Origin of the sequence: Leucobacter allii, from assembly GCF_022919155.1 — a bacterium.
GTDB classification, from domain to species: domain Bacteria; phylum Actinomycetota; class Actinomycetes; order Actinomycetales; family Microbacteriaceae; genus Leucobacter; species Leucobacter allii.
The window spans coordinates 339,723-396,681 of the sequence record NZ_CP095045.1 but is presented as its reverse complement, the minus strand read 5'-3'; the positions used below and the strand labels follow the sequence as shown (position 1 = coordinate 396,681).

The 56,959-nt window shown below is 73.1% G+C and carries 47 protein-coding genes and 1 tRNA gene (2 of these 48 only partly in view); 19 read left to right on the top strand and 29 right to left on the bottom strand.

The genetic code is table 11. The features are described from left to right. The 3 genes from MUN78_RS01720 to MUN78_RS01710 form a co-directional block, all read left to right on the top strand. Nucleotides 1-1,715 carry the 3' portion of a PucR family transcriptional regulator gene (locus MUN78_RS01720; protein WP_244728371.1) on the top strand. Its footprint begins 148 nt before the window's first position, so 1,715 of the gene's 1,863 nt are visible here — the last part of the coding sequence; its start codon lies beyond the left edge, outside the window; the stop codon is at nucleotides 1,713-1,715. A 150-nt stretch (nucleotides 1,716-1,865) separates the two neighbouring features. Then, nucleotides 1,866-3,677, top strand: coding sequence for a phospho-sugar mutase (locus tag MUN78_RS01715; RefSeq protein WP_244728369.1), 1,812 nt, complete (start codon nucleotides 1,866-1,868; stop codon nucleotides 3,675-3,677). Continuing rightward, nucleotides 3,671-4,591, top strand: coding sequence for an ADP-dependent NAD(P)H-hydrate dehydratase (locus tag MUN78_RS01710; protein WP_429952316.1), 921 nt, complete (start codon nucleotides 3,671-3,673; stop codon nucleotides 4,589-4,591). Before MUN78_RS01715 ends, MUN78_RS01710 begins: the two co-directional genes overlap by 7 nt. 373 nt (nucleotides 4,592-4,964) lie before the next feature. Here MUN78_RS01710 and MUN78_RS01705 read toward each other — a convergent pair whose 3' ends face one another. The 5 genes from MUN78_RS01705 to MUN78_RS01685 all read right to left on the bottom strand — a co-directional run bounded on the left by MUN78_RS01705 (nucleotide 4,965) and on the right by MUN78_RS01685 (nucleotide 14,348). Further along, entirely contained in the window at nucleotides 4,965-6,326 is a 1,362-nt protein-coding gene (locus MUN78_RS01705) for a thymidine phosphorylase (RefSeq protein ID WP_244728365.1), read from the bottom strand. Between the two features lie 79 nt (nucleotides 6,327-6,405). Then, on the bottom strand, nucleotides 6,406-10,830 hold the full coding sequence (locus tag MUN78_RS01700) for an SdrD B-like domain-containing protein (protein ID WP_244728363.1): 4,425 nt from the start codon (nucleotides 10,828-10,830) through the stop codon (nucleotides 6,406-6,408). A 146-nt stretch (nucleotides 10,831-10,976) separates the two neighbouring features. Beyond that, complete coding sequence (locus tag MUN78_RS01695; protein WP_244728361.1) at nucleotides 10,977-12,176, bottom strand: Dyp-type peroxidase; 1,200 nt, start codon at nucleotides 12,174-12,176, stop codon at nucleotides 10,977-10,979. After that, the gene (locus tag MUN78_RS01690) at nucleotides 12,166-13,032 is read right to left on the bottom strand and encodes a hypothetical protein (RefSeq protein WP_244728359.1); all 867 of its coding nucleotides are present in this window, start codon (nucleotides 13,030-13,032) and stop codon (nucleotides 12,166-12,168) included. Before MUN78_RS01690 ends, MUN78_RS01695 begins: the two co-directional genes overlap by 11 nt. After that, nucleotides 13,029-14,348 carry a right-handed parallel beta-helix repeat-containing protein gene (locus tag MUN78_RS01685; RefSeq protein WP_244728357.1) on the bottom strand — a complete coding sequence of 440 codons (1,320 nt, stop codon included), beginning with the start codon at nucleotides 14,346-14,348 and terminating at the stop codon, nucleotides 13,029-13,031. Before MUN78_RS01685 ends, MUN78_RS01690 begins: the two co-directional genes overlap by 4 nt. 423 nt (nucleotides 14,349-14,771) lie before the next feature. Here MUN78_RS01685 and MUN78_RS01680 point away from each other — a divergent pair, with 423 nt between their 5' ends. After that, nucleotides 14,772-16,739: an RNA polymerase sigma factor gene (locus MUN78_RS01680; protein WP_244728355.1), complete on the top strand. Its 1,968-nt coding sequence runs from the start codon at nucleotides 14,772-14,774 to the stop codon at nucleotides 16,737-16,739. A gap of 12 nt (nucleotides 16,740-16,751) precedes the next feature. Here the strand turns inward: MUN78_RS01680 and MUN78_RS01675 are convergent, their stop codons facing one another. Genes MUN78_RS01675 through sdhC form a run of 5 tightly spaced genes read right to left on the bottom strand, consistent with a single transcriptional unit; the run spans nucleotide 16,752 to nucleotide 21,313 of the window. Then, complete coding sequence (locus MUN78_RS01675; RefSeq protein WP_244728353.1) at nucleotides 16,752-17,816, bottom strand: YihY/virulence factor BrkB family protein; 1,065 nt, start codon at nucleotides 17,814-17,816, stop codon at nucleotides 16,752-16,754. Nucleotides 17,817-17,867: 51 nt separating this feature from the next. Then, on the bottom strand, nucleotides 17,868-18,635 hold the full coding sequence (locus tag MUN78_RS01670; protein WP_244692704.1) for a succinate dehydrogenase iron-sulfur subunit: 768 nt from the start codon (nucleotides 18,633-18,635) through the stop codon (nucleotides 17,868-17,870). A gap of 3 nt (nucleotides 18,636-18,638) precedes the next feature. Then, nucleotides 18,639-20,471, bottom strand: coding sequence for a succinate dehydrogenase flavoprotein subunit (sdhA, locus tag MUN78_RS01665; protein WP_244728351.1), 1,833 nt, complete (start codon nucleotides 20,469-20,471; stop codon nucleotides 18,639-18,641). 45 nt (nucleotides 20,472-20,516) lie between these two features. Next, nucleotides 20,517-20,963 (bottom strand): succinate dehydrogenase hydrophobic membrane anchor subunit, encoded by a 447-nt coding sequence (locus MUN78_RS01660; RefSeq protein ID WP_244692702.1) that lies wholly within the window; start codon nucleotides 20,961-20,963, stop codon nucleotides 20,517-20,519. A gap of 17 nt (nucleotides 20,964-20,980) precedes the next feature. Then, complete coding sequence (gene sdhC / locus MUN78_RS01655; RefSeq protein ID WP_244692701.1) at nucleotides 20,981-21,313, bottom strand: succinate dehydrogenase, cytochrome b556 subunit; 333 nt, start codon at nucleotides 21,311-21,313, stop codon at nucleotides 20,981-20,983. A 419-nt stretch (nucleotides 21,314-21,732) separates the two neighbouring features. Between sdhC and MUN78_RS01650 the strand changes: the two genes are divergently transcribed. Beyond that, complete coding sequence (locus tag MUN78_RS01650) at nucleotides 21,733-22,863, top strand: mannose-1-phosphate guanylyltransferase (RefSeq protein ID WP_244728350.1); 1,131 nt, start codon at nucleotides 21,733-21,735, stop codon at nucleotides 22,861-22,863. Between the two features lie 25 nt (nucleotides 22,864-22,888). Here MUN78_RS01650 and MUN78_RS01645 read toward each other — a convergent pair whose 3' ends face one another. Continuing rightward, on the bottom strand, nucleotides 22,889-23,602 hold the full coding sequence (locus MUN78_RS01645) for a PDC sensor domain-containing protein (protein ID WP_244728348.1): 714 nt from the start codon (nucleotides 23,600-23,602) through the stop codon (nucleotides 22,889-22,891). Further along, a complete protein-coding gene (locus MUN78_RS01640) occupies nucleotides 23,599-24,438 on the bottom strand; it encodes a FadR/GntR family transcriptional regulator (RefSeq protein WP_244692698.1) in 840 nt (279 codons plus the stop codon). Before MUN78_RS01640 ends, MUN78_RS01645 begins: the two co-directional genes overlap by 4 nt. Nucleotides 24,439-24,632: 194 nt before the next feature. Between MUN78_RS01640 and MUN78_RS01635 the strand changes: the two genes are divergently transcribed. The 4 genes from MUN78_RS01635 (at nucleotide 24,633) to MUN78_RS01620 (ending at nucleotide 28,809) form a co-directional block, all read left to right on the top strand. After that, entirely contained in the window at nucleotides 24,633-25,712 is a 1,080-nt protein-coding gene (locus tag MUN78_RS01635; protein WP_244728346.1) for an ABC transporter ATP-binding protein, read from the top strand. Between the two features lie 112 nt (nucleotides 25,713-25,824). After that, on the top strand, nucleotides 25,825-27,009 hold the full coding sequence (locus MUN78_RS01630) for an ABC transporter substrate-binding protein (protein WP_244728344.1): 1,185 nt from the start codon (nucleotides 25,825-25,827) through the stop codon (nucleotides 27,007-27,009). A 96-nt stretch (nucleotides 27,010-27,105) separates the two neighbouring features. Further along, on the top strand, nucleotides 27,106-27,990 hold the full coding sequence (locus tag MUN78_RS01625; RefSeq protein WP_244728342.1) for an ABC transporter permease: 885 nt from the start codon (nucleotides 27,106-27,108) through the stop codon (nucleotides 27,988-27,990). A 9-nt stretch (nucleotides 27,991-27,999) separates the two neighbouring features. Then, nucleotides 28,000-28,809, top strand: coding sequence for an ABC transporter permease (locus tag MUN78_RS01620; RefSeq protein WP_244728340.1), 810 nt, complete (start codon nucleotides 28,000-28,002; stop codon nucleotides 28,807-28,809). A 9-nt stretch (nucleotides 28,810-28,818) separates the two neighbouring features. On the opposite strand, the gene MUN78_RS01615 is transcribed toward MUN78_RS01620, so the two are convergent. Genes MUN78_RS01615 through MUN78_RS01605 form a run of 3 tightly spaced genes read right to left on the bottom strand, consistent with a single transcriptional unit; the run spans nucleotide 28,819 to nucleotide 32,623 of the window. Further along, nucleotides 28,819-30,075 (bottom strand): glycosyltransferase, encoded by a 1,257-nt coding sequence (locus tag MUN78_RS01615; protein WP_244728338.1) that lies wholly within the window; start codon nucleotides 30,073-30,075, stop codon nucleotides 28,819-28,821. Next, nucleotides 30,075-31,262 (bottom strand): glycosyltransferase, encoded by a 1,188-nt coding sequence (locus tag MUN78_RS01610; protein WP_244728336.1) that lies wholly within the window; start codon nucleotides 31,260-31,262, stop codon nucleotides 30,075-30,077. Before MUN78_RS01610 ends, MUN78_RS01615 begins: the two co-directional genes overlap by 1 nt. Nucleotides 31,263-31,321: 59 nt before the next feature. Beyond that, nucleotides 31,322-32,623 carry an MFS transporter gene (locus tag MUN78_RS01605; RefSeq protein WP_346730603.1) on the bottom strand — a complete coding sequence of 434 codons (1,302 nt, stop codon included), beginning with the start codon at nucleotides 32,621-32,623 and terminating at the stop codon, nucleotides 31,322-31,324. 119 nt (nucleotides 32,624-32,742) lie between these two features. Between MUN78_RS01605 and MUN78_RS01600 the strand changes: the two genes are divergently transcribed. Next, entirely contained in the window at nucleotides 32,743-33,060 is a 318-nt protein-coding gene (locus MUN78_RS01600; RefSeq protein WP_244692691.1) for a helix-turn-helix domain-containing protein, read from the top strand. 73 nt (nucleotides 33,061-33,133) lie between these two features. On the opposite strand, the gene MUN78_RS01595 is transcribed toward MUN78_RS01600, so the two are convergent. From MUN78_RS01595 to dnaK, 7 genes are all read right to left on the bottom strand, one after another. Beyond that, nucleotides 33,134-33,862, bottom strand: coding sequence for a hypothetical protein (locus tag MUN78_RS01595; protein ID WP_244728334.1), 729 nt, complete (start codon nucleotides 33,860-33,862; stop codon nucleotides 33,134-33,136). Beyond that, on the bottom strand, nucleotides 33,859-34,191 hold the full coding sequence (locus MUN78_RS01590; RefSeq protein ID WP_244692689.1) for a metalloregulator ArsR/SmtB family transcription factor: 333 nt from the start codon (nucleotides 34,189-34,191) through the stop codon (nucleotides 33,859-33,861). Before MUN78_RS01590 ends, MUN78_RS01595 begins: the two co-directional genes overlap by 4 nt. Before the next feature lie 38 nt (nucleotides 34,192-34,229). After that, nucleotides 34,230-35,477, bottom strand: a complete 1,248-nt coding sequence (locus tag MUN78_RS01585; RefSeq protein WP_429952294.1) for a class I SAM-dependent methyltransferase — start codon at nucleotides 35,475-35,477, stop codon at nucleotides 34,230-34,232. After that, complete coding sequence (locus MUN78_RS01580; protein ID WP_244728333.1) at nucleotides 35,474-35,896, bottom strand: heat shock protein transcriptional repressor HspR; 423 nt, start codon at nucleotides 35,894-35,896, stop codon at nucleotides 35,474-35,476. Before MUN78_RS01580 ends, MUN78_RS01585 begins: the two co-directional genes overlap by 4 nt. A gap of 78 nt (nucleotides 35,897-35,974) precedes the next feature. Next, nucleotides 35,975-36,934: a DnaJ C-terminal domain-containing protein gene (locus tag MUN78_RS01575; RefSeq protein WP_244728331.1), complete on the bottom strand. Its 960-nt coding sequence runs from the start codon at nucleotides 36,932-36,934 to the stop codon at nucleotides 35,975-35,977. Next, entirely contained in the window at nucleotides 36,927-37,544 is a 618-nt protein-coding gene (locus MUN78_RS01570) for a nucleotide exchange factor GrpE (RefSeq protein ID WP_244728329.1), read from the bottom strand. The genes MUN78_RS01575 and MUN78_RS01570 overlap by 8 nt, the downstream gene beginning before the upstream one ends. A gap of 2 nt (nucleotides 37,545-37,546) precedes the next feature. After that, a complete protein-coding gene (dnaK, locus tag MUN78_RS01565; protein ID WP_244692685.1) occupies nucleotides 37,547-39,409 on the bottom strand; it encodes a molecular chaperone DnaK in 1,863 nt (620 codons plus the stop codon). 217 nt (nucleotides 39,410-39,626) lie between these two features. On the opposite strand from dnaK, the gene MUN78_RS01560 reads away from it, so the two are divergent. The 3 genes from MUN78_RS01560 to MUN78_RS01550 all read left to right on the top strand — a co-directional run bounded on the left by MUN78_RS01560 (nucleotide 39,627) and on the right by MUN78_RS01550 (nucleotide 43,704). Further along, a complete protein-coding gene (locus MUN78_RS01560) occupies nucleotides 39,627-40,979 on the top strand; it encodes an MFS transporter (RefSeq protein ID WP_244728328.1) in 1,353 nt (450 codons plus the stop codon). Next, nucleotides 40,976-42,349, top strand: coding sequence for a hypothetical protein (locus tag MUN78_RS01555; protein ID WP_244728326.1), 1,374 nt, complete (start codon nucleotides 40,976-40,978; stop codon nucleotides 42,347-42,349). The genes MUN78_RS01560 and MUN78_RS01555 overlap by 4 nt, the downstream gene beginning before the upstream one ends. Before the next feature lie 74 nt (nucleotides 42,350-42,423). Further along, on the top strand, nucleotides 42,424-43,704 hold the full coding sequence (locus MUN78_RS01550) for an ATP-dependent DNA helicase (RefSeq protein WP_244692682.1): 1,281 nt from the start codon (nucleotides 42,424-42,426) through the stop codon (nucleotides 43,702-43,704). A gap of 72 nt (nucleotides 43,705-43,776) precedes the next feature. On the opposite strand, the gene MUN78_RS16725 is transcribed toward MUN78_RS01550, so the two are convergent. Further along, nucleotides 43,777-44,859 (bottom strand): biliverdin-producing heme oxygenase, encoded by a 1,083-nt coding sequence (locus MUN78_RS16725; protein WP_346730602.1) that lies wholly within the window; start codon nucleotides 44,857-44,859, stop codon nucleotides 43,777-43,779. Between the two features lie 156 nt (nucleotides 44,860-45,015). Between MUN78_RS16725 and MUN78_RS01535 the strand changes: the two genes are divergently transcribed. Then, nucleotides 45,016-46,227, top strand: coding sequence for a serine hydrolase domain-containing protein (locus MUN78_RS01535; protein WP_244728324.1), 1,212 nt, complete (start codon nucleotides 45,016-45,018; stop codon nucleotides 46,225-46,227). A 149-nt stretch (nucleotides 46,228-46,376) separates the two neighbouring features. Continuing rightward, a tRNA-Gly gene (locus MUN78_RS01530) sits at nucleotides 46,377-46,447 on the top strand. A 504-nt stretch (nucleotides 46,448-46,951) separates the two neighbouring features. On the opposite strand, the gene MUN78_RS01525 is transcribed toward MUN78_RS01530, so the two are convergent. Together MUN78_RS01525 and MUN78_RS01520 are read right to left on the bottom strand one after the other, a co-directional pair. Continuing rightward, nucleotides 46,952-47,503: a methylated-DNA--[protein]-cysteine S-methyltransferase gene (locus tag MUN78_RS01525; protein ID WP_244728322.1), complete on the bottom strand. Its 552-nt coding sequence runs from the start codon at nucleotides 47,501-47,503 to the stop codon at nucleotides 46,952-46,954. Continuing rightward, nucleotides 47,500-49,050, bottom strand: coding sequence for a DNA-3-methyladenine glycosylase 2 family protein (locus MUN78_RS01520; RefSeq protein WP_244728320.1), 1,551 nt, complete (start codon nucleotides 49,048-49,050; stop codon nucleotides 47,500-47,502). The genes MUN78_RS01525 and MUN78_RS01520 overlap by 4 nt, the downstream gene beginning before the upstream one ends. A 102-nt stretch (nucleotides 49,051-49,152) precedes the next feature. Between MUN78_RS01520 and MUN78_RS01515 the strand changes: the two genes are divergently transcribed. The 3 genes from MUN78_RS01515 to solA all read left to right on the top strand — a co-directional run bounded on the left by MUN78_RS01515 (nucleotide 49,153) and on the right by solA (nucleotide 52,400). Next, nucleotides 49,153-49,689, top strand: coding sequence for a TetR/AcrR family transcriptional regulator (locus tag MUN78_RS01515; protein ID WP_244692593.1), 537 nt, complete (start codon nucleotides 49,153-49,155; stop codon nucleotides 49,687-49,689). 314 nt (nucleotides 49,690-50,003) lie between these two features. Further along, nucleotides 50,004-51,143 (top strand): tyramine oxidase subunit B, encoded by a 1,140-nt coding sequence (locus MUN78_RS01510; RefSeq protein ID WP_244692592.1) that lies wholly within the window; start codon nucleotides 50,004-50,006, stop codon nucleotides 51,141-51,143. Between the two features lie 72 nt (nucleotides 51,144-51,215). Beyond that, nucleotides 51,216-52,400 (top strand): N-methyl-L-tryptophan oxidase, encoded by a 1,185-nt coding sequence (gene solA / locus MUN78_RS01505; protein WP_244728319.1) that lies wholly within the window; start codon nucleotides 51,216-51,218, stop codon nucleotides 52,398-52,400. Nucleotides 52,401-52,465: 65 nt separating this feature from the next. On the opposite strand, the gene MUN78_RS01500 is transcribed toward solA, so the two are convergent. Both MUN78_RS01500 and MUN78_RS01495 read right to left on the bottom strand, forming a co-directional pair. Continuing rightward, nucleotides 52,466-53,122, bottom strand: a complete 657-nt coding sequence (locus MUN78_RS01500) for a TrmH family RNA methyltransferase (RefSeq protein ID WP_244728317.1) — start codon at nucleotides 53,120-53,122, stop codon at nucleotides 52,466-52,468. A gap of 167 nt (nucleotides 53,123-53,289) precedes the next feature. Beyond that, nucleotides 53,290-54,249: an aldo/keto reductase gene (locus MUN78_RS01495; RefSeq protein WP_244728316.1), complete on the bottom strand. Its 960-nt coding sequence runs from the start codon at nucleotides 54,247-54,249 to the stop codon at nucleotides 53,290-53,292. Between the two features lie 177 nt (nucleotides 54,250-54,426). Here MUN78_RS01495 and MUN78_RS01490 point away from each other — a divergent pair, with 177 nt between their 5' ends. Then, on the top strand, nucleotides 54,427-54,828 hold the full coding sequence (locus MUN78_RS01490; protein ID WP_244728314.1) for a DUF1801 domain-containing protein: 402 nt from the start codon (nucleotides 54,427-54,429) through the stop codon (nucleotides 54,826-54,828). Between the two features lie 8 nt (nucleotides 54,829-54,836). On the opposite strand, the gene MUN78_RS01485 is transcribed toward MUN78_RS01490, so the two are convergent. After that, nucleotides 54,837-55,538 (bottom strand): ABC transporter ATP-binding protein, encoded by a 702-nt coding sequence (locus tag MUN78_RS01485; RefSeq protein WP_244728312.1) that lies wholly within the window; start codon nucleotides 55,536-55,538, stop codon nucleotides 54,837-54,839. Further along, nucleotides 55,535-56,959, bottom strand: partial view of a branched-chain amino acid ABC transporter ATP-binding protein/permease gene (locus MUN78_RS01480; RefSeq protein WP_244728310.1) — the 3' portion only. 408 nt of this gene lie beyond the right edge of the window; only the last 1,425 of its 1,833 coding nucleotides appear in the window; the start codon falls outside the window, past its right edge; it ends in the stop codon at nucleotides 55,535-55,537. The genes MUN78_RS01485 and MUN78_RS01480 overlap by 4 nt, the downstream gene beginning before the upstream one ends.

Here is a 56,959-nt window from a genome sequence, read left to right as displayed (position 1 = left end):
TGATGACCACGGGGATCGGCTTCCCGGAGGCGCCCGAGGCCCAGTGCGCCTACATCGCGGGGATGCAGCGCGCCGGGATCGCCGCGGTCGCGATCGACCCGGAGATGCTGGCGGCGCCGATCACCGAGCAGGCGCTCGCCTACGCCACGACGCTGGGGTTCCCCGTGCTCCGCACCGCGCACGAGGTCCCGTACGTGCTCCTCGCCATGACGGTGGCGGAGGCCGCGCAGGCCGAGCGCGAGCAGCGGGTGGCGCAGACGGAGCGGATGTACGCGGCGCTCGGCGAGCACGCCGTCGATGCACCGCTCGACGCGCTGCTCGACGCGCTCGGCGCCATCATCGGCGCGCGCCTCGCCGTGCGCGCGAGCGGCGGGGGCGGGCGTCCGGGACCGGTCCGGCGCACCGGGGACGCGTCGTTCGCGACGGTGCTGCACGCCCCGTCGAGCCCCGAGCTCCATGCCGACGGGGCGAACCGGCTGGACCCCGAACTGCTGCGGGAGGCCGCGGCGATCGTGGGCAACGCCCTCTCGACCCGGGCGGCCGCCAGACGCCGGGAATGGCTGCACGGCTCGCTGCTGCTCGCCGATCTCTGCGACGAGTCGCGGCAGGGCGCCCCGTCGACGCAGCTCATCGCCGCATTCGGGCTCGCGCCGCCGTTCATCCTCGCCGTCGGCCAGTCCGGCGACGTCCGCGCGGCGCTCGAGAGCGCGCACGCGGTCTTCGCGACCGCCGGCACGCCCGCGCTCGCGACCGTGCGGGAGGGTCAGGTCGTCCTCCTCGCCGAGTCCGGGGCGGTGGCGGACGCCCGTTTGGAGAGCGTCGCGGCAACCGTGGAACGCCTCGGGGCGAGCGCGCCGTTCACCGAGCTCGCGGCCGTGCCCGCGGCGTTCCGGCAGGCGCGCAGCGCGCTCATCAGGAACCATCAGCCCGGGCGGGTGCTGCGCTACGAGGAGCAGGCGACCGGCTCGCTCTTCCTCCCGAACGACGTCGAGCAGCTGCGCAGCATCGCCGGTCAGGTGCTCGGACCGCTGCAGACCTACGACGCCCAGCGGGGCACCGCGCTGACGCAGACGCTGCGGGTCTTCCTCGAGGAGAACCGGAGCTGGGTGCGGGCGGCGGAGCGGCTCTTCGTCCACCGCCAGACCCTCATCGCGCGCGTTTCGCGCATCGAGAAGATCATCGACCGCGACCTCTCCTCGATGGAGGACACCGCGGAGTGCTGGCTCGCCGTGCAGGCGGCGATCGGCTGCGGCGACCTCGCGCCGAGCGATACGGCGACGCGGGCGGACGAGGGGGCGGCGCGGATGGCCGGAGCGCCGACGGGCGGGCGGCGGGCGGGTGACCGAGACGCGCGGCGGGCGGGCGGCCCCTGCTGGCGGCGGGCGGGTGCCCCCGTCGCGCGGCGCGCCTCATCGCGCTGCAGCGGGCGGAGCGGGCGGAACAGCCGGCAAGCCGGGAACTCCGGCTATCGGGCGCAGCGGCAGCGGTTCTCGGCGGCGACGCCGGCGAGCGCCTCCTCGATGTGCTCGCCGCAGCCGGTCCACGTCGTCTTCTGGCAGGTGGAGCAGAGCACGGGTGCGCACATGGGAGGGCCTTTCGTCGGAACCGGGGCTGACGGGCGGAGGCGGGCGGCGCCCAGTCGCCGGCCTCCAGTCTACCGCGGGAGCGTTCACCGGTTCCTCGCGCAGTGCCCGATCGCTGCGCCCGTTCATTGAGCCCGTTCGCCGTGCCCCTTCGCAGGTCCCGTTCGTGGCGGCGCCCGTCGGGACCGATGCCGGGGCTCGAGGTGATAACTTGAAAACACTTCAGCAGAGCGCGGTCCCGGTGCCGGATCCGCGACGTTCCGGGGGAAGGGGCATCAGCTCATGGCAGCAGCCGAGGAGGGCGCGACGCGGATCGCCGAGGCCCGCGCGTGGGCGAAGCAGGATCCCGACCCCGAGACTCGCGGGGAGGTGCGCCGCCTCGTCGCCCTCGCCGAGGGCCCCGATCCCGCGGCGGCCGCGGCCGCGGCGGCCGAGCTGGAGGACGCCTTCGGGGGTCGCCTGACCTTCGGCACGGCGGGGTTGCGCGGCCGCCTCGGCGCGGGCCCGCGCCGCATGAACCGCGTCGTGGTCTCGCAGACGAGCGCCGGCTTCGCCGCGTTCCTCCTCGACCGTGCGCGGCGCGGCGCGTGCGACACGCCGCCGTCCGTGGTCGTCGGCTACGACGGGCGCGTCGGCTCCTCGGTCTTCGCCCGCGATGCGGCGGCGGTGATGACGGGCGCCGGCCTCCGCGTCTACCTGCTGCCCGAGCCGGGGCCCACGCCGCTCACGGCCTTCGCCGTGCGGCACCTGGGCGTCTCGGCCGGGGTCATGATCACCGCGAGCCACAACCCGCCCCAGGACAACGGCTACAAGGTGTACCTCGGCGACGCCGACGCCGGCTCGCAGATCGTCGCGCCGAGCGACCAGGAGATCGCCGCCGCGATCGAGGTCTTCGGCTCGACCCCCGTCGCGCTCATCCCGCGCTCCGTCGAGTACACGGAGCTCGGGCGCGGCGTCGCCGACGCCTACGTCGCCGAGACCGCGGCCGCGGTGCTCGCCGGGCTCCCGGCGGATTCCTCGGGCTCCGGCGTCGCCGCGGCGTCCGGGACCGAGCTGCGGATCGTGTACACGGCCATGCACGGCGTGGGCTCCGATCTCGCGCAGCGCGTCTTCGGGGCCGTCGGCCTGCCGCGCGTGACGGTGGTGCGGGAGCAGGATCGCCCTGACGGCGCCTTCCCGACCGTCTCCTTCCCGAACCCCGAGGAGCCCGGGGCGCTCGACCTCGCCGTCCGCACGGCCCGAGCGGCGGAGGCGGCCCTCGTCGTCGCGCACGATCCCGACGCCGATCGCCTGGCCATCGCGCTCCCCCACTCCGAGGACCCCGCGGGCTACCGGCGCCTCACCGGCAACGAACTCGGGCTGCTGCTCGGCTGGCGGGCCGCGGAGCGGGAGGTGCGGCGGGCCGCGCTCGCCGGCCGCTCGCCGCGCGGCGCCCTCGCGTGCACGATCGTCTCCTCCCCCGCTCTCGGCGCGGTGGCTCGCGAGTACGGGCTCGACTACGCCGAGACCTTCTCCGGCTTCAAGTGGGTCTCCCGCGTCCCCGAGCTCGTCTTCGGCTTCGAGGAGGCGCTCGGCTATCTCACGCACCCGGAGATCGTGCGCGACAAGGACGGCATCTCCGCGAGCGCCGACGCCATCGCCATGGTCCGCGAGCTCGCGGCGGAGGGGCGCACCGTGTGGGATCGGCTCGACGAGGCGAGCGAGCGCTTCGGCCATTTCGCGAGCGGGCAGGTCACGCTCCGCCTGGAGTCGCAGGCCGCGGCGGCGGCGCTCAGCGCGGCCGCCAGGCGCACCCCGCCCCGCGCCTTCGGCGAGACGGCCGTCGCACGCGCGCAGGATCTCTCGGTGGCGGGCATCGAGACCGCCGGCATCGCGTCCACGGCCGACGTGCTGCGGTACGACCTCGCGGACGGCTCGCGCGTCATGATCCGGCCGAGCGGCACGGAGCCGAAGCTCAAGGTGTATCTCGACACCTTCAGCGACGTCGGCACGGCCGCCGATCGCCGCGCCGCCGCCGAAACGGCCCTCGCGTCCCTCGAAGCGGCGGTCGCCGACTACCTCGACGGGCTCCGGACGGAGCAGTCGGGATCGTGAACGCCCCCGCCTGGACCAGGGAACGCGCGGCCGAGCTGCTGCGCTCCCCCGGCCCGGGCGACGACAAGTACCGCCGGGGCGTCGTGGGGCTCCGCACGGGTTCCGCGCGCTACCCCGGGGCCGCGGTGCTCGGGGTCGAGGCCGCCTGGCGGGCGGGGAGCGGCATGGTCCGCTACGTCCCGGGATCGGAGTCCCCTGGCGCCCGCTCGGCGGTCCCCGGTCTCGCGGCGCCCGCGGCGGCGGTGCTCGCCGCACGTCCCGAGACCGTGTTCGGCACGGGCCGCTGCGATGCCTGGGTCATCGGTTCCGGCACCGATCCCGCGCTGCGCACGGCGGCGGAAGCCGCGGCCCTGCGCGCACTCCTGCGCGGCACCGCGCCCGTGGTCGTCGACGCGGGCGCGCTCGATCTCGTCCGAGGCATCGGATCGGAGCACGCGCCGCTCGTCCTCACCCCGCACGCCGGCGAGTTCGCCCGCCTCGCCGAGCGCGGCGCGGCGGAGTCGGGCCGCGACTCCGCCGCTGACGGCGCCGCCCGGGATGCCGCGGTCGCGGAGCTCGCCGCCGAGCTCGGCGCCACCGTCCTGCTCAAGGGATCCGTGACCCGCTGCGCGTCGCCGAACGGCGAGGTGCTGCACGCTGGGCCGGCGACGCCGTGGCTCGCGAGCGCCGGCACCGGCGACGTGCTGGCCGGCGCCCTCGGCGCGCTCCTCGCGCAGCACGCCGAGGCCGTGCGGGCCGACGCCGCGCTGCCGGTCCGACTCGCCGCGACCGCGGCCGTGCTGCACGACGCCGCGGCTCGCATCGCCGCAGGCGACCCCGAGGGCCGCGGGGCCGGGCGGCCGATCACCGCCCGCGACGTCGCGGACGCCCTGCCCGCCGCCTGGGCGGAGCTCGTCGGACGCGTCGAACGCTGACGCGGCGCGCTCCGCCGCACGGCGACGCTCCGCTCCCGCTCCGTTCCCCCTCCCCGTGCCGCTCCCGGTGCCGCTTCCGGTTCCGCTCCCGCTCCCGGTGCCGTTCCCGGTCCGCCGTCCGCTTCCCGGTCCGCTTCGGTGAGCGATGCGGCTTCCGTGAGCCCGAAACGCCGATTCCCGACTCACCGACGCCGCATCCACAACCGACGGAACACGCACCGGACGCCGAATCCCGCGTCGCCGACCCCGCGCCCCGAACCGGACACCCGCGCCCGCCCGCACCCGCGCCCGTGCCTGTCTGCACCCGTGCCCGTACCCGCCCGTGCCTGCTCGCACCCGCGGCACCGCGGGTGCGGGCACACGGAGCGCCCCGCTATCCGGCGGCGATCCGCCCCGCGACGAGGGGGCGCGGTTCCGGGGGCTCCGCGCCGAGCTCGACCGCGTTCTCGAGCGCCGCGAGCCCGCGCGCCATGCGTCCCGCGGAATCGCAGCGCACCTCGAAGAGGGGATCCCCCGCGCGCACCCGATCACCCGGCCGCACGAGCACCTCGACGCCCGCCGCGTGGTCGACGGGATCACCCGGCCCGGCCCTGCCGGCGCCGAGCCGCCAGGCCCCGACGCCGACCGCCCGGGCGTCGACGCGCCGCACGATGCCCGCGGCGCCGGCACGCACGATCTCGGCGTCCCGGGCGACCGGCAGCGATGCGTCCGGATCCCCGCCCTGCGCCGCGATGAGCCGGCGCCAGGCGTCCATCGCGCGCCCGTCGGCGAGGGCGGGCGCCGGGTCGACGTCCGATCGCCCCGCGAGCGCGAGCATCTCGCGGGCGAGCGCCAGGGTGAGTTCGACGACGTCCGCCGGGCCGCCGCCCGCGAGCACCTCGACGGCCTCGCGGACCTCGTTCGCATTGCCGACCGCGCGTCCGAGCGGGGCGTCCATGTCGGAGAGGAGCGCCACGGTGCGCAGGCCGGAGTCCTCGCCGAGGCGGACCATGGTCTCGGCGAGCTCGCGGGCATCGGCGACTTCCGGGAGGAACGCCCCGGAGCCGAACTTCACGTCGAGCACGAGGCCGCCGGCGCCCTCCGCGATCTTCTTGCTCATGATCGAGGAGGCGATCAGCGGTACGGAGGCGACGGTCCCGGTCACGTCGCGCAGTGCGTACATCGCTCGATCCGCGGGCGCGAGCCCCGCCCCCGCGGCGCAGATGACGCCGCCGGCATCCCGCAGGATCCGCTCCATCTCGTCGGCGCCGAGCGATGCGCGCCACCCGGGGATGGACTCGAGCTTGTCGAGCGTCCCGCCCGTGTGGCCGAGCCCGCGGCCCGAGAGCTGCGGCACCGCCACCCCGAGTGCGGCGAGCAGCGGCACGAGCGGGAGCGTGATCTTGTCGCCGACGCCGCCGGTCGAGTGCTTGTCGATCGCGGGCCGCCCGAGCCCCGTGAAGTCGAGCCGCTCGCCGCTCGCGATCATCGCCGCGGTGAGGTCGCGGATCTCCTCGCGTCCCATGCCCTGGATGACGACCGCCATGAGCAGCGCGCTCATCTGCTCGGGCGCCACCGCCCCGCGGGTGAACGCCTCGACGAGCCAGGAGATCTCCGAGCCGTCGAGAGCCTCCCCGAAGCGCTTCCGCGTGATCAGTTCGACCGCGTCGTAGGGCTCGACCTCCGCGGTGCGGGCGCCCGCTTCACCGGGCGTCGGCTGTCCGATGGGCTCCTGCGATCCGCCGTGCGCGCTCATGGGATCACTCTACGCCCGCGCGCACGCCGATCGCCGGAGCGGGCGAACCCGTTCCGGCGATCGGCGCAGCGGGCCGCTCCTACGACTCGGTGTCGCTCGCGCGGTGGCTCCGACGGCGGATGAGGATGAGCACGATGCCGAGCGCGACGAGCGCGACCGCGAAGGCGATGAGCACGACGCTGATCGTGCCGCCGGTCACGGACAGTCCGGGCGCGTCCGGCGTACGGACGTGGAACGGGTTGTCATCCGTGAGCTTCGTGCCGTCCGGGGCGACCGCGTGCACGGTCACCGTGTCGGCGTGCGCCTGACCCGCCGCGAGCGTGACGACGCCCGTGCAGATGAAGGTGACGCCGGGCTCCCACTGCGCGGTGGCCGGATCGGCGAAGGTGGCCGCCCAGCGGACCTCGCCATCGACCGCGTCGACCTTCGTCCCGTCGGGGAAGGTGCAGCGGAACTCCGCCATCGCGGGGCCGTCATCGGTGCGGTCGGTGACCGCGACCCGGGTCAGGGGCACATCGCCGGAGTTCTTGACCGGCATCTCGACGATGACACGCTCACCGGCCTTCGCCGTGATCGCCGTCTGCGTCGTGTCGGCCTCGTCACCGGTCTTCGCCTGGCGCTTCGTGATGTCGACGCCCGGCTTCTCCGTGCCCGGGGTGACCGGCTTCTCGGGGGTCAGCGCCCAGTACGGGTCCTCATCGCCGATGCGCTCCCCGACGGGCTCGCCGGTCTCGTCGACGGGCTGGCCCGTGACCGAGGCGATGTCGTGGTGCAGTTCGGCGGCGCCCATGGTGAGGGTGCCCGTGCAGGTGAAGGAATCGCCCGGTTGGAACGGCCCGGCCCAGCTCGTCCCTGTCGCGGGGCCGCCGAGGGGCGAGAAGTCGCACGTCACGTCCGCGAGCGCCGAGCCCTGCACGGTGAGATCGGACACCGTCACGTCCGCGAGCGCGAGCTCGCCCGTGTTCGTGATGATCATGTCCACCGGCTGCGGGCCCGTCGAATCCCCGCTGAGGGGGTACTCGACCGCCTGGTCCTCGGTGTCGGCGTCGATCTCCGGAGCCCAGTCGCCCGGGGTCGGGCCGCCGTACTCGCCGTCGACCGCGTCGGGGCCGTCCACCGGGTTCTCCGGGGCGCTCGTGCGGCCGTCGAACTTCACGATGTCGATGCCGGGCACCGGCGGCAGGGCCGGGGTCACGGCCCAGTACGGATCCTCGTCGCCGATCTCCTCGCCGAAGGGCTCGCCCTCCTCGTCGACCGGCTGGCCGGTGACCGAGGCGATGTCGTGGTGCAGTTCCTCGGGTCCCATGGTGAGCGTGCCGGAGCAGCGGAAGGACGCGCCCGGCTCGAACGGCCCGTCCCAGGTGACGCCGGTCGCCGGACCCCCGAGCGGGGAGAAGTCGCAGCTGAGATCCGCGATCTCCGCGCCCTCCACCGTGAGGTCGGCCACCGTGACATCCGTCAGCGCGAGCTCGCCCGTGTTCGTGATGATCATGTCCACCGGCTGCGGCCCCGTCGAATCCCCGTCCAGCGGGTACTCGACCGCGTCGTCCTCGGTGTCCGCGTCGACCGAGGGATCCCAGTCGCCCGGCGTCGGGTCGCCGTACTCGCCGTCGACCGCGTCGGGGCCGTCCACCGGGTTCTCCGGGGTCTCGGCGCGACCGTCGAACTTCACGATGTCGATACCGGGCACCGGGGCCACGGGGGTCGTCGCCCAGTACGGGTCCTCGTCGCCGATCTCCTCGCCGACGGGCTCTCCCTCTTCGTCGACCGGCTGGCCGGTGACCGAGGCGATGTCGTGGTGCAGCTCGTCGTACCCCATCGTCAGGGTCCCCGAGCAGCGGAAGGAGTCGCCCGGGGCGAACGGACCGTCCCAGCTCGTCCCCGTGGCCGGGCCCCCGAGCGGCGAGAAGTCGCAGCTGAGGTCGGCGATCTCCGCGCCCTCGACCGTGAGGTCGGCGACCGACACGTCCGTCAGCGCGAGGTTCCCGGTGTTCGTGATGATCATGTCCACCGGTTGCGGGCCCGTCGAGCCGCCGGACACCGGGTACTCGACCGCCGTGTCCTCCGTGTCGGCGTCGACTGCGGGATCCCAGGCGCCCGGCGTCGGGTCGCCGTACTCGCCGTCGACCGCGTCGGGACCGTCCACCGGATTCTCCGGAGCCTCGGCGCGACCGTCGAACTTCACGATGTCGATGCCGGGCCGGCCGAAGAAGATCCCCGCGTCGATCGTGTGGTCGACTCCGCCCGGATGATCCGGCGCCGTGACCGGCGCGCGCCCGATGAGCGGGTTGTCGGTCGGGGTCGGGTTCGAGTCGTGGATCTCGCCGGCGTCCGGATCCTGGGTCACGGTGAAGGAGAGCTCGTCGAGGCTCGGCGAGCCGGGCAGCTGCGTCGGGTCGACCGTGGTCAGATCGAACTCGACGATGTACTCGGCGCCCGGGACGAGCGCGTAGCCGCCCTCGCCGCCGAAGTAGTACTCCCCGTTCTCATCGGTCGTGGTCTCGGCGAGCACGTTGCCGTCCGCATCCAGCAGGCGCACGGTGGCACCGGGGACGGCGATCTCGTCGGCTCCCTGCTCGCCGTCGCGATCCTGGTCGAACCAGACGTAGTTGCCGATCTGGATGGGCGCGGGGGCGGCGAGCAGGCTGACACCGCCGAGCCCGCTGCCCTTGGCGAAGTTGCCGGCAGAGGCGTTGCCCGCGATCAGGAGCGCGCGGTTCTCCCAGTCGTTGCCCGGGCCGCTGCCGTCCTGCCGATCGTAGAATCCGAAGCCGCTCGAGTTGTAGAGCTGAGTCGGGTTCATGGTCGTGGCGAGCACATCGGGCTCACGCGGGCTGAGCAGCACCGCGCCGAGCGAGTTCTCGGTGTGCGTCACGTTCGCGCCGTACCGGGGTTCACCGGTCATGAACTCCCCGGGGAAGAACTCCACGCGGTCGAACGGCGACTGCGCCGAATTCTCCTGCGTCGCGTTGTTCGGGCAGGCGCCCTCGCCCTCCCACTCGTAGACTCCTCCGGTCAGGCAGACCTTGTTGAGGTCGCCGCCCGCGACGTGCCCGGCGGTCGGGGTCACGCCGTCGGGACCTGTCCCGTTCGACGGGTAGCTGTCCGTCTTCCGGTCGCGGAAGTCGAGCACGAGCGAACCGTCGTTCTCGAAGGCGAAGCTCGTGAGCAGCGGCATCGGGTAGATCGGCACTCGCGAGTTCCCGGTGTTCGTGAACGCCAGCGCGATGTCGGCGTCCCAGGTATCCCGCCACGGGTTCCAGTGCGTCGAGACCTCGGGGTCGGTGAGATTTCCCGGCGGATCCGCGTAGGCCTGGCTGCCCCGGCCGAAGTCGAGAGCGTGCGAGTAGACCGGGGCGAAGGCACCGCCGTCGAGCCGCAGGATGTGCACCGCGAGGTCGGCGCGCGCGAGGCTCACCGAGGCGTCGCAGATCCCACCGACGTAGACCTCGCCGTCGCGCACGGTCACGGCGAACGGCCGCCAGTCACCGCCGACGCAACCGGGGTCGGCGATGGCCGTGGAGCCGGTCGGAGCGGCGGGCGCCGCTGCCGCGGCGTCGAAGGTGTAAAGCGACTTCTCGGCGAGGTTCACCGCGTAGAGCGTCGCGCCGTCCTCGGACATGGCGAGGCCGCCGAGGCCCTCGCTGCCTGCGGCGAGGAAGAAGGCGTCGTCGCGGCCAGCGATGGTCTGGTGGACCGAGGTCCCCGCGTTCGGCACGGTGGCCCAGAGCACGGTATTGCCCGAGGTGCCCCCCGCCGCGGTATCGGTGCGGTAGATGCCGCCCGGACCGCCGGGGCCGTAGACCGTGTACGACTTCGCGTAGGCCGCACTGAAGAGGCCGTTGCGCCGGTAGTCCCACGCCGTACCGAAGACCGTGCCGGTCTCGGCCTGGCTCGCCACCTGCGCGATGCCGGCCGCGTTGTCGGCATTGGTCATGTCGAAGGGGCCGCGGTTGTCCCAGTCGGTGATCATGAGCGAGCGGCGAGTATCCGCGGTGCCCCGCGAGACCTGCTGCGCGACGGCGACCTTCGGGTTGCGAGTCACGTAGGTGCTCGGGTTCCAGACACCGACGTGGACGGTCTGGGTCGCGCCGTCGACGAAGCTCGTCGCGCTGCGGAAGGCGTCGGCCGTCGCGGTCGTCGCGGCGGGGGCGAACTCCAGGTAATCGGGCGCCGTGTCGGGGATGGTGACGTCGACGCGGAAGCGGGACCCCGCGAGCGTGCCGAGGTCGAAGTCGGCGTGGCCGTTCGCATCGGTGGCGAGCGGGCCGAGGGTGGTGGTGCCGTCGGTGACGGTGACCTCGATCCCGGACTGCCCCGGGTCGAGGGCCGCCTCGTAGACGCCGTCGCCCGAGAAGTCGCGGTTCACCTCGACGGTGAGCACGCCGTCGCCCGGCGCGGCGAGCGCCGGGGTCACCACCCCGGCCGTGAGCGTCAGTGCGGCGAGGCCCGACGCGATCGCCGTGAACCGCCTCCGAGCGCGCCTGCGCTGTGTTCGATGCATCCCTGACTCCTCCGTTGAGCTTGCGCTGATCGCCCCCCACCCCGAGCGCACCGCGGGCACGGCTCGAGACACCACGCCTCTTATCTTGGAAGATGCGGCCCGCATGCGCAATAGCCGAGTTCGCCAGGAGCCGGCTGTGAGAGACCCTAGGATCGCGTGTAGGCGGCGCCGAGGGGGCGCCCCGCGTCGAAGCCGGGGAGGGCGAGGAAGACGAAGGACGCGCGCGGCGTCGCGAACGCGAGCATCGCGTCGGCCTCGTCGAGTCGGCGCTGCGTGGCGACGAAGGTGCGCAGTTCGTTCTGGAAGGAGACGAAGACGAGCCCGCGGTCGTCGGCGCCGTTGTCGTAGCTGTAGCTGCGACGGAGCATGAGCCCGCTGCCCGTGAACGAGGGATGCGCGCGACGCGCGTGCGCCTCCGCGGGCACGAGATACTCGCCATCCTCGCGTTTCTCGCCGAGGGCGACGTCGTCCGTCCGGGTACCACCGCTGAGCGGCGCGCCGTCCGACTCCCGACGGCCGACCGCGGCTTCTCGGGCGCCGAGCGGGAGCCCGCGGAACCCGGCGATGTCGAGCGCGAACTGCCGGATCACCCAGACGGACCCGCCCGCGGAGGGGCCGTCTCCGATGAAGACGCTCTCCGCGAGCTCGGCCTCGCCGCGCGGGATCGCGATGCCGTCGTGGAAGCCGAGCGGCGAGCGGACGATCGTTCCCTCGCCCGGGGGCCGGAACGCGCGCTGCCGAAATGACCCCCTTCCGGGGGTCACGGCACTCAGGCGCTCCGCCGCGAGCTCGATGGCGACGGGGTCGCTGCCGCAGATCTGCAGGCAGACATCGCCCCGCCGGCGATCGGCGGCGAGGGCGTCGTCGCCGGCGAACGCGGGCAGCGTCTCGGCGCCCGCGGCAGCGGGATCGAACGCGGCGATGAGCGCCGGGCCGACGCCGACCGTCACGCTGAGATCGCCGGGCCCGTCGAGCAGGCCGTCCCCCTCGGCGCAGAGCGCCGTGATGGCCTCGCCGAGCTCTCCGAGCCAGGGCCCGAGCCCGGGCACGTCGCTGAAGACGAGGAACAGGGCCTGCGGCTGCGGAGCCGCCGGACGCGCGATGCCCGCCTGCCGGGCCCCGTGCGGATCGACCGGCTCCGGGCCCGCCGGCACGGACCCGGGAGCCTCCTGATCCTCTCGAGCCGCCGGACCCGCGCCGTCGGCCTCGCGGACGACGCCCGCGACGGCCAGCCCGGTCCCCGCGGCCCCCGCCACGAGCCCGCCGAGCCCCGCGAGCAGCACGCCGCGCCGCGACGTGCCGCGCGCCGGCGCGGGCTCGGGCGCGGCCGCGTCCTCAGCCGGCATCGGGCGCCCCGACCGTTTCGACGCCGGGGAGCTCGTCCGGCGCGCCGGCCTCCCGCAGCAGATCCACCGTGCTGAGCTCGTCGCCCGCGACGCGGAGCCCGAAGCGGACGAGGCGGCCGTCGGCGTCGAGCCAGTACTGCGAGGCGAGGTCGGCCTCCGCGGCCGCGGTCTCCTCGGCCGCAGCACCCTCCGCGGCGCCCTCCGCCGACAGACCCTGCGCGGACACGCCGGAGAAGCGATCCGCCGGAACGCCCGCGACGTCCTCTCGCCCGAGATACCGGGCGCCGTTCTGCCGGAGGAGCAGCGGGTTCTCGGGTCGGTCGGCCGAGAGCAGCAGCAGCGCCGCGAGCATCCGGGTCAGCTCGCTCGTCTCCGCGACGAGCGCGTCGCGCTGCCAGGCGCCGGTCGGCGGCGTCTCCGGCGGAGGAGCGAGGGCTCCCGGGGAGGCGGCCTCCGCGGGGTGCTCATCGAGGTAGGCGAGCTCGTGCTCGTCCCACACCACGAGGATCGGCGCGGCCCCGTTCGACACCACGCGCGCGTATCCCGTTCGCTGCGCGAAATCCAGCCAGCCAGCGAGCGCGAGGTCGCCGTTCCCGCCGCCGAGCACCTGACCCTCGACGGCGACGACGCCGTCGGCGAAGTTCTTGAATCGCATGGCCGCGAGCTCCTCGGCCTGCGCGTCGCTGAGCACCTGCGGCTGCTCGGGACCCGCCGTCGCACCGGGAGCCGACCCCGAGTCCCCCGCCGGGGCCGAGGCGCAGCCGGGGGACGCGAGGAGCGCCGCCGCGAGCACGAGCGCGACGGCGCCCGGCCGGGAGCGGACGCGGGAGCGGACGCGCGGCCCGGGGCGGCTCACGGGCGGATCCGATCCTGCAGCAGCGTCGCCTCGGGCACCCGGGCCGTCGCCGGGTCGGGGTGCTGCTGGACGTCGGGCAGCGGATCCGGGATCTCCGCGATGCCGTCGAGCTGCGGTTGCGCCGGCGGCGCGGGGAGATCGAGGAAGGATCGGCCCGCGGGGGCCTCGGGCGAGTGCGGCGCCACCGCCGTGCTCGCCGCCGTCGCGCAGTCGGCCGCCCCGAGCGCCGCGGGTGCGAGGATCACTCCCTCCGCCGGCGAGACGCAGTTCCCGGTGGCCGCGGCGTACGCGGCGGAGACGTCGCCGACGTCGACCGCGTTCCCCGCGAAGACACTGTCCTCCACGCGGGTGTCCGATGCGGCGAAGTCCTCCCCGTTGCGCAGCAGCACGCCGGCGTCGGGGTGCCCCGTGATCCGGTTCGCGCGCAGCAGATTGGCCTGACCGCCGGCGATGCCGATCCCGATGCCGAAGGCGCCGTCGGCCTGCGCCGGCGTCTCGGGGTTCGCGTTGTCCGCCACGAGATTGCCCGCGACCTCGTTGCCCCGCTGCGGCGCGTAGGCCTCCTGGTAGTTCGAGATCAGCGTCATGCCGACCCGGTTGCCCGAGAAGCGGTTGCCCGAGATCGTCACCGGGGCCGAGGCGTTCGCGTTCTCGAAGCCGATCGCGTTGCCCTCCGCGACGTTGCCGGAGACGACGACGTCGCACGCCTCGCACTGCCCGACGTAGATGCCGGAATCCGCGGAGCCGGAGGCGTAGGAGTCGGCGATCCGGCCGTGCTGGGCGTTGAAGGCGTAGAGGCCGTAGAGACCGTTGTTGTACGCCGTGACGTGCTCGATGGCGTAGCGCTGCAGCGGCGGATACTCCTCGGGATCGAGGCGATCGTAGCCGCTCACGCCGTGCGCGGACGCCTCCGCGCCGTCGTGCATGCCCGTGACGAGCACGCCGTTGTAGAGGTACGAGTGCACCGTGAGATTCTGCACCCGCACGCCGTCGGCGATGACGAGGACGCCCTGCGAGCGGCTGCCCTCGCCGTCGAAGACCACCGCATTGCGATCGGCGCCGCGGATCGTGACGTCCGGGGTGGCGACCACGAGCTCCTCGCGGTAGGTGCCGGGCCCGAGCAGGAGCATGTCGCCCGGCCGCAGCAGATCGGCTCCCGCCTGCGCGGTGTCGGCGTCGCCGGGTACCTCGACGACGCGGGGCGCGGCGCCGCCCGCCGCGTCAGCATCCCTCGATCCGGGCGATGTCGAGCACGCCCCGAGGAGCAGCGCGCAGGCGACCGCGATCGCGGCGAGGGGCAGGCGCAGCGTCCGCACGGGAGACCTCCGTCTGTCGCGGCGGTCGACCCCGCTCGGCCTTCGAGCGCGCGCCGCCGACGCGATGATTCTACCGAGCGGTGTCCGCAACTCCGAGCGGCGGCTGCGGCGTTCGCGTCGTCCCCGGCCTGTGCCCGGGGACGACGCGGAAGACGAGGTCGTGCCCGGCCTCCACTTCCTTGGGTTGGGGGGATCGGCAGCGGAAGCCGGGCACGTATAGGAGACGGCATCGGGGCCCGATCGTGACGCGCGTTTCGAGAAAAACTTCGAAAACCCTCCGGGAGACCCCGCCGGTGGTCGTCAGGCCCCGGAAAACGGTGGATACTGGAGTCGGGAGAGGATGTCGGTGGCAGCACCGCATCGGGGATCGGGCGGCGGGATGCGCGCCCGAGGGATTTCTGGTGAGTGCGAATCGAGGTGACCATGCCCATCTTCCCAGCGCATGAGCGCTCGGACGCGGAGCTGCTCGACGACTGCCGCGCCGGCGACACCGCCGCCTTCGGCGTGCTCTGGGAGCGCCATCGCCGCGCCGGCTACGTCGCGGCGCGCAACCTCGCCCCCTCCCTGAGCGCCGACGACCTCGTCGCGGAGGCCTACCTGCGCATCCTCGAACTCGTCACGGACGGCCGCGGCCCGCACGGCGCCTTCCGCCCCTACCTCTACCGGGTGATCCGTTCGATCGCCGCGGACACGTACCGCTCCCCCGAGGACTCGAGCGACGAGCTCGACGCGATCCCGGACCTCACGGATGCCGTGCCGTGGGAGGAGCGCTCCTTCGACCGCGACGCCGCGGCCCGCGCCTTCGGCACGCTCAACGAGCGCTGGCAGGCGGTGCTCTGGTACACGGAGGTCGAGGGCATGCCGCCCCGGGAGGTCGCGAAGCTGCTCGGGATCTCGCCGAACAGCGTCTCCGCGCTCGCCGTGCGCGCGCGCGAGGGCCTGCAGTCGGCCTGGGTGGAGGCGCACGTCGATCGTGAGCTCGCCGACGCGGCCTGCCGGACGACGCTCGGGCACCTGCAGCGCTACCAGCGCGGCAAGCTGACCGCGGCCGCGAGCCGCGACGTCGCGGCGCACCTCGACGCGTGCGACTCCTGCGCGGCCGCCGCGCGCGAGTACACCGTGCTGAATCGCCAGCTCGCGCTCGTCCTCGCCGGCATCCTCCTCGGGATCGGGCCGGCCTCCGCGCTGCTCGCGGGCCTCGGCCCGTCCACCGCCGCGTCGGCCGCGACCGGAGCGACGGCGGGGATCGCGAGTCCGGGAAGCGGCGCCGGGGCGGGAAGCGGCGGTGCGGCGGGCGGGAACGCCGCGGGCGCGGGCGCCGCCGGTGCCGGGGCCGCCGGCGCGGGGACCGGACTCGCCAGCGCGCCGGGCCTCGTGATCGTCGGGGCGCTCGCCGCCGCAGCGATCGCGATCGGCGCCACGGCGTTCGGCCTGTCCCGGAGCGACGCCCCGCCCGCGGTCGACGCGGTCTCCGCACCGGCGGATGCGATCCGCCCGTCCGACGGAGCCGAGCACCCGGGCACCGCGACGCCGGTCTCCCGCGACGCGTCCGCGGCGGCCTCGGCCGCGGCGGACGCCGACGGGGGCACGCACGGCGGTGCGGCACCGGGCCGAACGGACGCCCCCGATTCGGGCGCCGACGGCTCCGATGCCGGCGGCGGGATCGGAAATGCGACGCGCGCCTCGGCCGACGCCGGCGGCACGAGCGGCGCGTCCGGCGCGACCGCGGGATCGAGCGCCGATGCGAGCGCCGGATCCGGAACGGGCGGGTCGGCCACCGCGGGCTCCGACGCCGGATCGTCGGTGCGCGGCGCCGCCGACGCCTCCGCGGCCGGCACGGCGACGGCCGCCGCCGGCGCGAGCGCCTCGGCATCCGCGCGCGCCTCGGCATCCGCGCGCGCCGACGCGACGTCGGCGGCGCAGGCGAGCGCAGACGCCCAGGGCGGGAGCTCCGATGCGACGAGCGACGCCGGGGCGTCCGGATCCGCCGCGTCCTCGTCGACGGCGGATTCCGCCGCCGAGGGGAACGGCGACGGATCGGATCCCTCGCTCTCGGCAGGCTTCCTCTGCTTCGAGGGTACCGGCGTCGGGAACGTGCACCTGCGCGGCAGCGCGAACGAGGCGGGCGCGGTGACCGCCCGCGTGACGCTCCCGGACGGCTCACGGGCGATCTACGAGGACACGCCGGGGGTCGGCATGCTCACGCAGCAGGACCGAGCGTGGTGGTCCTCGGACTCCATCACGCCCTTCTCGAGGTGGTCGGCTCTCCCGAACGTGCCGCTCGACGACGTGGTGCTCGAGCTCCGACTGACCGCGGCCGATGGCCGGTACTCGCCGTGGATCCCGGTCGACACGAGCAGCACCGCGGGCCCGCTGCCCGGCGGGTGCTGAGCCTCGGCGCTCCTACTCCAGGAACCCCGTCGGCCGCCCGAGCCCCAGGGATCGATCCGCGCCGACCGCGACCCAGGATGCCGTGAGGAGGAGCGCCCGGCACACGAGGTTGAACCACACGAGCAGGCCGATGAGCACGGCGAAGGTGGCGAGCAGCGGGTTGCTCGTCGCGCTGCCGAGCAGCAGCGTGCCGAGCACCTTGAGCACGAAGAGCGCGGCACCGCCGAGCGCGCAGCCGCGCAGCAGCAGCCAGCGCCGCACCCGGACCTCCGCCAGGAAGGTGTGGATCGCGACGAGCACGGCGACGTCGAAGACGTACATCGACGCGTACCGGGCCGTCATGCCGATGCCGCTCACGAGCCAGCTGTCGGGATCCCATCCGAGCCAGTCGATGATCGTGCCCATGAGGTTCGAGCTCAGCAGCGTGAGCCCCGCGGAGACCAGGATCGCGACGAAGAAGGCGAGGGCGAGGGCGAAGTCGCGGAGCTTCAGCAGCACGGCGTTGCGGTACTGCTTCACCTCGAGCCCGAAGATGATCCGGATCGCGCGTCGCGTGCCCGTGAACCAGGTGATCGCGACCCACAGCAGCGACAGCGCCGCGATCGCGCTCGTCCAGGACAGCACGCGCACCGACAGCACCGCCGCCTCGGTAACGATCCCGTTGTCTCCCAGGAGGCCGGGCACGAAGAGGTTGATCTGCTCGATGAGCTGCTCGAGCAGCTCGGGTCGGCTCTGGAGCCAGATCCCGACGATCCCGAAGCCGACGTACAGCCCCGCGAACACGGCGAAGAGCGCCTGGTAGCTCATGCCGGCGGCGAGCACGGTGCCGCCGACGTCGGTGAAGCGGGAGTAGGCCCGCCACGCGCGCAGCCGCCGCAGCCAGTCCCAGCGCTCGCGCCCGCGCTCGACGAGCTGCTCGACCCGCTCGGACTGCTCCACCCGCTGCGCCGCCCTGCCGATCCGCTCGGCTCCCTCGCTCAGGCGATCGCGCGCCGCGGCCACGAGCTTCGCCGTCGCGAAATCGGAAGCCCCGCGCCCCTCCCCCGGGTCGGGGGCGGGATCGCGGGGCTTCGTCATGTGGCCTATGCTACGGGCAGCGCCGGCGGCCCGATCGCGCCGTGGAACGGCTCAGGCGGTCTTGCCGGTGCGGATGGCGGCCTTCACCTCGGCGATGGCCTTGGTCACCTGGATGCCGCGCGGGCAGGCGTCCGTGCAGTTGAAGGTCGTGCGGCAGCGCCACACGCCCTCCTTGTCGTTGAGGATGTCGAGGCGCACCTGCGCGTTCTCGTCGCGCGAGTCGAAGATGAAGCGGTGCGCGTTCACGATCGCGGCGGGGCCGAAGTACTGCCCGTCGGTCCAGAACACGGGGCACGAGGTGGTGCACGCCGCGCAGAGGATGCACTTGGTCGTGTCGTCGAAGCGCTCGCGATCGTCGATCGTCTGCACGCGCTCCTTGCCCGCCTCGGGCGCGGTGCCCGAGACGAGGAACGGCTGCACCTCGCGGTAGGCGGCGAAGAAGGGCTCCATGTCCACGATGAGGTCCTTCTCGAGCGGCAGTCCCTTGATCGCCTCGACGTAGATCGGCTTCGAGATGTCGAGGTCCTTGATCAGCGTCTTGCAGGCGAGGCGGTTCTTGCCGTTGATGCGCATCGCGTCCGAGCCGCAGATGCCGTGCGCGCAGGAGCGGCGGAAGGACAGCGAGCCGTCCTGATCCCACTTGATGCGGTGGAGGGCGTCGAGGATGCGATCCGTCGGATACATCTCGACGTCGAAGTCCTCCCAGTACGCCTCCGCGTTCGATTCCGGCAGGTAGCGGCGGATCAGCAGCGTGACGGTGAAGGGCTTCGGCGCCTCGGGGGCGTCGGTCGATGCAGCCTCAGCGGTAGCGGTGCTCATGACCTAGTACTTCCTCTCCAGGGGCGGGTACCTCAACTCGCCCTGCTCGTTCTTGGTGACGACAACGGGCTTCCAGTCCAGGCGGATGTGGTCCTCGGGGTTCGGCGAGTGCGGATCGCCGGAGAGGTACGCCATCGTGTGCTGCATGTAGTTCTCGTCGTCGCGCTTCGGGTAGTCGTCGCGCATGTGCCCGCCGCGGCTCTCCTTGCGGTTGCGAGCCGTGTAGGCGAGCACCTCGGCGAGGTCGAGCAGGAAGCCGAGCTCGATCGCCTCGAGCAGATCGGTGTTGTAGCGCTTGCCGCGATCCTGCACGCCGACGTTCAGGTAGCGCACGCGGAGGTCGTGGATGACGCCGAGCACCTCGGTGAGCGACTCCTCCGTGCGGAAGACCTGGGCGCCGCGGTCCATGGCCTCCTGCAGCTCGCGGCGAAGGTCAGCCACGCGCTCGGTTCCGGTGCCGGTGCGGAAGCCCTCGACCAGCTCGCGGACGGCCTTCGCGGGGTCCTCGGGCAGCGGCACGAACTCCGCGCGGTTCGCGTAGTCCGCCGCGTTGTTGCCCGAGCGCTTGCCGAACACGTTGATGTCGAGCAGCGAGTTGGTGCCGAGCCGGTTCGACCCGTGCACGGAGACGCAGGCGCACTCGCCGGCGGCATACAGGCCGGGGACCACGGTCGTGTTGTCGGAGAGCACCTCGGCGTCGTTGTTCGTCGGGATGCCGCCCATCGCGTAGTGCGCGGTCGGGAACACGGGCACGGGCTCGGTCACGGGATCGACGCCCAGGTAGGTGCGCGCGAACTCGGTGATGTCGGGGAGCTTCGTCTCGAGCACCTCGGCGCCCAGGTGGGTGCAGTCGAGGTAGACGTAGTCCTTGTGCGGCCCGGCCCCGCGGCCGTCGAGCACCTCCTGCACCATGGAGCGCGCCACGATGTCGCGCGGGGCGAGATCCTTGATGGTGGGCGCGTAGCGCTCCATGAATCGCTCGCCGCTCGCGTTGCGCAGGATCGCGCCCTCGCCGCGGGCGCCCTCCGTCAGCAGGATGCCGAGACCGGCGAGACCGGTCGGGTGGAACTGGTAGAACTCCATGTCCTCGAGCGGGAGGCGCTGGCGCCAGACGATCCCGACGCCGTCGCCCGTGAGCGTGTGCGCGTTCGAGGTGGTCTTGAAGATCTTGCCGAAGCCGCCCGTGGCGAAGACGATCGACTTGGCCTGGAAGACGTGCAGCTCGCCGGTCGCGAGCTCGTAGGCGACGACGCCTGAGGGGCGGCGCTGGCCGTCGACCTCGGTCATCACGAGGTCGAGCACGTAGAACTCGTTGAAGAAGTTGACGCCGAGCTTCACGCAGTTCTGGAAGAGCGTCTGCAGGATCATGTGCCCGGTGCGGTCCGCCGCGTAGCAGGCGCGGCGGACGGCCGCCTTGCCGTGGTCGCGGGTGTGGCCGCCGAAGCGGCGCTGGTCGATCTTGCCGTCCGGCGTGCGGTTGAAGGGGAGACCCATGTTCTCCAGGTCGATGACCGCGTCGATCGCCTCCCTGGCGAGGATCTCCGCCGCGTCCTGATCGACGAGGTAGTCGCCGCCCTTCACCGTGTCGAAGGTGTGCCACTCCCAGTTGTCCTCCTCGACGTTCGCGAGCGCCGCGGCCATGCCGCCCTGCGCCGCGCCCGTGTGGGAGCGCGTGGGGTAGAGCTTGGTGATGACCGCCGTCCTGGCCTTGGGCCCGGCCTCGATCGCGGCGCGCATGCCCGCGCCGCCCGCGCCGACGATCACGACGTCGAACTGGTGGTAGGTGACGCCGTCCTTGACGGTCACCTCCTCGCCCTCATGGGTGTTGGTGGTCACGTATGTCCTCACTTACGATTCGAAAAAAGCCTGTGCCGGAGCGTCTCAGGACGCGGTGCAGAAGGACGCGACGAGCGCCGGGTCCGCGCCCGCCGGGCAGGGGTCGAGGGTGTAGATCACGAAGGTGCCGAGCAGGATCAGCAGCGCCGCGGAGAGGAACAGCGCGATCTTGAAGGCCTTCGCGAGCCCGGGCCGCGACACGTAGTCGTTCACGATGGTGCGCATGCCGTTGGCGCCGTGGATGAGTGCGAGCCACAGCAGCAGCGTGTCCCAGATCTGCCAGAACGGACTCGCGAGCTTGCCCGCGACGAAGCCGAAGTTGATGGCGTGCACGCCGCCGTCGGTGAGGAGGAGGTTCGAGGCGAGGTGGCCGAACACGAGCACGAGGAGCAGCACGCCGGAGACGCGCATGTAGATCCAGCCCCACTTCTCCCAGTTGGTGCGCTTGCGCGCGGGGGCGCTCGACCGCGGAGCGTCAATCGTCATCGTCATTTCCCGATCCCCTCGCCTCAGTGCCCGAACACGTTCATCAGGTGGCGCGGCAGGAAGCCGGCCATCGTCACGACCCACAGCCCGATGACGATCCAGAACATCGTGCGCTGGTAGCGGGCGCCCTTGCGCCAGTAGTCGACGAGGATGATGCGGATCCCGTTGTAGGCGTGGAACACGATGGCCGCCACGAGCGCGGCCTCGCCGAGGCCCATCACGGGCGTCTTGTAGGTCGACATGACGGCGTTGTACGCCTCCGGGCTCACGCGGATCAGCGCGGTGTCGAGCACGTGCACGAGCAGGAAGAAGAAGATCGCGACGCCGGTGATCCGGTGCAGCACCCAGGACCACATGCCCTCGTTGCCGCGATAGAGCGTGCCCCCCGGGCGGCTCTTCTTCCGGGCCGCAGGTGCGGCTTCTGCCGTTTGGGCTGACACTGGCTTCCTCCTCGGTCGTGCCTCGTCGAGCGGTGCTCGGCGGCTGACAGTGCGAACGTCCGCGACGCCGCAGCGCATGGGGGCGCCCGCGGTTTCGCCGCGCCCCCATTATGACACCAATCGCGTCCGCGCCCCGCATCGGCCGGGGCCCCGGAGTCCCGCGGAATCATCACGATTCGGGCCGCAAGTACATCAGATGATTCGGCCGAGTTGGCGCTTCTTCGATGCATGCATCTCCTCCGCGCCAGGCCGTCGTCACGGCGCCGCACCCGGCTGGACGCGCGCCGCCGCGGGCCGCTCGGGGCTCACGGGCCGGCACGGCTACGCTGGTGGGCATGTCCGAGCCCTCCGCGACCCCTCACGCCCTCGAGCGCCTCACCTGCGTCATCCCGGCCGGCGGCGTCGGCTCCCGCCTGTGGCCGCTGTCGCGCGCCAACGCCCCGAAGTTCCTGCTCGATCTCACCGGCTCGGGGGACTCGCTGCTGCGCGCCACCTGGAATCGGCTCGCCCCGATCGTCCCGCCCGAGCGCCTGATGGTCGTCACGGGCCGTTCGCACCGCGACTCGGTGGCCGCGCAGCTGCCGGAGCTGCCGTGCGAGAACCTCGTCACCGAGAGCGAGCCCAAGGACTCCTCGGCCGCGATCGGGCTCGCGGCGGCGCTGCTCGAGCTGCGTGATCCCGACGCGATCCTCGGCTCCTTCGCCGCCGACCACGTGATCCGCGGAGACATCCTCTTCCAGCGGGCCGTCACGACGGCGGTGCAGGCGGCCGACCAGGGCTACATCGCCACGATCGGCATCCACCCCTCGCACCCCGCGACCGGCTTCGGCTACATCTCCTGCGGGCAGGCCCGCGGGGACCTCGCCCCCTTCGACGTCTACGACGTGACCGAGTTCGTCGAGAAGCCCGACGCGGCGGAGGCCGAGGCCTATCTCGCCCGCGGCGGGTACCTCTGGAACGCCGGCATGTTCATCGCCCGGGCGAGCGTGCTCCTCGACCAGATGGCCCTCGCCGAGCCGGAGCTCGTCGCCTCGCTGCGCGAGATCGCCGCGAGCTGGGACTCCAAGCGCGGCGCGCAGGTGCGCGAGCGGCTGTGGCCCATGCTGCCGAAGATCGCGATCGACTACACGGTCGCCGAGCCCGCCGCGGCCGCGGGCAAGATGGTCTGCGTCGCCGCGCACTTCGACTGGGACGACGTCGGCGACTTCGCCTCCGTCGCGAACCTCCTCACCCGCGGTCGCGGCACCGACCTCGCCGTGCTCGGCGACGGCGCGCAGGTGCTCTCGGACGCCTCGAGCGGGATCGTCGTCTCCGAGAGCGACCGGCTCGTCGCGCTCGTCGGCATGGACGACGTGGTGGTCGTCGACACCGCCGACGTGCTGCTCGTGACCACCAAGAGCCGCGCGCAGGACGTGAAGCAGCTCGTCTCGCGGATGAAGGTGACCGGCGGCGGCCACCTCCTGTAGCCCCGGCTCGGGAGGACCGGCCGGCTCAGCCCGCGGCGAGGAGCGCGAAGGGGTAGCGCTGCGAGACGGCGACGCGCGCGTCGTCGCCGGAGTCGGACGCCTCGGCGGCGTCCGCGTGCCGGTCGCCCGTCTCGTAGGCGGGATCGCTCGTGACGACCACCCGTCCGCCCGCGTTCACGAGCGTGGCCTGCGCGTCCGCGGGCAGCTGCGGGAGCAGCACCCGCTCGAGGCTCGCGACGAGCACGTCGGCGCAGATCACCCCGGCGAAGGCGCCGCCGAGCCGCACGGGAATGGCCGCCGTGACCGTGATCTCGTTCGAGCAGAGGTAGTCGACGAACGGGCCGGCGACGTGACGCTCCCCCGTGGCCTCAGGCACCCGGTACCACTCCAGGCGCACGAGGTCGATGGCCGCCTGCCCCGGCCCGAAGGTGGAGGACGCGAGGAGGCCGCGCTCGGGGCCCTGCCACCACGCGAGCGGGTTCCCCTCGGACACCACGAGGGCGTTCGCGCAGTACCCGGCGCCGTAGAGCGGCCGGTCGACGGTGTCGAGGATCGCGTGGGCTCCCGGCTCGACGAGCGCGGCGAGCTGCGCGCCGGTCATCGGCCCGTCGGCGGCCCGCGCGGCGAGCGTGCGCTGGAGCTCGGGGAGCCAGGCCTCGAGCGGTGCGAACACGCCGTCGAAGAACTCGTCGACGCGCTCCATCGCGTGCGCGAGTGCGCTGGCGGTCTGCGTGCTCACGAATCCCCCTCGGCGTCGAGTGCGCGGCGGTCGTCACCTCCGCGGCGTGCCTCAAGTGTCGCACGGATCGCGGCGTCCGCGGGATCGGCGAGAAGCTCGGATCGGAAGCCGACGAGCCAGCGCACCGACGAGCGCACGCTCTCGCGCACGGCGGCTCGGGCGGCCGCGGCCTCCCCGCGCTCGGTCGCGGCGATCTGCGCGGCGAGCGCGTCGTGCGTCGCGAGGCGGGCGGCCGCGTCGAGATCCTGAAGGGCGAGGAGCGGGGTGAACTCCGTCTGCACCCTGACGTGCTCCGTGGTGAGGCGCACGGACTGGCTGAGGGCCGCGAGCTCGAGCTGCACCTCGGTGACGCGCCGGCGCCACACGTGCCGCTCGAGGCCGCGAGCGTCCTCGAGCATGCGCGCGACGACCCCGAGCTCGTCGGCGGTCGCGCGCATGCAGGCGAACTCCGCGCAGGCGCCGACGATGACCTCGTAGTGCACGCCGAGATCCGCGAGGGCGACGCGCGGCAGGTCCATGAGCGCCCGCGCGTTGACCTCCTCGACGGCGCCGTGCGAGGGACGCACGAAGCTGCCCCCGTTGCGCCCGCGCCGGGTCTCGATGAGTCCCCGGTGCCGCAGGCCGCTGAGCGCCTCGCGCACCGTCACGACCGCGACGCCGAGGAGGGCGGACAGCTCCGTCTCGCTCGGCAGCCGCTCCCCCTCCACGAAGGCGCCGACGGAGATGGCCTGGACGATCCGCGACTCCACGAGCTCCGTGCGGCCCTCGTCGCCGATCGGGGCGAAGGCGGCCGTGCGCAGGCGGCTCGGCGTCGCCTGCAGGAGGGTGCTGCTCACGCGCGTCCTCCGTCCGGGTCCCGTTCGAGCGTCTGGGCCTACGCACCGAGTCTGCCACGTCGGCGCCGCTGAAGGCTGAGTCGTCTCCGTGATCGAATCGTGACACGAATGTCGCTGCGCCGTCATAAACCTATAAACCCATATGTTATGGTTCTTCCATCGGTCCGACAACGATGTTGAGGAGATCCGGCACCATGCCAGACACCACACCCCCCGCAGCACCCGGCGAGATCGCCGTCGCCGTCCAGGGCGTCCACAAGCAGTTCGGCGAGCTCGTCGCGGTCAAGGATCTCGACATCGACATCCGCGCCGGAGAGTTCTTCTCGATGCTCGGCCCCTCCGGCTCGGGCAAGACGACGGTGCTGCGCATGATCGCGGGATTCGAGGAGCCGAGCGCGGGCAGGATCCTGCTGCACGGCGCGGACGTCACCCGCGCCGCGCCGTTCGACCGCGAGGTCAACACCGTCTTCCAGGACTACGCCCTCTTCCCCCATCTCTCGATCGCCGAGAACGTCGCCTACGGGCTCAAGGTCCGCGGCGTCGCCCGCGGCGCGCGCGCCGGGCTCGTCGAGGAGGCGCTCGCCCAGGTCCGGCTCGAGCACGTGGCCGGCCGGCTCCCCTCCCAGCTCTCCGGCGGACAGCGGCAGCGCATCGCCCTCGCCCGCGCCCTGATCCTGCGCCCGAAGGTGCTCCTCCTCGACGAACCGCTCGGCGCGCTCGACAAGCAGCTGCGCGAGGAGATGCAGGTCGAGCTCAAGCAGATCCAGCGCGAGGTCGGCATCACCTTCATCTTCGTCACCCACGATCAGGAGGAGGCGCTCACGCTCTCCGACCGCGTCGCCGTCTTCAACGACGGGCGGATCGAGCAGGTCGGCAGCCCGCGCGAGGTGTACGAGTTCCCCGAGACCGAGTTCGTGGCGAGGTTCCTCGGAGTCACGAACCTGCTCCCCTCGCCGCTCTCCCTCCGGCTGCTCGGCGACCCGCAGGTGCACAGCCTGCGCCCCGAGCGCGTGCGGCTGACCGATCCCGCCGCTCCGGTCGAGGAGGGCGCGGTCGCGATCCCCGGGACCGTCGCCGAGACCGTCTACGCCGGACCCCACACCCGCTACCTCGTCGACAGCGCCGACGGCACGCGCTTCATCGCGGAGCGGCAGAACGCGCACACGCCCCGCGTCGGTCCCGGCATCGCCCGGGGCGACCGCGTGAGCATCCGCTTCGATCGGGGCCACGCGACCCCGATCCCCGGCGCCGTCCCCGCGGCCGCGGCGGCCTGACGCGGCGGATCCCCCTGGACCCGCGCGTCGGCCGGACGCGACGGACCCGGACCTCACAGACCCGAACACCGCACCACCCAACACCGACACTCATCGCACGAAGGAGTCACTGATGCAGAAGAAGATGCTGGCCGTGCCGCTCGCCATGGCGGCGGCGCTGGGCCTCGCCCTCACGGGATGCTCGTCGAGCGGCGCCACCGACGACGCCGGCGGCGAGCTCCAGATCGACGTCCCCGACATCCCCATGCAGGAGGAGCTCGGCGATTTCGAGGACGAGGTGAACATCGTCGCCTGGTCCGGCTTCGTCGAGCCCGAGTGGTCCGACGCGTTCACCGCGGAGACCGGCTGCACCGTGAACCGCAAGGTCGCCGGCACCTCCGACGAGATGGTGCAGCTCATGCGCACCGGCAACTACGATCTCGTCTCCGCCTCGGGCGATGCGAGCCTCAGGCTCATCGTCGGCGGCGACGTGCAGCCGCTCAACCTCGAGCTCATCCCGAACTTCGGCGACGACATCGTCGAGGGCATGAAGGGCCAGCTCTACGACACGCTCAACGGCCAGTCCTACGGCGTGCCCATCGGCCGCGGCGCGAACATCCTCCAGTACAACACCGAGGAGGTCGCCGAGGCCCCCACCAGCTGGGACGTCGTCTGGGAGGAGGACTCGCCCTACGCCGGCAAGATCATCGGCTACGACGCGCCCATCTACATCGCGGACGCCGCGGTCTACCTCATGGCGCACGAGCCGGATCTCGGCATCACCAACCCCTACGCGCTCGACGAGACCCAGCTGCAGGCCGCGGTCGATCTGCTCACGCAGCAGAACGCGATCATCGGCGACTACTGGTCCGATCCGGTGAAGCAGATCACGGCCTTCAACGGCGGCGACGTCGTCGTGGGCACCTCCTGGGAGGTCCTGAAGAAGCTGTCCGAGAACCGCGCGCTCGAGGGCACGCTCCCCGAGGAGGGCTCGACCGGCTGGTCGGACGCCTGGATGCTCGGCGCCGAGGCGGCCAATCCGAACTGCGCCTACGCGTGGATGGATTACACGAGCGCCGCGGAGGTCAACGGGCAGATCGCCATGAACTTCGGCATGGCCCCCGCGAACGCCGCCTTCTGCGAGCTGAACGACGAGGCGCGCGAGCACTGCGAGCTGTTCAACGCGACCGACGAGGAGTACTTCTCGAACGTCTGGTTCTGGACGACCCCGATCGAGCAGTGCATCGACGGGCGCACCGACGTCACCTGCACCAATTTCCAGCAGTGGACCGACGCCTGGCTCACCGTCAAGGGATGACCGCCACGGGGTGACCCGGTCCGTCGGGGCGGCGCGCGCCGCCCCGACGGATCGACCCCCGCCCGCCCGATCCGCCTCGCAGAAAACGGAACCGACGTGATCTCCACCTCATCGTTCGAGACCCGGCCCAAGCCGCTGTCCTCGGCCCTGCACCGCCACCCGCGCGGTCGCCTCGCCTCGCTGCTCGCGCTGCCCATGGTGTGGCTCGTCGGCGTCTACATCCTCTCGCTCGCCCTCATGCTGCTCACGGCGTTCTGGGTGACCGATCCCTTCACCTCGAAGGTGAAGCCGGGCTTCACGCTCGACAACTTCGCGAGCATCTTCACGGTGCCCGCCTACTTCGCCGCCGCGGCGCGCACCCTCGGGATCGCGCTCGCGGTCACGCTCATCTGCGCGGTCCTCGCCGTGCCGCTCGCGATCTTCATGGCCAAGGTCGCGAGGCCCTGGCTGCGCGCCGTGCTCGCGATCGCCGTGACGCTGCCGCTCTGGGCCGGCTATCTCGTGAAGATCCTGTCGATCCGCATCGTGTTCTCCGACACCGGCTTCTTCACCTGGCTGTTCGGGCCGCTCGGGATCGAGAGCCCCGGCTACGGCGTCGTGGTCACGGTGATCGCGCTCGTCTACCTCTGGTTCCCCTACATGGCCATCCCGGTCTACACGGCCGTCGCGCAGATCCCGGTGAACCTCTTCGACGCCTCCTCCGATCTCGGCGCGAAGGGGCTGCGCACCATCACCACCGTGGTCGTGCCGCTGCTGAAGCCCGCCCTGATCGCCGGGTCCATCTTCACCTTCTCGCTCAGCCTCGGCGACTACATCGCCGCGAAGTTCGTCGGCGGCTCGACCCAGATGATCGGCACGATCATCGCCTCGAACATCAACCTCAACCCGCCGGTCGCCGCCGCCTTCTCGGTCGTGCCGATCGTCCTCGTCCTCGTCTACCTGCTCGCCGTCCGCCGCACCGGCGCGCTCGAGAATCTCTAGGAGGCCGCCGTGCTGCGTCTTGGCCGCGGATCGAAGATCGCCCTCGCGGTGATCGCCGCACTCATCATCCTCTGCACCTACGTCCCGCTGCTCGTCATCATCCTGAACTCCTTCAACTCCGGCAGGGTCGCCGGCTGGCCGATCCCCGGGTTCTCCCTCGTGTGGTGGGAGAAGGCGCTCAAGAACCCCGCCGTGCACGCGGCGGTGCTCAACTCGCTCATCGTCGCCGCGGCGGCCACGGCGATCGCGCTGCTCCTGGGCACGCTCTCCGCGTTCGCACTCCAGCGGTTCCGCTTCTTCGGACGCGAGGTCGTGAACCTCCTCATCATCCTCCCCATCACGCTCCCCGGCATCGTCACCGGCGTCGCGCTCTCCAACACGTTCTACGGGGTGCTCGATCCCATGGGCATCAAGGTCGGCTACGCCGGCATGATCATCGCCCACGCCACCTTCTGCGTCGTCATGGTCTTCAACAACGTCATCGCCCGCCTGCGCCGCATGCACCCCAACCTCGAGGAGGCATCGATGGATCTCGGCGCGGGGATCGGCCAGACCTTCCGGCTCGTGACCTTCCCGCAGTTCCGCAGCGCCTTCATCGCCGGCGGCCTCCTCGCCTTCGCGCTGTCCTTCGACGAGGTCGTCGTGACCATCTTCACGGCACCCCCGGGCGTCGAGACGCTGCCGCTGTGGATCATGAACCAGATGGCGCGGCCGAACGAGGCGAACCAGGTGAACGTGGTCGCCACGATCATCATCCTGCTCTCGCTCATCCCCGTCTACTTCTCGCAGAAGGCCTCGGCGGCGGCCGACGCGACGTAGGCGGGGCGCTCAGGATCGGGTGAGCGCCTCCCCGTACAGCCGCAGCATCGCCTCCGACCGGGCGGACTGCAGGAAGCGGGCCGACTCGGCCGCCGGGATGCGGAACCGCTCGGCATCCCCGGCCGCCGACGCCGCCGCGAGCTCGGCGACGGCGATGCGCAGCGCGCTCGCGAGGGCGGCGACCGAGGCGTCGGCGGCCCGCCACTCGACGCTCGCGGCCACGTCCTCGGCGATCGCGGGGTCGCAGAACACGGTCGGCGTGCCGAGCGCGGCCGCCTCGAACGGCGTGAGGCCCTGCGTCTCGAAGCCGATCGAGGTCTGCACGAGCGCGTCGGCGTCGCGCATGGCGGCGAGCGCCTCGGCGTAGGGCACGGGCCCCGCGATGCGCACCCGCTCGCCGAGGCCGTGCCGCGCGATCCGCTCGCGCAGCTGGGGCAGGAGCAGACCCGCGCCGTGGAGCACGAGCTCGGCGTCGATACCGGAGGCCGCGACGGCGTCGACGAGCTCGAGCACGCGCTTCTCGTGGCTCATGCGGCCGAGCCAGACGAGCCGCGGGCGCTCCCGCGGCGCGCGGGGAGCGGCGCGGGCCGCCTCGATCGCGGCGTCGTCGACGCCGCCGGGGGTCACCCGGACCGCGCCGTCCCCCGCCCCGGCGCGCACGCCGTGCGCCTCCAGCTGGCGGGCGAAGTGCCGGGACGGTGCGGAGATGCGGACCGCCTCGGCGGTGAGCTCGGCGAGGTAGCGCCAGGCGCCGCGGGCGCGCTGCGGGATGCGGACCGCCCCGTCAGCCGGGCGGACGCGGCCGAGCGCGAGCCGCCGCCAGCCGCGCAGCGCCCGGAAGACGAACGGCGCGAGCGGGGTGACCGCACGCGTGCCCGCATCGACGTGGTTGTGCAGCGTGATGACGAGCGGCACGCGCAGCCCGCGGGCCGCGCGGAGCCCGATCATGGCGCCCCAGAAGTCCCCCTGCACGTGGACGAGGTCGGCCCGCGGGCGGTCGGCGAGGGCGGCTGCGAGCACCCGGTCCGTGCGGGCGCCCGGCCAGCTCAGCCCGTACTCGCGGTCGCGCGTGATGGGGCGGGAGGGGAGATCGACGTAGGCCTCCCGATTCTCCCGATCGGTGATGTACTCGCGGCGGTGCAGGGCGGGAGCGGCGATCGTGACCCGGTGCCCGAGCCGCTCGAGGGCGCGGCGCTGCAGCCGGATCGCCACCTGCACGCCGCCGAGCGACTCCGGGTGCTGGTCGGTGACGATGAGGACGTGCATCAGCGGGCGCCGGCCTCGCCGCGGTAGAGCTGCTCGAAGGTCTCGAGGGTGCGGTCGATGTCGTGCGCCTGCACCGCCGCGAGCGAGGCCTCCTGCATCGCCCGGTACGCCTCCGGGGTGCGGTCGAGCACGTCCGCGATGCGCTCGGCGAGCTCGCGGTCGTTCCCCGGCTGGAAGAGGTAGCCGTTCTCGCCGTGCTGCACGAGGTGCGGCAGCGCCATCGCGTCGGCGGCGACGATGGGGAGGCCGGAGGCCATCGCCTCCATCGTCGCGATCGACTGCAGCTCGGCGATGGACGCGATGACGAACGCGCTCGCGCCGGTGAGTCGGGCGCGGAGCTCCTCGTCGGTGACGCGGCCCGTGAACTCGACGCGGTCGGCGATCCCGAGCTCCGACGCGAGCTTCTCGAGGTTGCGGCGCTGGTCGCCGTCGCCGACGACCGCGAAGCGCACGTCGAGCGCGGGGTCGAGGCGCGGGATCGCGCGGAGGATCACGTCGATCTCCTTCTCGAGCGTGACGCGTCCGACGAAGACGAGCGTGTGGGAGGTGCGGGGCGCGAGATCGGCCGTGTAGTTCGCGGCGCGCAGCCCGCAGCTCACGGGCAGCACCCCCCGCCGGTGGGTGCTGCGCTCGAGGAAGTCGGCGGCGCGGCGCGTGGGGGTCGTGACCGCCGACGCGAGCTTCAGCACGCGATCGGCCGCGCGCCAGCCCCAGCGCACGAAGACCCGCTTGGCCCGCTCCGGGAGCAGGGTGAAGTCGAGCACGTTCTCGGGCATCACGTGGTTGGTGGCGACGATCCGGATGCCGCGCTTCGCGCCCTCGATCGCGAGCGCGCGACCGATGACGATGTGCGACTGGATGTGGATGACGTCGGGCCTGACCCGGTCGAGCAGCCGCCTGGCCATGCCGCGGGCCCGCCAGGGCAGCACGAAGCGGAGCCAGTCGTGCGGGTACCAGCGCCAGCTGGCCCAGCGGTGCACCGTCATCTCCTCGCCCTCGATCGTCTCCACGAAGGCTCCGGCGCGCCGGTGCGTCACCGAAGGGGCGACGACGTGCACGTCGTGGCCCCGATCGACGAGGCCGGCGGCGAGCCGCTCGGCGAAGCGGGCGGCGCCGTTCACGTCGGGGAGGAAGGTGTCGCACCCGATGAGGATGCGCAGTGGTGCGGGACGATCGCTGGTGCTCACGGTGTGCGGGAGTCCTTCGGTCGGGGATCGGGGGCGCCGGTGGGCGGGCACGGACCAGTCTAGACAGCGCCGCCTCGGCGGCGGGTGGGCGCGCGGGGAACGTATCGGGGGACCCAGCGTGCGAATGCCGCGGCCCCGAGCACCGCGAGCACGCCCGTCGCCGCGGCGGCCGCCGGGAGGGAGACGACGGCGATCGCCGAGGCCGCGAGCGGTGCGGCCGCCCCGCCGAAATCGGTGAGGGTGCGCCAGGCGGCCAGATAGGGCGCGGGGTTCCCCGGCGGCGCGAGGTCGGCGCCGAGGGTCAGATTGATGCCGCTCGACAGGCCGTTGCCGAGGCCCATCGCCGCCCCGCAGGCGATGAGCCAGATCTCGGCGCCCGGAGCGTCGTGGGTGACGGAGAGCACGAGGAAGCTGAGCGCCATGGCGACGGTCGCCGGCAGCGCCGCCCAGAGCCGGCCGAAGCGGTCCATCACCTGCCCGCTCGCGTAGAAGAGCGCGAAGTCGATCGTGCCCGAGACGCCGACGACGAGCGCGACGGCGGCGGGATCCATGCCGATCGAGACGCCCCAGAGCGGCAGCAGCACGTCCTTGACGGCGCGCAGCCCGGCGAGGATCGCGGAGGCCCCGCCGACCCGCAGCAGCCCGCCGCCCCCCGCGCGCACGGCGCTCCGGATCCCGCCGGACGCGGCGTCCGGGCCGGGCCGGGCGCCGGAGCCCGCCGCGCCGCCCCCGGCGGCCGGGACCGCCCCCGGTGCCGCCCCCGGGGCCGATCCGGCGAGCGCGCTTCGCTCGGGATCGGGGGCGAAGCCGACGAGCGCGGCGGTGAGCGCGAGGCAGCCGACGAAGGCCCAGACGGGGAGCGACTGATCCCCCGTCGCGGCGAGCAGGCCGGCGGCGAGGAAGGGCCCGGCGAAGCGGCCGAGCCGGTGTGCCCCGCCGATCAGGGCGAGCGAGCGGGCGCGGAAGGCGACGGGGACGCGGGTCGTCATGAAGGCGTGCCGCGCGAGTCCGAAGGTCGCGGCCGCGAAGCCGACGAGGAAGACGGAGGCGCCGAGCAGCGCGAGGTGGGGTGCGAGCGCGACGCCGGCGGCGCCGAGCAGCGCGACGGCCGACGCCGCGAGCATGGCGATGCGCTCGCCGGCGCGCGCGACCACCCAGCTGGCCGGGAGGTTGCCGGCCAGCTGCCCGACGACCGCGGCCGAGGCGATGAGCCCGGAGAGCCCGATCCCCGCCCCCATGCCCGTGGCGATCACGGGGATCAGCGGCAGCATCGCGTACTCGCCGAGGGTGAAGAGCATCGTCGGACCGTAGATGCTCGGCGCCATGCGCAGGAGCAGGGCGCGAGCGGAGTTCGCCTGCACGGCTCCCAGCGTAGTCCGCCGCCGCGGCGGCTTCGCGGCAGGGGCTTCGCGCACTGGCTGTTTTCACCCAGGACGTCGGCGTTCTGGTGTCGCGCGCACTGGTCGATCACGCTGGAGGGGTGCCGAAGATCCACTCCGCCGCCGCCCGCGAGATCGGCGGACGCATCCGCGCGGTGCGCCAGGAGCTGGGCATCTCGCTGGAGGATCTCGGCGAGCTCTCGGAGATCAGCTGGACGAGCATCGGCAAGATCGAGCGCGGCGCGTCGAGCCCGACCGCCGAGACGCTCGTGCGGCTCGCCTCGGCGCTCGAGGTGGATCCCGGCATGTTCCTCTCCGGCATCTCGTCCGACGCCTACGGCCAGCGCGAGCGCCAGGTCTCGGTGCGGGATCTGATCCGCGCCCGCGGGGAGCAGCAGCGCGCACGCGAGCGCGGCTGAGCGGAACGGCGCCGCCGGCCCTGGCGGCTCCTCCCCGCCGGACTGTCGGCTCCTCCTCGTCTGCGCGGCGCCGTCAGGCGGCGACCCGGCGGAGGATCGGATCCGCGATGCGGCGCGACGGCGCGCAGAGGGTCTGGCCGAGCACGGCGAACGCGTCGTCGCGGTCGGCGAAGTATCCGTGGTCGGCGCGGACGAACCGCGAGAGGTCGTACGCGCCGCCCCCGCTGCGCCCGTCCCAGTCCACCGCGCACCGGCCGACGGCCTCGAAGAGGGTCTCCGCGCCGCGATTGGTGAACGATCCGCCGCCGCGGCATCCGATGGCGCCGAAGAGCTCCGATGCGGGGCGCCAGCCGTCGACGTCGAACTCGGGCCAGGCGAGCAGGACCCGGTCGGGCAGCGCGAAGCCGATGCGCGGGAAGCGCGGGTACCAGAACGCGCGGTCGATGAGCAGCGCCCGCACCCGGGTGGCGGTGCCGAGGGCGCGGGCGGCGCTCTCGAGGATCGCGAGGCGCTGGCTGCACGACCCGAAGCCGCGCGCGAGCGTGCGGGACGCCGGGGTGTCCTCGGCGAGGGCGTACACCGCGCGGACCTCGTCGCGGATGACGGCGTGCGCGGCCTCCAGGATCGCGAGCGGCCGCTCGGACGCCGCGTCCCGCCGCGCGCGCTCGACGAGGCGGCGGATCCCCGCGGAGCCGTGGTCGAGGATCGGCGTGGCGGCGAGCGAGCCGGGCTCGTCCGCCCCACCGCCGGCACGGGTCGCGGTGCGCCGGTACCACGGGGTCAGGAGCGCGGTGACGCTCATGCGTCGCGCTCCGCGGCGTCGCGGCGACCGCTCCCGCGCGTCTGCCTGAGCACGATCTGCTCGGGGCAGACGGCGGAGAGGAAGTCGCCGACCGAGAGCGCGAGCCGCTCCCCCACGAGGGAGTAGAGGATCCGGTTCCCCTCGCGCCGCTCCGTCACGAGGCCGGCCTGCCTGAGCACGGCCAGGTGCCGGGAGATCGTGGGTCCCGTGGCCCGGAAGGCCGCGGCGATCTCGCCGGCGGCGCGCTCGCCCGCCTTGAGGTCCTGCAGGATCTGCCGCCTGGTCGGGTGCGCCAGCGCCCCGAAGACGTCGCTCATCGTGTCTGCCATGAAAGCAATATAGCACTATTGCTACAGAGCGAAGCGATTCAGCGGCGGCGGGCGGCGAGCACGGTGAAGGTGCGGTCCCGGTCGATCTGCCTGGCGGGGCCGATCTCGCGCTCCACGAGCGGGCGGTAGGCGAGAGGCGAGTTGAAGACGAGCCGCAGCTCGCCGCCGGGCGCGAGCACCCGGGCGCAGGAGCGGATGAGGCGGTGCGCGACTCCCGCGTGGACCGTCGCGCCCGTGTGGAACGGCGGGTTCAGCAGGATCAGCTCGGCCCACCCCTCGGGCACCGCCTCGAGCGCGTCGGCGCGATGGATCTCGATGCGCTCGGCGACGCCCGCGGCCTCTGCCGTGCACCGGGTGGCGGCCACGGCCGCGCTCGACTGGTCCGTGGCGATGACGCGGGCCTCGGGCCGCGCGAGCGCCGCCGAGACCGCGAGCACGCCGGTGCCGCAGCCGAGATCGACGATGCGGCGCGCCCCGGGCGCCGCATCGTCGAGGCCGGCGAGCAGCAGGCGGCTGCCGCGATCGAGCGTCGGCCCGCCGAAGGTCGCGCCGAAGGCCGCGACCCGGAACGACAGCGCAGGATCGCTCCCCCAGCGCGGCGCGGGCCCGGCCCCGCCGCTCGAGGCCGGGCCGTTCTTCGAGCCGTCGCCGTTCGCAACGGGGGCGCTCGCCGTGAGCACGCGCGCCTTGCGCCGGGCGAGCCCGGCGCGCACCAGCGCGAAGGAGCGCGCGAGCACCTGGTTCTGGGCGAGCGTCATGTGCTTCACCCTGCCGCCCGCGAGCACGCGCACGTCGGGCGCGGCGCAGCGCGCGATCGCCTCGGCGATCTCGGCGAGGGCGTCGAGCCCGCGCGGCAGCCGGAGCAGCACGAGGCGGGCGCCGCCGAGGAGCGCCGCGTCGAGCGCCCCGTGCGACGCGGGGGCGTCGATCCCGAGCCTCGCCGCGTTCGCGTGCAGCGCGCGCTCGCCGAGCAGGGGGTCCTGGTAGACGCGGATCCCGTGCAGCCCGAGCACCGACGCGGCGCCGAGCGCGAGCGCCCCGTGGTGATCGCCGATCACGACGAGCTCGCCGGCTCCGATCGGCGTCCCGGCGTCCGCGATCTCCTGGGCGAGCGTCAGGAGCAGCAGCTCGTCGGCCGCGTCGAACGCCTGGAGCTCGGGGGCGTCGAAGTCGGGGGCGCGCGACAGCGCCGCGAAGAGCGTCCGCAGCCGCTCCCGCAGCGCGTCGGACTCGGAGCGGCCGACGGTGCGCGGCGGAGTCTCGGCGGGCCGGCCCTCCGACCTCACGGCTGCCAGACCACGACGTCGGCGCTGCGCTTGACGCGCGCGCCGCGCCGGAGCGTCACCACCTCGCCGCCGGCCGCGCCCGCCGCGAAGACGCGGCGCTCCGGTCGCTGCAGGCGCTCCTCCGTGAGGGCCCGCTCGAGCTCGCGCACCCGCCCCTCGAGATCGCGCACGCGATCCTCGAGCTCGAGCACGCGCCTGATCCCCTCGAGGCTCAGCCCCTCCCCCGACAGTCTGGCGACCTCGCGCAGCCGCGCGACGTCGTGCAGCGAGTACCTCCGGGTGTTGCCCCGGGTGCGCTGCGGAGACACCAGTCCGATCCGGTCGTACTGCCGCAGCGTCTGCGGGTGCATCTGCGCGAGCTCCGCGGCGGCCGCGATCGCGAAGACCGGGGTGAAGCGGTCCATCTGCGGAAGCGCCATCTCTGCACCTGCTTTCGGTTCGTCGTGAGGGAGGTCCGGTACCGGGCGCTCCCCGGATGAGTCCGGGGAGCGCCCGGCCTAGCCGCGGGCCCGGGAGAGGAGATCCGCGCGCGGATTCTCCTGGGGCTCGACCTCGCGGAAGGCCTCGAGCGCCTCCTTCGCGGCGTCGGAGAGGTGCGACGGCACGACGATCTGCACCTCGGCCAGCAGATCGCCGGTGCCCTTGGAGCTCGACACCCCGCGGCCCTTCACCCGGAGCACCCGGCCGCTCGGAGTGCCCGGCTGCACCTTCAGCTTGACGGGCGCGCCGCCGAGCGTCGGCACCTCGACCGTCGCGCCGAGCGCGGCCTCCGAAAAGGTGACCGGGAGCTTCAGCCTGAGGTGCTGCCCGTCCCGCTCGAAGACGGGATGCTTGCGCACGCTCACCGTGAGGATGATGTCGCCGGCCGGTCCGCCGTTCGGGCTCGGTTCGCCCTTGCCGCGCACCTTGATCTTCTGGCCGTCGGAGACGCCCGCGGGGATCTTCACCTTCACGGCGCCCGAGGAGGCCTGCAGCGTCACGGTCTTGCCCTGCACGGCGGTCTCGAAGTCGAGGGTCGTGGTGGCCTGGATGTCCCGCCCGGGCTGCGGGCCGCGGGGCGCGCCGCCGCCGAACATGCCGCCGAAGATGTCCTCGAAGCCGGCGCCTCCGCCCTGCTGGTAGCTGTACTGGCCGCGGCCGCCCGCGCCGCCGAACATGCCGCCGAAGACGTCCTCGAAGCCCTGGCCTCCGCCGCCGCCCGCCGTGAAGCGGGCGCCGCCGGCGCCCATCGCGCGGATCTGGTCGTACTCGGCGCGCTGCTCCGCGTCGGAGAGCACCGAGTACGCCTCGCTGACCTCCTTGAACTTCGCCTCGGCCACCGCGTCACCCGGGTTGGAGTCCGGGTGGTACTTCCGCGCGAGCTTGCGGTAGGTCTTCTTCAGACCGGCGTCGTCGACGTCCTTGGAGACGCCGAGGATGCGGTAGAAGTCCTTCTCGAGCCAATCCTGACTAGCCATCTGCCCCCACCGCCACCGCTACCTTGGCGGGGCGCAGCTCGACATCGCCGATGCGGTACCCCCGCTCGATCACGTCCAGCACCGTGTGCTGCTCGGTGCCGGGCACGGGCACCTGCGCAATGGCCTCGTGCAGCTGCGGGTCGAAGGGGTCGCCCTTCTCCCCGAAGCTCGAGAGCCCGAGGCGCTCCATCGACGCGCGCAGCTTCTGCGCGATCGTCGCGAAGGCGCTGCCCTCGGCGAGATCGCCGTGCTGCTCGGCGCGGTCGAGGTCGTCGAGCACCGAGAGCAGCGGCGTCACGGCGGCCGCGATCGCGCGCTGCTTCTCGAGCGCCGCGTTGGCCTCGGTCCGCTTGCGGTAGTTCGCGTACTCGGCCGTGAGGCGGCGCAGATCCTCGAGGTACTGGGACTCGGGATCGGCGTCCTCGGACCCTTCGGCCTCCGCCGCATCGGCGTTCTGCTCCGCGCTCAGGATGTCGTCGACGGTGAGCTCGGCGTCCGCCTCACCCGGCTCCTGCGGCACGGGGCCGGAGGCATTCGCCTCCGACCCCGCAGCAGGAACTTCGTCGCCGCTCGGCTCCTCGCCCGGCGTGCGCTGTTCCTCGTTCGTCATCGTTACTTCTGCTCCCCCGGCTTGTCGGACTCATCGTCCTCGACGACCTCGGCGTCCACCACGTCGTCGTCGTTCGACGCGTCCGCGGCGCCGTCGGCGGGCGCCTCGGCCTGGGCGGCGGCGTAGATCGCCTCGCCGAGCTTGCCCTGGCTCTCGCCGAGCTTGTCGGCGGCCGTCTTGACGGCGGCCTCGTCCTCGCCCGCGAGCGCCTGCTTCAGCGCGTCGAGATCGCCCTGCACCTCGGTCTTGACGTCCTCGGGCAGCTTGTCCTCGTTCTCCGAGATGAGCTTCTCGACCGAGTAGGCGAGCTGCTCGGCGTTGTTGCGGACCTCGGCCGCCTCGCGGCGCTGCTTGTCCTCGGCGGCGTGCTCCTCGGCCTCGCGCACCATGCGCTCGATGTCCTCCTTGGAGAGCGTCGAACCGCCGGAGATGGTGATGGTCTGCTCCTTGCCGGTGCCCTTGTCCTTCGCGGAGACCTGCACGATGCCGTTGGCGTCGATGTCGAAGGTGACCTCGATCTGCGGGATGCCGCGCGGCGCCGGCGCGATACCGGTGAGCTCGAAGGTGCCGAGGTTCTTGTTGTCGCGGGTGAACTCGCGCTCGCCCTGGAAGACCTGGATGGCGACCGAGGGCTGGTTGTCCTCCGCCGTCGTGAACGTCTCCGAGCGCTTCGTCGGGATGGCGGTGTTGCGCTCGATGAGCTTCGTCATGATGCCGCCCTTGGTCTCGATGCCGAGGGAGAGCGGGGTGACGTCGATGAGGAGGACGTCCTTGCGCTCGCCCTTCAGCACGCCGGCCTGGAGCGCGGCGCCCACGGCCACGACCTCGTCGGGGTTGACGCCCTTGTTGGGCTCCTTGCCGCCGGTGAGGGTCTTCACGAGCTCGGTCACGGCCGGCATGCGGGTCGAGCCGCCGACGAGCACCACATGGGCGATGTCGGAGACCTTGACGCCCGCCTCCGCGATCACGTCCTGGAACGGCTTGCGCGTGCGCTCGAGCAGATCCTTCGTGAGCTCCTCGAACTTGGCGCGCGACAGCGTCTCGTCGAGGTTCGCCGGGCCGTTCTCGGTGAGCGAGAGGTAGGGCAGCTGGATCTGGGTGCTCATCGAGTTCGAGAGCTCCTTCTTCGCCTGCTCCGCGGCCTCCTTGAGGCGCTGCAGGGCGATCTTGTCCTTCGCGACGTCGACGCCGGTCGAGGACTTGAACTGCTGGATCAGCCACTCGACGACGCGCTGATCCCAGTCGTCGCCGCCGAGACGGTTGTCGCCCGCGGTCGCGCGCACCTGGATCGTCGAGAAGTCCTCGTCCTTGCCCACCTCGAGGAGGGAGACGTCGAAGGTGCCGCCGCCGAGGTCGAAGACGAGGATGAGCTCGTCCTCCTTGCCCTTGTCGAGGCCGTAGGCGAGCGCCGCCGCGGTGGGCTCGTTGATGATGCGGAGCACGTTGAGGCCCGCGATCTCGCCGGCCTCCTTGGTGGCCTGGCGCTCGGCGTCGTTGAAGTAGGCGGGCACGGTGATGACCGCGTCGGTGACCTTGTCGCCGAGGTAGGTCTCCGCGTCGCGCTTGAGCTTCATGAGCGTGCGCGCGCTGATCTCCTGCGCCGTGTAGCGCTTGCCGTCGATCTCGTCGGTCTTCCAGTCGGTGCCCATATGGCGCTTGACCGAGGCGATCGTGCGGTCGACGTTGGTGACGGCCTGGCGCTTCGCGGTCTCGCCGACGAGCACCTCGCCGTCCTTGGTGAATGCGACGATCGAGGGGGTCGTGCGGAAGCCCTCGGCGTTCGCGATGACGGTGGGCTCGCCGCCCTCCAGCACGGACACCACCGAGTTGGTGGTGCCCAGATCGATACCGACTGCACGCGACATACGTTCTCCTTGCGTCTTCGTTCCGCCGGGGCCGCGCGGTGCGGCGCCGGGAGCCTGCGCTCGCGCCCATCCGGATCGGGGACCCCGCTCCGGATCGACATTGAGCCTGATGCACTCAAGTTTAGCCGCCTACCGCGCGGCGTCAAGTCGTCGCGAGTGAACTTGAGTCGAATACACTCAACTCTCAGAATTCACTCGCCTCGGATACAGTGACCCCATGAGCGAGAACCCGTCGCCGGCCCCCGCCGCGCCGACCGCCGCGTCCGCGGCCGCCCCCGCAGTGCGGAAGCGGACCGTGCTCGCCTGGTCGCTGTGGGACTGGGGCTCCGCGTCGTTCAACGCGGTGGTCACCACCTTCGTCTTCAGCGTCTACATCACCAGCGCCCCCTTCGGGCCGGAGGAGCGGGTCTCGGCCGAGCTCGGCGTGGCCCTCCTCGTGGCCGGGGTCGTCGTCGCGCTGTTCGCGCCCGTCATCGGCCGGCTCACCGATCAAGCCGGCCGGCGCAAGACCTGGCTCGGGATCAACACCGCCATCGTCGTGGTCTGCACCCTGCTCATGGTGCTCGTCGCCCCCGACGAGCAGTTCCTGATCTTCGGCCTCGTGCTGCTCGCCATCGGCAATGTGGCCTTCGAGTTCGCGAGCGTCAGCTACAACGCGATGCTCGGGCAGATCGCCCACAACGGCAACGTCGGCAAGATCTCCGGGATCGGCTGGGGCATGGGCTACCTCGGGGGCATCGTGCTCCTCGCGATCCTGCTCGTCGGATTCATCTTCCCGGAGGTCGGCTGGTTCGGCGTCACCGCGGAGGGCTCGTGGAACGTGCGCATCGCGATGCTCGTCTCGGCGGCCTGGTTCGCGGTCTTCGCGATCCCGGTCTTCCTCGCCGTCCCCGAGATCGACGCGCGGGCGCACCCCGCGAGCGGCGGCCGGTGGTTCGTCTCGGCGTACGCCGACGTCTTCCGCAGCATCGCCGGCCTCTGGCGCGATGCCAGGCAGACGCTGCACTTCCTCGTCGCGAGCGCCGTGTTCCGAGACGGCCTCGCCGGCGTCTTCACCTTCGGCGGCGTCATCGCCGCGCGCAGCTTCGGTTTCGACAGCACCACGGTGATCGTCTTCGCGATCGCCGCGAACGTCGTCGCGGGCCTCGCCACGATCCTCGTCGGCTTCTTCGAGGATCGGCTCGGGGCCAAGCGGGTCATGATCTGGTCGATTCTGCTCATGGTGGTCTGCGCCATGCTCGTCTTCGCACTGCACGACGCCGGCGCCTGGGTGTTCTGGGCCTTCGGCCTGCTCCTGTGCATCTTCGTCGGCCCCGTGCAGTCCGCGAGCCGCTCCTTCCTCGCCCGCCTCATCCCCGCCGGGCGCGAGGGCGAGATCTTCGGCCTGTACGCGACGACGGGGCGCGCCGTCTCCTTCCTCGCCCCCGCCGGCTTCACGATCGCGATCGCGATCGGCGGAGCCACGATCTTCGGCATCATCGGCATCGGCGTCGTGCTCCTCATCGGGCTCCTGCTCCTGCTGCCGATGCGCGCGGGGGGCTCGCGACCCCGCCGGGAGGCAGCGGCATGACCTCGCGATCCGGCCGGCGCCGCCTGCGCGGGTTCGCGGGTCTCGTCGCCGTGGCGCTGCTCACGGGATGCGCCGCCGGTCCCGGATCGGGCGGCGAAGATCTGAACTCCGACGAGGCGATCGCGGCGCTCGGCGAGACGATGCACCCGAGCGGAGATCCCGGCGCGTGGTTCTGGGATGCGTACGCGAACGGCCTCGCGGGCGCCTACTCGACCTCCGACGACGTCTGCGGCATCGGTCGGGAGCTCCCCCCGGACCTCGAATCCGACGACGTGCCCGGCGACATCGTCGTCGAGGCGCGCGAATCGCCCGGGTCCCCCCGCGTCGTCGGGCGCAGCCTCTCCGGCGGAGCGGTCATGTGGGAGGTGCCGGGGAGTTGCCGGGAGGGGGCGGTCGTCGGCGACACCGTCGTGGTCTCCGGATTCGGCGGCGCGAACGCGCGGGGCTCGACCCTGGTGAGCACCCGGACGGGCCGCGCCATCATGCAGCTGCCGCGCCCCGACGATTCGGCGCAGCCGGGCGACGCGGTGCCCATCCGCTGGGGCGCCGCGGAGGACGGGATCCTCGATCCCGCCGCTCCCCGGCTCTACGCGGTGGGATCGGACACGATCATGAGCGTCTCCCCGCCCGACCCCGGCGCGGCGGAGCTCGAGGCCGCGGACCCGGGCGCCGATCCGGGCCTCCCGACGGGCACGCTGAACTGGGCGACCGCGATCGGCGCCGAACCCGAGGCCGTGCCGCTCGGCGACGGCATGATCGGGGTCACGCACCGCCTGAACGACCGGATCCAGATCCTCGACGGCACGAGCGGGGAGATCGCCGTCGACACCGCGGTCGAGGACGTGCACGCGCTGACCTGGCTGAGCGACGGCTACATGCTCCGCGAGAACGAATCGGACCCGGCGTACGCCTTCTACGATCTCGACGGCGCCGAGGTCGAGCGCACGGTCGGCGACTCGCAGTACGGCTTCGCGCCGGGGCCCGGACAGGGCATCACCTACACGATCGCCGACCAGCTCGCGGGCGGCACGACGGTCGGGGTCGACGCCGCGGGCCGGCCGGCCCTCATCGAGGACGACGACCGGAAGAACCGGCTCCGCGGCGCGACCGTCGGCGAGCGGGACCTCCCCGACAGCATCATCGGCCTGCGGAGCGTGAGCCGCGACGGCTCGCTGCTGCTGTTCTCCGGGGAGTCGGGGGCCGAGCCGCCCCTGCCCGGGGTGGAGAGCGGCCGCGCCGTCGTCATCGATCAGCGCGGGGAGCGCGTGATCGAATGGCCGCTCGCGGAGCAGGGCGTCTCCGTCGTGGCGGGATACCTCCTCGCCCGCGACGGCGCCTCGACGCACGTGCTGCTCCCGCGGCGGCCGTAGCGGGATCCTGCGGCCGCGTGCGGCACCCCGGCGCCGCTCCGCCCGCGACCCCCGCTCGCGGATAGGCTATCCGGGTGGCCCGTCCTCCCCTCAGCCCCGAGCAGCTCGCCGTCTACGAGCGCATCGAGCACACCCGCGAGCACATCTTCGTCACGGGCCGGGCGGGCACCGGCAAGTCGACGATCCTGAACCATCTCTCCTGGAACACGAGCAAGATCATCGCGGTCTGCGCCCCGACCGGTGTCGCCGCGCTCAACGTCGGCGGGCAGACCATCCACTCCCTGCTGCGGCTGCCGACGGGCATCATCGCGGACCACGATCTCGATCAGCCCGCCGAGCTCAAGAAGATGCTCGCCGCCATCGACACCCTCGTGATCGACGAGATCTCGATGGTCTCCGCCGACCTCATGGACGCTATCGACCGATCCCTCCGCATCGCGCGCGGCAAGAAGCACGATCCGTTCGGCGGGGCCCAGGTCATCATGTTCGGCGACCCCTACCAGCTGCCGCCCGTGCCGCCGCGGGATCCGCACGAGCGCGCCTACTTCGCCGACACCTACCGATCGCTCTGGTTCTTCGACGCGCAGGTGTGGGCGACCACGCCGCTCTCCGTCATCGAGCTCGTCGAGGTGCATCGGCAGCGCGACGACCGATTCAAGCAGATCCTCGGAGCCGTGCGGCACGGGGTGGTGGCGGAGGATCAGGCCGCCGAGCTCAACGCGGCCGGCGCGCGGCCCGCGCCGAAGGACGTGATCACGCTCGCGACGACGAACGCGACCGTGAACCGCATCAACGCGCAGCGCCTCGCCGAGATCCGCGGCACCGCGCTCAAGGCGGTCGCCGAGATCAACGGCGAGTTCCGGGAGAACACCTATCCCGCCGACGAGGTCCTCGAGCTCAAGCCGGGCGCGCAGGTCATGTTCCTCCGCAACGATCCGGACGGGCGCTGGGTCAACGGCACCATCGGCACGGTCTCCCGCGTGGACGGCACCGTGTGGGTGGAGATCGGCGCGGGCTCCGACGCCGAGGAGTTCGAGGTCGAGCCGACCGTGTGGGAGCGATACCGCTACCGCTACGACGCGGAGACCAAGAAGCTCGAGAAAGAGGTCGTCGCGGAGTTCGAGCAGTTCCCGCTCCGCCTCGCCTGGGCCGTGACCGTGCACAAGTCCCAGGGGCACACCTACGACGCGGCCATCGTCGACCTGGGCCCGCGGGCGTTCAGCGCGGGGCAGACGTACGTCGCACTGAGCCGGGTGCGCTCGCTCGACGGACTCTACCTGCAGCGGCCGCTGCAGCCGCGCGACGTCATCGTGGACCCGAACGTCGTGCGCTTCATGCACGGCCGCGAGCAGTAGCGGGTCCGTTCGCGCGCCGCATGCGCGCAACCCCGCGGCCCTGAGCGGGTCGCGGGGTTCCATCGCGCGGGATCAGGCGGCCGCGGCCTTCGCCGCCTTCGCCTTGCCGAGATCCACGAAGACGGCCGTGTTGAAGCCGTAGGCCGTGCGCACCTCGTCGAGCATGCGCTGCCGCTCGGACTCGTCGAGCGTCGCGCCGAAGGCGTCGAGCGCGGCGCGGTACGCGTTCTTGAAGTCGGTCGGGGCGCCGAGGCCAGCGAAGTCGTAGAAGGCGATGCCCTCCGCGGAGAGGCCGTGCTGCCGCGCGACGCGCTTGGCGATCATCTGGCCGCCGGAGAGGTCGCCGAGGTAGCGGGTGTAGTGGTGGGCGACGATCCCCGCGATCCACCCCTCCGCGGCGATCTCGCGGATCCGCGCCGCGTAGTCGGCCGTCGCAGGCACCGGCGCGATCCGCTCGCGCCAGTCCGCCCCGATCAGCGCCGCGAGGTCCGCCTCGAGCGCGGGCATGCGCACGATCCCGGCGGGGTGGAAGGCCGCGGTCGCCGGGTCGGCGGCGAGCTGCATGGCCGCCTCCTCCAGCGCCTCGTACATGAAGTAGTGCTGCGCGACGAGGTCGATGTAGTCCTGGCGGGAGCCGATCCCGCGCATGATGTCCTCCATGAACGTCGCGCCCTCGCTGTCCGAGTGGTCCGACCAGGAGCCCTCGCGGAGGGTGACGGAGAACGGCTTCTCACCGGTCTCCTCGATCTCACCGGCGTGACGCGGGCCGCCGTGCGGGTGGCCGCCGTGCGGGTGGCCGCCGTGCGGGTGGCCGCCGTGCGGGTGGCCGCCGCCCTGCGGGGCCGATGCCGGGGCGTGCTCCTCGCGGGCGGGCACGCCGAGGCGCTCGCAGGCCGTCTTGTAGAGCGCGACGACCTCGCGGCGGATCTCGGGGCGCTCGGAGATCGCTCCGCCCGGCCAGGCGACCTCGAGCTCGTGCTCGCCGTCCGCGTCGGCGACGAGCCAGACGCCGGCCTCGCCCGTCACGCCGACCATCCGGCTCGAGTGGGCGGCGGGGGACCCGAAAGCCCGCGCGATCAGGAGGTTGTCCTCCGGGTGGTCGCCGTTCATATGGCCGGTCACGCCGGCGATCACGTCATCAGTAAAGATCGTCACCCCGACAGTCTAGTAAGGATATCCTCACTTCGCCCGCCCAAAGCCGGTCTTCTCAGTCGCACGCACTAGACTCTCCGGTGTTCTGTGCCCTGTTCCCGTGGAGATTGGCGGTCGAGTTTGATTCCGAGGATTGCGCATCGCACCCGCATCGCAGGCGTGGCGCTCGTCGCGGCGGCCGCGATCGGTCTGACGGCGTGCTCCGGCGGCGGGGTGCTCTCATCGGGCGGCGATGTGAACACGGTCGACGGGGCGCTGTCGAGCAGCATCGACGACGCGATCGCCTCGGCGATGCAGCAGAGCGGCTCCACCGAGGCCGTGGTCGGCGTGTGGTCGGCCGACGGGGAGTACGTCACGGGCTACGGCGACGGCATCGACGGCTCGGCGCGCATCCGCGGGGCCCAGGCGACCCAGCCCGTCATGTGCGCGCTGCTGCTCGACCTCGTCGAGGAGGGGCGCCTCGATCTCGACCGCGAGATCACGGAGGACCTCACCAGGCAGTCGGGCGTCGATGGCGTCACCTACCGCCAGCTGTGCGACATGACCTCGGGGATCCGCGACTTCAAGGGCGCCTACACCGACATCTTCGCGAACAACCCCTCGCGCCCGTGGCCCGAGCAGGAGCTCATCGCGCAGGGGCTCTCCGATGGCCCCTTCCGCTGGCGCGGCCTCAACATGCACCAGTCGGACACCAACGCCGTGCTCCTCGCCCGGGTGCTCAAGGTCGAGACCGCGACCGACATCTCCTCGCTGCTGCGCAATCGCATCTTCAGCCCCGCGGGCATGGGCTCGAGCTACTACCCCGACATGTCGACGACCACCGTGAGCGGCACGACGCTGAACGGGCTCACCTACCCCTCCAGCGGCGGCGCACCAGTCTGCGACGTCGAGCCGGTGGCGGTCGCCGAGGTGTCGCCGTCGATGCTCGGCGGCGCCGGGGCCACGGTGACGACGGTGACCGACCTCAAGAACTTCTACACGGCGTACCTCGACGGCGCCTTCGGCGGGGAGGACGCCTCGGTCGTGACGACGGGGATCCCCACCAAGAACCCGGATCGGGACCAGGACGGCAACCCCACGACGGAGCCCGACACCGCCGGTCGGCAGTGGACCTTCGGCATGGAGAAGGTCGGCCCCCTCTACGGGCGCACCGGCTCGATCACGGGCACCCTGACGGCCGCCTATCACGATCCCGAGTCCGGCTACACGGTCGTCGTCGCGCTGAACAACTCCTCGGCGGGCGCCGGCTTCGCGAAGTCGCTCGCCTTCGAGATCGCCGCGATCTCCGCCGAGGCCGGCTCGGGCCCCGAGCTCGCGTGGACCGCGGAGGATCAGCGCGGGGCGCTCGCCAAGGCGGCCGTCTGCCAGTAGCCCCCGCGTCCCCGATCCGGCTCTCGCCGCCCCGGTCGCCGGCTGCGCTCCGCCCGTCCGCGCCCCCGCTCGCGGCTCCCGCCGGGCGGGGAGGATCGGGGCCGGCGATCTGCTAGGGTGGTCGAGTCGGGATCGCAGGATCCCACCCCGGGGATGTAGTTCAATGGTAGAACTTCAGCTTCCCAAGCTGACAGCGCGGGTTCGATTCCCGTCATCCCCTCCGACCAGGCCCTTCCCGAGAGATCGGGGAGGGCCTGATGCATTTCCCGGGCCTGCCGGGCTCTGCGCCCGCTCCACTGCGCGCCCGTTCCCCGAGGCCCGATCGGGCATCGCCCCGACCAGGGAACGCCCCGACCGGGGATCGCCGCGACCGGGCATCGCCGAACCGAGGATCGCCGCGACCCGGGTATCGCCGCAATCCCGCCGGCTTCGCCCGGCCCGGCGTCGCCACCGATCCCGCGCCTCCGCTCGGCCCCGCGTCGCCACCGATCCCGCGCCTCGGGCTCCCCTCGGAAGTGACGCATTGCGGCCCGATACGGCTCGGCGAACCCCGAACGCGTCATTTCCGCGCGGCATCGGAAGCTGCGGGCGCCGGCGGACGCCCGGCCTCGATCGGCGTCGCGATACGGCCGGCACGGTCTGCACGGCACGGTCTGCACGGCTCGCTCGGCGCGCCGGCACCGGCCGTCCGGCGGCAGGGCGCGGACCGCGGCGCCCCGGCGCGTCAGGCGATCGCGCCCTCGTGGCGCAGCAGTCGCTCCTTGATCTCGACGCCGAAGAGATACCCGCCGAGACCGCCGTCCCTGCGGACGATGCGGTGGCAGGGCACGACGAGCGCGACGAGGTTCGTCGCGCAGCCCGATGCGGCCGCGCGCACCGCGGAGGGCCGCCCGGCGCGTGCCGCGAGTTCGGTGTAGGTCACGGCCTCGCCCGCGGCGACGCCGCGCAGCGCCCGCCACACCTCGCCGCGGAAGGGGGTCTCCGGCTGCGCGACGGCGAGCCGATCGATGGCGTCCAGCTCGCCCGCCGCGTACGCCTCGAGCGACGCGGCGATGCCGAAGCGGTCCTCCCCCGACGACGCATCGGCGACGCCGCGCGCGCTCGTCGCCGGATCGAGTCGCGCGAGGCGCTCCTCGAGCCCGATCGCCCCGGGGTCGTCGGCGGTCGCGAACCCGGCGGCGCGGATCGCGCCGTCCTCGGGGGTCCAGAGCGCATGGAAGGGGTGCCCGGCGATGGTGACGACGGTGCGCCGGAGCGGTGCGGGTGCTGCGGTCATGGGGTGTCCTGCTTTCCGGCCGCGAGGAAGTCGGCCCAGAGGTGTTGGGTGGCGTAGCCGCGGAACGGTCGCCAGGATTCGGCGAGGCGCGCGGCCTCGCGGAGCGGCGGCGAGCCGAGGGCCCGCCGGAGGATGAGGTCGCCCGCGGGGAACGCGTCGGGGTCGCCGAGGGCGCGGAGCGCCACGAGCTCCACCGTCCACGGGCCGATGCCGCGGATCCCGGCGAGCTCCTCGCGCACCGCGGCGCGGTCGGCGCCGCCGTCGAGCGCGAGCCCGCCGGCGAGCGACGCGGCCAGCGCGCGCAGCGTCTCCGCCCGCGCCGCCGTCAGCCCGAGCGCGGCGCGCAGCTCCTCCGCGGGCATCGCGAGGATCCGCGCGGCCGAGGGGCGCGCCAGGAATCCGGGATCGACCACGACGGCCCCGGGATCGGCGAAGCGCTCGGCGAGCCGGCCCTGCAGCGTGCGCGCCGCAGCGAGGGAGACCTGCTGACCCAGCACCGTGCCGAAGGCGAACTCCTCGGGGTCGCGCGCGCCGGGAAGCCGGAGACCGGGTCTGCGGGCGACGAGCGGGCCGAGGATCGGATCCCCCGCGAAGGCGTCCGCGATCTGCGCGGGATCGGCGTCGAGATCGAGGAGGCGGCGCACGGTCTGGATGGCGGGCATGGCATCGGCGAGGGTCGGGAGGGTGAGGGCGACCGGGATCCCGATCGTCCGCCCGCGCGACGCGGCGCGATCGGGCGCCGCGTCGTCCGCGCCCGTCAGTCGCGGCCAGTCGATCCGCGCGACGGCCGTGCCGCCCGGCGTGTCGATGGCGTGCGCCGTGACGCCGTCGGCCTCGATGCGGTCGCGCCCGGGGACGGCGTGGGCGGCGAGATGATGCCGGATCGCGACGGCGTCGAAGGGCGCCCGCGTGCGCAGGCGCAGCGCCAGCGTGGGGAACTCGTCCGATGTCGGGCCCGCCGTCGGCGGTCCCTCCGGCCGCGCGCGGCGCCGCATCGCGGACGGCGCGATCCCGAACTCCTCCCGCATCGTGTCGCCGAACTGGCGGACGCTGCCGAACCCGGCAGCGAACGCGACGTCGACGATCGGCAGAGCCGTCTCCTCGATGAGGGCGCGCGCGGCGTGGGCGCGGCGCGTCCGAGCGAGCTGCAGGGGACCGGCGCCGATCTCCTCCACGAGCATGCGGCGCAGGTGGCGCTCGCTCACGGCGAGCTCCGATGCGAGGCCGGGCACGCCGACCGCATCGACGGCCCCGTCGCGGATCCGGCGCACCGCCCGTGCCACGAGATCGCCCCGGGCGTCCCAGTCCCGGGTGCCGGGCACGGCCTCGGGACGGCAGCGCTTGCACGCGCGGAAGCCCGCCGCGACGCACGCCGCCGCACTCGGGAAGAAGCGGCAGTTCTCGGGCCGCGGCTTGCGCGCCGGGCACGACGGCCGGCAGTAGACGCCGGTGCTCGTGACCCCGAGGTAGACGCGCCCGTCCCACCGGGCGTCCCGGCCGGAGGCCGCGCGGTAGCAGGCGTCGAAATCGAGTGCGGGGAGGTTCACGCCTCCATTCTCCCGCCGGACCGCGGACCGCGCACGCGGGAATCGGACATCGCGGTGGACGGCGCGGACGGCGCGCCGCCGGGAAGCCGATACGCTCATGGGATGAAGGACGCGAACGGACGCACGGCCCTGCTGCGCGCGACCGTCGCCGTCGTGGCGGACGGCGGCCTGCGCGCGCTGACGTACCGCGCCGTGGCCGCGGAGGCGGGGGTGTCGCACGGGCTCGTACGGCACCACTTCGGCACGCGGGATCAGCTCGTGGCCGAGGCGATGGAGTTCGCCATCGACGAGAGCCTCGCCGGCTCGAATATGCTCGGCGGCGCGCTCACCGCGGAGACCTTCGCCGCCGGCATCGAGTCCCTCTCCGCGCGCGATACCGCGAGCCAGGCGTTCCAGTACGAGCTGCTGCTCGAATCGCGGAGGCGACCCGAGCTGCGGGCGCTCGCCGAGCACCACTACCGCGCCTACCGCGAGGCGATCGTGCGGCGCCTCGACGCGCTCGGGGTGCGCGACCCCGAGCTCGCGGAGCTCATCTGGTTCGCGCTCGACGGCATCGTCTTCAAACAGCTCGTCGCTCCCGAGGGCGTCGACGCTGCGCTGCGGCTCATCCGGCGCCTCATCGCCGACGCCCAGGACTGAAGCGCGAAGATTCCGTCGGCGATGCGGCTTCGGTGAGCCCGAATCGGGCGCATCGGGCTCACCGAAGCCGCATCGCCGACGGAGCGTGCGGGCGTCCGCACGCCCGCACGCTCACGCACCCGCACGCACCTGCACCCGCACGCTCGCACGCCCACGCCCACGCCCACGCACCCGCACCCGCACGCACCCGCACCCGCACCCGATCTTGACTATCCAAATGGATAGTCCTAGGCTGTTGCCACCGCAGCCGGCGACCGCCGGGCCGCCGCGATCCCGAACACCGCAGTCGGGACCGACCGAAGGGACACACCGCCGTGACGACCTCCCCCGCAGATCCCCGGATCGATTTCCTCTACCTCAACGAAGCCGACATGATCCGCGCCGGCGTCACCGACATGGCGGCGTGCGTGGACACCATGACTGACATGCTCGGGCTCTTCGCGGCCGGCGACTACCGGATGGCGGGCACCGAGAACAACTCGCACGGCGCGCAGGTGTTCTTCCCGGCCGAGGAGACGTTCCCGGGCATGCCCGTCGACGGTCCGGATCGCCGGTTCATGGCCATGCCGGCCTACCTCGGCGGCGACTACCAGACGGCCGGCTGCAAGTGGTACGGCTCGAACGTGGCCAACAAGCAACGGGGGCTCCCCCGGTCCATCCTCATGTTCACCCTCAACGACAAGGACACGGGCGCCCCGCTCGCCTACATGTCGGCGAACCTCCTGAGCGCCTACCGCACCGGGGCGATCCCCGGCGTCGGCGCCCGATCCCTCGCCCGCGAGGACGCCAGGGTCGTCGGGATCGTCGGCCCGGGTCCGATGAACCGCACCTCGCTCGAGTCGTTCCTCGCCGTGCGTCCCGGCATCGACACCGTGAAGGTCGCCGGGCGCAGCCAGGCCGGCGTCGACGCCTTCCTCGCGTGGGCGGGCGAGCGGTTCCCCGGGCTGCGCGTCACCCAGGTCGCCGATATGGAGGCGGCCGTGCGCGACTCCGACATCGTCAGCATCGCCGTGCCGAGCGATATGGGCTCCGAGCACTACCCGCGCGTGCGCGACGCCTGGGTGAAGCCCGGCGCCTTCATCTGCTGCTCGGCCCATCTCGCCGTCGACGAGGAGCTGGTACTGCGCTCCCGGCACGTCGCCGACGCCCGCAAGATCTACCAGGCCTGGGCGGAGGAGCTGCCCGAGCCCGCGCACGAGGTCGTCGGCATCTGGGGCATCCACCTCGTGGATCGGGTGCGCGACGGCCGCATGCGCCCCGAGCAGTTCGAAGACATGGGCGAGATCATCAACGGGCTCACCCCCGGCCGCACCGACGACGACGAGATCTTCATCTATTCCGTCGGCGGCATGCCGGTGGAGGACGTCGCCTGGGCCACCCGGGTCTACCGCAATGCGCTCCGCGACGGCATCGGCACGAAGCTCAACCTGTGGGAGACCCCGGCCCTCGCCTGAGCCGCCGCCCGCTCGCCCGTGCTCCGCCGCTCGTCCCGCCGCCCTCCCCGCCCGCACATCGAAGAAGGAACCATGGATCTCCAACGCAGCAACGTCGTCGTCATCGGAGCCGGAACGGTGGGCTCGATGGCCCTCTGGCAGCTGAGCAAGCGCCCCGGGCTCACCGTGGTGGGCATCGAGCAGTACGGCCGCGTGCACTCCCACGCCTCCTACGCCGGCGAGTCGCGGGTGTTCCGCACCGCGGTGCACGAGGGCGGCACGTACGTGCGCATGATCCAGCGCTCGCGCGATCTGTGGCGTGAGCTGGAGCGGGAGTCGGGCCGCGACATCTACGCGGAGGTGGGCTGCCTGAGCATCGCGCCCGAGGGCTTCCCCGACTTCGAGACCGCGCTCGGCACCGTGCGCGAGTTCGATCTGCCGCACCGCACGCTGAGCACGGAGGAGCTGCGGGCGGAGTTCCCGCAGCACCGCATCCACGACGGCGACGTCGGGCTGCTCGACGCGCACGGCGGCGGGCTCCGCCCGGAGGTCGCCGTGATGAGCGCGCTCGACCTCGCCGAGGCGAACGGCGCCGAACTGCACTTCAACACGGCCGTCATCGACATCGAGGAGCGCGCGAACGGCGTGGTCGTGCGCACCACGCAGGGCGCCTGGCTCGCCGACTCGGTGGTCATCGCGTCGGGATCCTGGTCGACCCGGCTCTCTCCCGAGCTGAACGACCTGCTCCGCCTGCAGGTGCTCGGGCTCACCTGGTTCATGCCGAAACGGCCGGATCTGTTCGCGCCCGAGCAGTTCCCGGCGTTCCTGCGCGACGCGGGATCGGTCCACTTCTTCGGCGCGCCGAGCTTCGACGGCTACGCATTCAAGGCCTGCACAAACCCCGAGTGGCCGGTGTACCGCGACGTCGCGGAGGTGCCGACGGCGCACACGCGCGAGGAGCTGATCCGGATCGGCCAGCGCGCCGCCGAGCTCTTCGAGGGCATCAACCCCGAGCCGGTGCGCGAGAGCGTGCACCACTGCGCGTACACGCCGGATCGACTGCCCGTGGTCGACCGCAGCGCGAGCGGCCGGGTCGTCACCGTGGCGGGGCTGTCCGGGCACGGCTTCAAGTTCTCGCCGCAGCTGGGCGAGTGGGCGGCGGGCCTCGCCGCGGGCGACGATCTCGACGCGATCTCGGGGTGGGATCCGCGCTTCGCGCTCCCCGCGCATCTCGAGCGGCTCGCGGTCTCCGGACCGTACACCGGCGGCGGGCACTGAGCCCGGCAGGCGCTGAGCCCGGCAGGCGCTGAGCCCGGCAGGGCGGTTCCGGCTGCCCTCCCCGCTCAGCGCGGGCGGAGCGGCGAGTGCTGCTGCACCCAGCTGTGCATCGCGACGGCGGCCGCCGCCGAGGCGTTGATGGAGCGCGTCGATCCGTACTGCGTGATCTCGACGACGGCCTCGGCGGCGGCGATCGCCTCGGCGGTGAGTCCCGGCCCCTCCTGGCCGAACAGCATCACGCAGCGCTCGGGCCACGCGAACGTCTCCATCGGTACGCAGCCGGGCACGTTGTCGATCGCGATGATGGGGATCTCCTCGCGCCGCGCCCAGGCGGTGAGCGCGACGACGTCCTCACGGTGCTCGACGTGCTGGTAGCGGTCGGTCACCATGGCGCCGCGCTTGTTCCAGCGGCGACGGCCCACAATGTGCACGGTGTCGGCCGCGAAGGCGTTGGCGCTGCGCACGATGGAGCCGATGTTCATGTCGTGCTGCCAGTTCTCGATGGCGACGTGGAAGGGATGCCGGTGCGCGTCGAGGTCGGCGACGATCGCGTCCATCCGCCAGTAGCGGTAGCGGTCGATCACGTTGCGGGTGTCGCCGTGCTCGAGGAGCTCGGGGTCGTAGCACTCCTCGTCCGGCCAGGCGTCGCGGCCGCCGGGCCAGGGCCCCACGCCCGCCGTGGTGCGCTCGGGGTGGGGCTCGGCCGGCTGCGTCTCGCTCACCCGTCAATCCTGCCACGACGGCGCATCGAGCGACGACGCGGGCCGCGCGCGGACGGGCCGTCGCGGCGGGAGCGGCGGGGGCGGTGGGAGCGGCAGGAGCGGCGGGAGCGGCGGGAAGGACCGCTAGACGGGTCGCCCTGCCCCGGGGGTGCGGAGCGACCGCAGGGCTACGCCGAGGCCGCGCCGAGCGCAGCGAGCTCGGCGGCGCTCAGCTCGAGATCGACCGAGGCGAGCAGCGCCGGCAGCTGCGCCGTCGTGCGTGCGCTCGCGATCGGCGCCGCGACCACCGGCTGCTGCCGCAGCCAGGCGAGGGCGACCGTCGCGACCTCGGTGCCGTGCGCCGCGGCGGCGGCGTCGAGTGCCGCGAGCACGCGCCGTCCTCGCGCGTCGAGGTACTCGGCCGCGCCGGCGGCGCGATCGCTGGCCCCCGGCGCGGTCGCGTCGGCGGCGTCGCGGTACTTCCCCGCGAGGAAGCCCTTCGCGAGGGAGTAGTAGGGGAAGACCGCAAGGCCCTCGCGCTCGGCGACCTCGCGCAGCCCGTTCGTCTCGAAGTCGCGCTCGACGAGATTGTAGTGGGGCTGCAGCGCCACGGGCAGGTGGTAGCCGCCCGCCCGCGCGATCCCGATCCACTCGGCGACCCGCTCCGCCGTGTAGTTCGAGACGCCGATCGCGCGCGCCTTGCCCGCGTCCACGAGCGCCGAGAATGCGGCGACCGTCTCCTCCAGCGGGGTCTCGGCGTCGTCGTAGTGCGCGTAGTAGAGGTCGATGCGGTCGGTGCCGAGGCGCGCGAGCGACGCGTCGGCGGCCGCGCGCACGTTGTCGGCGGCGAGTCCGGAGAACTCCGGGTGCGTGGAGACCTTCGTGGCGATCACGACGTCGTCGCGACCCCCGCGCGCCGCCAGCCACTGCCCGATGATCGTCTCGGACTCGCCGCCGGTGTTCCCCGGCACCCAGTGCGAGTAGCCGTCCGCGGTGTCGATGAAGTCGCCGCCGCCGGCGAGGAACGCGTCGAGCACCTCGAAGGAGCCCTCCCGGTCCGCGGTCCAGCCGAAGACGTTGCCGCCGAGCGCGAGCGGGACGATCTCGAGTTCGGAGCTGCCGATGCGGACGGGTGCGTGCTGTGCCATGAGGGCTCCAATCGAGGAACGGACGTGCTTCCGACGCTAGCACCGAGCCGGCCCGGTGCGGGCGTCGATGACGGAGCGCGACAGGGGCGCTCGCACGCCCTACGCTGGAGGCATCCGGCGGACGCGCGTGCGGCCGCCTCGAGGCCAGGAGGTCGCATGTCCGCGCAGGAGCCAGCCATGTCCCCGTCGGATCTCCCGGTCGCCGCGGTGCTCGACCGCGCGACGGGAGCCCGGCGCGCGGAGGCCGAGGAGCTCCTCGCCCTGCACGCCGAGCTCACGGGCGAGCAGCCCGTCGTCTGGGCCGGCCGCATCATCGGCTTCGGCGAGACCGACTATCGCACGCCGGGCGGCCGCGAGGGGCGCATGCCGCTGCTCGCCTTCGCCCCCGGTCCGGCGAAGCACACGCTCTACCTTGTCGAGGGGTTCGCGGAGCGCTGGCCCGAGCTCCTCGAACGCCTCGGCACGCATCGCGCGAGCAAGGTCTGCCTGTACCTCACCCGGCTGACGGGCGTGGATCGGGATGCGCTCCGCGAGCTCCTCGTGCGCTGCCTCGCGGCGGCGCAGCAGCCGGAGGGGTGAGCGCGGCGTCACTCACCGCCGCGCAGGTAGGGCGAGAGCAGCGAGGCGCGATCGCGCAGCACTTCGGCGCAGGGCGCCGTGCGCACGATGCGGCCGCGCTGCATGACGTGCGCCGTCGTGCCGACGCGGAGCGCGGTCTCCACGAACTGCTCGACGAGCAGGATCCCGGCACCGTCGCGCGCGAGCGCGACGAGGGCGTCGACGAGCACTCGCACCACGCCGGGTCCGAGGCCGAGGGAGAGCTCGTCGACGAGGAGGAAGCGCGGCCGCGTCGCGAGCGCCCGGGCGACGAGCAGCATCTGCTGCTCGCCACCGGAGAGGAGCCCGGCGCGCACGTCGCGTTTCGCCGCCAGCCGCGGAAACACGGCCGCGGCTCGCGCGAACGCGCCGGGCGAGCCGTCGGCGACCGCGAGGTTCTCGGCGACCGTGAGCCGCGCGAACACGGTGCGCTGCTGTTCGACGTAGGCGACGCCGCGCGCGGCGCGGCGGTGCACGGGAAGCGCGTCGATCCGGCGGCCGTCGAGCACGACGCGCCCGCCGGCGAGGGGCAGCACCCCGGCGACGCCGTCGAGCAGCGTGGACTTCCCCGCCCCGTTCGCCCCGAGGAGCACCGTGATCTCGCCCGCGGGCACGGTGATCGAGACATCCCGGCAGATCTCGAGCCCGCCGCGGCGGACGGATGCCGTCTCGATCCGCAGCGCGCCGCTCACGCTTCACCCCCGAGGTAGCCCGCGATGACGCGGGGTTCGGCGAGCGCGCGGTCGACCGCGCCGTGCGCGATGACACGGCCGTCATCGAGCACGGTCGCCCGGGAGACGGCGGCGCGCACGAACCCCATGTCGTGCTCGATGAGGAGCACCGCGCAGTCGAAGACCTCGGGGATCCGCCGCACCCGCTCCGCGAGCCCCGCCCGCTCCGCCTCCCCGAGTCCGGCGGCCGGCTCATCCAGGAGCACCGCGCGCGGGGCCGCCACGAGCGCGCCGGCGATCTCGAGCACGCGGCGCGAACCGGCGTCCAGGAGCCGCACCGGCACGTCCGCCCCGGGCAGGCCGAGGAAGCGGACGGCGACGCGGATCCGCTCCGCGCGTTCCGGGCCCGCGTCCGGACGGCCGGCGGCCGCGAGCCGCAGGAAGCCGCCGACCGTGGCGCCGTCGACCGGGCGAGCATGCTGGAAGGTGCGCCGCACGCCGCGCACCGCCCGTTCCCTCGCCGGCAGGGCATCGAACCCGGAGACGCCGTCGAGCGCCACGGTGCCGCCGACCTCGGGCAGGAAGCCGGTGACCGCATCGACGAACGTGGACTTGCCCGCCCCGTTCGGCCCGACGAGCGCGTGCACCTCGCCGGCCATGAGACTCAGCGACACCTCGTCGAGCGCCGTCACCCCGCCGTAGCGGACCGTGAGCCCGGCGACGGCGAGCCGCGGTGGAACCCCGGAGGCCGCACCCGTCTCCGCCGCAGGCGCGGACACCGCCGGCGCGGACACCGCGGGCACGGAGACCGTCGGCGTGGGCACCGGCGGCACGGGCACCGCGGGCGCGCAGGGCGGTCCGGGCGACGCCGCCGCGTCGTCCGGTGCCGTCGGCCCCAGCGCCACCTGGAGCCGTGCCCGCGCGAACGCCCGATCCTGGAGGGCCGCGCGCAGCTGCTCGGCCAGTCCGCCCCGGCCGCGGCGCAGCACGTCGAAGGCGCCGACGGCCAGGAGCGCGTTCCCCACGTCGAGGGGGATGCCGGCGCGCCGCAGCAGCTCGGGGAGGAAGACCGAGAACGCTCCGGCGAGCACGGCGCCCCCGAAGAGGCTCGCTCCGCACAGCACCGCGGTGACGAGCTGCATCATCGAGGTCAGCGGGGTGAAGACGCTCGTGGTGAGCAGCCCGAACTGCCCCGCCAGCAGGCCGCCGCCGAGGCCCGCGATGCACGCCCCGGTCGCGAAGCCGAGCGCCTTCACCCGGGCGACGCGCACGCCGAGGGCCGCGGCGGCCCGCTCCCCCGAACGCACCGCGCCCCAGGCGAGGCCGACGCGGCTGCGACCGAGCGCCCCGAGCGCGAGCTGCACGAGCACGAGCGCGGTCCACGCGAGCGCGAAGAAGCCGCGGGGCTCCGCGAAGGGGCCGTGCGGGATCACCGGCGTGCC

Excerpts from the sequence above, each read along its gene's own strand:
- MUN78_RS01715 (WP_244728369.1), top strand. The coding sequence starts at position 1,866 with ATGGCAGCAGCCGAGGAGGGCGCGACGCGGATCGCCGAGGCCCGCGCG.
- MUN78_RS01705 (WP_244728365.1), bottom strand. The coding sequence starts at position 6,326 with ATGAGCGCGCACGGCGGATCGCAGGAGCCCATCGGACAGCCGACGCCC.
- MUN78_RS01700 (WP_244728363.1), bottom strand. The coding sequence starts at position 10,830 with ATGCATCGAACACAGCGCAGGCGCGCTCGGAGGCGGTTCACGGCGATC.
- MUN78_RS01695 (WP_244728361.1), bottom strand. The coding sequence starts at position 12,176 with ATGCCGGCTGAGGACGCGGCCGCGCCCGAGCCCGCGCCGGCGCGCGGC.
- MUN78_RS01680 (WP_244728355.1), top strand. The coding sequence starts at position 14,772 with ATGCCCATCTTCCCAGCGCATGAGCGCTCGGACGCGGAGCTGCTCGAC.
- MUN78_RS01675 (WP_244728353.1), bottom strand. The coding sequence starts at position 17,816 with ATGACGAAGCCCCGCGATCCCGCCCCCGACCCGGGGGAGGGGCGCGGG.
- MUN78_RS01670 (WP_244692704.1), bottom strand. The coding sequence starts at position 18,635 with ATGAGCACCGCTACCGCTGAGGCTGCATCGACCGACGCCCCCGAGGCG.
- MUN78_RS01660 (WP_244692702.1), bottom strand. The coding sequence starts at position 20,963 with ATGACGATGACGATTGACGCTCCGCGGTCGAGCGCCCCCGCGCGCAAG.
- sdhC (WP_244692701.1), bottom strand. The coding sequence starts at position 21,313 with ATGTGGTCCTGGGTGCTGCACCGGATCACCGGCGTCGCGATCTTCTTC.
- MUN78_RS01650 (WP_244728350.1), top strand. The coding sequence starts at position 21,733 with ATGTCCGAGCCCTCCGCGACCCCTCACGCCCTCGAGCGCCTCACCTGC.
- MUN78_RS01635 (WP_244728346.1), top strand. The coding sequence starts at position 24,633 with ATGCCAGACACCACACCCCCCGCAGCACCCGGCGAGATCGCCGTCGCC.
- MUN78_RS01630 (WP_244728344.1), top strand. The coding sequence starts at position 25,825 with ATGCAGAAGAAGATGCTGGCCGTGCCGCTCGCCATGGCGGCGGCGCTG.
- MUN78_RS01615 (WP_244728338.1), bottom strand. The coding sequence starts at position 30,075 with ATGCACGTCCTCATCGTCACCGACCAGCACCCGGAGTCGCTCGGCGGC.
- MUN78_RS01595 (WP_244728334.1), bottom strand. The coding sequence starts at position 33,862 with ATGAGCGTCACCGCGCTCCTGACCCCGTGGTACCGGCGCACCGCGACC.
- MUN78_RS01590 (WP_244692689.1), bottom strand. The coding sequence starts at position 34,191 with ATGGCAGACACGATGAGCGACGTCTTCGGGGCGCTGGCGCACCCGACC.
- MUN78_RS01580 (WP_244728333.1), bottom strand. The coding sequence starts at position 35,896 with ATGGCGCTTCCGCAGATGGACCGCTTCACCCCGGTCTTCGCGATCGCG.
- MUN78_RS01575 (WP_244728331.1), bottom strand. The coding sequence starts at position 36,934 with ATGGCTAGTCAGGATTGGCTCGAGAAGGACTTCTACCGCATCCTCGGC.
- MUN78_RS01570 (WP_244728329.1), bottom strand. The coding sequence starts at position 37,544 with ATGACGAACGAGGAACAGCGCACGCCGGGCGAGGAGCCGAGCGGCGAC.
- dnaK (WP_244692685.1), bottom strand. The coding sequence starts at position 39,409 with ATGTCGCGTGCAGTCGGTATCGATCTGGGCACCACCAACTCGGTGGTG.
- MUN78_RS01560 (WP_244728328.1), top strand. The coding sequence starts at position 39,627 with ATGAGCGAGAACCCGTCGCCGGCCCCCGCCGCGCCGACCGCCGCGTCC.
- MUN78_RS01555 (WP_244728326.1), top strand. The coding sequence starts at position 40,976 with ATGACCTCGCGATCCGGCCGGCGCCGCCTGCGCGGGTTCGCGGGTCTC.
- MUN78_RS01525 (WP_244728322.1), bottom strand. The coding sequence starts at position 47,503 with ATGACCGCAGCACCCGCACCGCTCCGGCGCACCGTCGTCACCATCGCC.
- MUN78_RS01515 (WP_244692593.1), top strand. The coding sequence starts at position 49,153 with ATGAAGGACGCGAACGGACGCACGGCCCTGCTGCGCGCGACCGTCGCC.
- solA (WP_244728319.1), top strand. The coding sequence starts at position 51,216 with ATGGATCTCCAACGCAGCAACGTCGTCGTCATCGGAGCCGGAACGGTG.
- MUN78_RS01495 (WP_244728316.1), bottom strand. The coding sequence starts at position 54,249 with ATGGCACAGCACGCACCCGTCCGCATCGGCAGCTCCGAACTCGAGATC.
- MUN78_RS01490 (WP_244728314.1), top strand. The coding sequence starts at position 54,427 with ATGTCCCCGTCGGATCTCCCGGTCGCCGCGGTGCTCGACCGCGCGACG.